Origin of the sequence: Enterobacter cloacae complex sp. SHL021 (assembly GCF_049237765.1) — a bacterium.
Classification (GTDB): Bacteria; Pseudomonadota; Gammaproteobacteria; order Enterobacterales; family Enterobacteriaceae; genus Enterobacter; species Enterobacter cloacae.
Genome location: NZ_JBMKJG010000019.1, coordinates 55,114 through 108,979, shown reverse-complemented (window position 1 = coordinate 108,979; position 53,866 = coordinate 55,114). Strand labels below are relative to the sequence as shown.

Annotated in this window: 53 protein-coding genes (1 of these 53 cut by a window edge); 10 read left to right on the top strand and 43 right to left on the bottom strand. The window is 55.3% G+C overall.

Going from position 1 to position 53,866, the window contains the following annotated elements:
* Window positions 1–134 precede the first annotated feature (134 nt).
* The 14 genes from nuoN to lrhA form a co-directional block, all read right to left on the bottom strand.
* Window positions 135–1,592: an NADH-quinone oxidoreductase subunit NuoN gene (gene nuoN, locus ACOTZF_RS18740; protein ID WP_014832756.1), complete on the bottom strand. Its 1,458-nt coding sequence runs from the start codon at window positions 1,590–1,592 to the stop codon at window positions 135–137.
* A 6-nt stretch (window positions 1,593–1,598) separates the two neighbouring features.
* Entirely contained in the window at window positions 1,599–3,128 is a 1,530-nt protein-coding gene (gene nuoM, locus ACOTZF_RS18735; RefSeq protein ID WP_013098102.1) for an NADH-quinone oxidoreductase subunit M, read from the bottom strand.
* Between the two features lie 76 nt (window positions 3,129–3,204).
* Complete coding sequence (nuoL, locus tag ACOTZF_RS18730; RefSeq protein WP_014832758.1) at window positions 3,205–5,046, bottom strand: NADH-quinone oxidoreductase subunit L; 1,842 nt, start codon at window positions 5,044–5,046, stop codon at window positions 3,205–3,207.
* A complete protein-coding gene (gene nuoK / locus ACOTZF_RS18725; RefSeq protein ID WP_003861496.1) occupies window positions 5,043–5,345 on the bottom strand; it encodes an NADH-quinone oxidoreductase subunit NuoK in 303 nt (100 codons plus the stop codon). The genes nuoL and nuoK overlap by 4 nt, the downstream gene beginning before the upstream one ends.
* Entirely contained in the window at window positions 5,342–5,896 is a 555-nt protein-coding gene (gene nuoJ, locus ACOTZF_RS18720; RefSeq protein WP_008500212.1) for an NADH-quinone oxidoreductase subunit J, read from the bottom strand. Before nuoJ ends, nuoK begins: the two co-directional genes overlap by 4 nt.
* 10 nt (window positions 5,897–5,906) lie before the next feature.
* A complete protein-coding gene (gene nuoI, locus ACOTZF_RS18715; RefSeq protein ID WP_003861491.1) occupies window positions 5,907–6,449 on the bottom strand; it encodes an NADH-quinone oxidoreductase subunit NuoI in 543 nt (180 codons plus the stop codon).
* A gap of 13 nt (window positions 6,450–6,462) precedes the next feature.
* Complete coding sequence (nuoH, locus tag ACOTZF_RS18710; RefSeq protein ID WP_013098104.1) at window positions 6,463–7,440, bottom strand: NADH-quinone oxidoreductase subunit NuoH; 978 nt, start codon at window positions 7,438–7,440, stop codon at window positions 6,463–6,465.
* On the bottom strand, window positions 7,437–10,160 hold the full coding sequence (gene nuoG, locus ACOTZF_RS18705; protein WP_023621514.1) for an NADH-quinone oxidoreductase subunit NuoG: 2,724 nt from the start codon (window positions 10,158–10,160) through the stop codon (window positions 7,437–7,439). The genes nuoH and nuoG overlap by 4 nt, the downstream gene beginning before the upstream one ends.
* A 54-nt stretch (window positions 10,161–10,214) precedes the next feature.
* Entirely contained in the window at window positions 10,215–11,552 is a 1,338-nt protein-coding gene (gene nuoF, locus ACOTZF_RS18700) for an NADH-quinone oxidoreductase subunit NuoF (protein ID WP_003861487.1), read from the bottom strand.
* Entirely contained in the window at window positions 11,549–12,049 is a 501-nt protein-coding gene (nuoE, locus tag ACOTZF_RS18695; protein WP_003861486.1) for an NADH-quinone oxidoreductase subunit NuoE, read from the bottom strand. Before nuoE ends, nuoF begins: the two co-directional genes overlap by 4 nt.
* A 2-nt stretch (window positions 12,050–12,051) precedes the next feature.
* Window positions 12,052–13,854: an NADH-quinone oxidoreductase subunit C/D gene (gene nuoC, locus ACOTZF_RS18690; RefSeq protein WP_013098106.1), complete on the bottom strand. Its 1,803-nt coding sequence runs from the start codon at window positions 13,852–13,854 to the stop codon at window positions 12,052–12,054.
* Window positions 13,855–13,943: 89 nt separating this feature from the next.
* Window positions 13,944–14,618: an NADH-quinone oxidoreductase subunit NuoB gene (gene nuoB, locus ACOTZF_RS18685; RefSeq protein ID WP_003861482.1), complete on the bottom strand. Its 675-nt coding sequence runs from the start codon at window positions 14,616–14,618 to the stop codon at window positions 13,944–13,946.
* Between the two features lie 15 nt (window positions 14,619–14,633).
* On the bottom strand, window positions 14,634–15,074 hold the full coding sequence (gene nuoA, locus ACOTZF_RS18680) for an NADH-quinone oxidoreductase subunit NuoA (RefSeq protein ID WP_014171000.1): 441 nt from the start codon (window positions 15,072–15,074) through the stop codon (window positions 14,634–14,636).
* A gap of 630 nt (window positions 15,075–15,704) precedes the next feature.
* On the bottom strand, window positions 15,705–16,643 hold the full coding sequence (lrhA, locus tag ACOTZF_RS18675; protein WP_029881734.1) for a transcriptional regulator LrhA: 939 nt from the start codon (window positions 16,641–16,643) through the stop codon (window positions 15,705–15,707).
* A gap of 946 nt (window positions 16,644–17,589) precedes the next feature.
* Here lrhA and alaA point away from each other — a divergent pair.
* Window positions 17,590–18,804, top strand: a complete 1,215-nt coding sequence (alaA, locus tag ACOTZF_RS18670) for an alanine transaminase AlaA (RefSeq protein WP_129317835.1) — start codon at window positions 17,590–17,592, stop codon at window positions 18,802–18,804.
* Window positions 18,805–18,921: 117 nt separating this feature from the next.
* Window positions 18,922–19,521, top strand: a complete 600-nt coding sequence (gene yfbR, locus ACOTZF_RS18665; RefSeq protein ID WP_013098110.1) for a 5'-deoxynucleotidase — start codon at window positions 18,922–18,924, stop codon at window positions 19,519–19,521.
* A 53-nt stretch (window positions 19,522–19,574) separates the two neighbouring features.
* On the opposite strand, the gene ACOTZF_RS18660 is transcribed toward yfbR, so the two are convergent.
* The 4 genes from ACOTZF_RS18660 to yfbV all read right to left on the bottom strand — a co-directional run bounded on the left by ACOTZF_RS18660 (window position 19,575) and on the right by yfbV (window position 23,196).
* Entirely contained in the window at window positions 19,575–21,407 is a 1,833-nt protein-coding gene (locus tag ACOTZF_RS18660; protein WP_020690639.1) for an SLC13 family permease, read from the bottom strand.
* Window positions 21,408–21,482: 75 nt separating this feature from the next.
* A complete protein-coding gene (locus ACOTZF_RS18655) occupies window positions 21,483–22,142 on the bottom strand; it encodes a sugar phosphatase (RefSeq protein ID WP_040022372.1) in 660 nt (219 codons plus the stop codon).
* 11 nt (window positions 22,143–22,153) lie between these two features.
* Window positions 22,154–22,648 (bottom strand): YfbU family protein, encoded by a 495-nt coding sequence (locus ACOTZF_RS18650; RefSeq protein ID WP_013098113.1) that lies wholly within the window; start codon window positions 22,646–22,648, stop codon window positions 22,154–22,156.
* A 92-nt stretch (window positions 22,649–22,740) separates the two neighbouring features.
* Window positions 22,741–23,196, bottom strand: coding sequence for a terminus macrodomain insulation protein YfbV (yfbV, locus tag ACOTZF_RS18645; RefSeq protein ID WP_020690637.1), 456 nt, complete (start codon window positions 23,194–23,196; stop codon window positions 22,741–22,743).
* A gap of 336 nt (window positions 23,197–23,532) precedes the next feature.
* On the opposite strand from yfbV, the gene ackA reads away from it, so the two are divergent.
* Entirely contained in the window at window positions 23,533–24,735 is a 1,203-nt protein-coding gene (gene ackA, locus ACOTZF_RS18640) for an acetate kinase (protein WP_058680706.1), read from the top strand.
* Between the two features lie 76 nt (window positions 24,736–24,811).
* Window positions 24,812–26,953, top strand: coding sequence for a phosphate acetyltransferase (pta, locus tag ACOTZF_RS18635; protein ID WP_013098116.1), 2,142 nt, complete (start codon window positions 24,812–24,814; stop codon window positions 26,951–26,953).
* Window positions 26,954–27,064: 111 nt separating this feature from the next.
* Here pta and ACOTZF_RS18630 read toward each other — a convergent pair whose 3' ends face one another.
* The 5 genes from ACOTZF_RS18630 to ACOTZF_RS18610 form a co-directional block, all read right to left on the bottom strand.
* A complete protein-coding gene (locus ACOTZF_RS18630; protein WP_013098117.1) occupies window positions 27,065–28,018 on the bottom strand; it encodes a transketolase family protein in 954 nt (317 codons plus the stop codon).
* Window positions 28,011–28,841 (bottom strand): transketolase, encoded by an 831-nt coding sequence (locus ACOTZF_RS18625; protein ID WP_029881737.1) that lies wholly within the window; start codon window positions 28,839–28,841, stop codon window positions 28,011–28,013. Before ACOTZF_RS18625 ends, ACOTZF_RS18630 begins: the two co-directional genes overlap by 8 nt.
* A complete protein-coding gene (locus tag ACOTZF_RS18620; protein WP_023622509.1) occupies window positions 28,838–30,229 on the bottom strand; it encodes a PTS ascorbate transporter subunit IIC in 1,392 nt (463 codons plus the stop codon). The genes ACOTZF_RS18625 and ACOTZF_RS18620 overlap by 4 nt, the downstream gene beginning before the upstream one ends.
* Window positions 30,230–30,250: 21 nt before the next feature.
* Window positions 30,251–30,523, bottom strand: coding sequence for a PTS sugar transporter subunit IIB (locus ACOTZF_RS18615; protein WP_013098120.1), 273 nt, complete (start codon window positions 30,521–30,523; stop codon window positions 30,251–30,253).
* Window positions 30,524–30,603: 80 nt separating this feature from the next.
* Window positions 30,604–31,047 (bottom strand): PTS sugar transporter subunit IIA, encoded by a 444-nt coding sequence (locus ACOTZF_RS18610; protein WP_013098121.1) that lies wholly within the window; start codon window positions 31,045–31,047, stop codon window positions 30,604–30,606.
* Between the two features lie 235 nt (window positions 31,048–31,282).
* Between ACOTZF_RS18610 and ACOTZF_RS18605 the strand changes: the two genes are divergently transcribed.
* On the top strand, window positions 31,283–32,302 hold the full coding sequence (locus ACOTZF_RS18605) for a LacI family DNA-binding transcriptional regulator (protein ID WP_129317833.1): 1,020 nt from the start codon (window positions 31,283–31,285) through the stop codon (window positions 32,300–32,302).
* 3 nt (window positions 32,303–32,305) lie between these two features.
* On the opposite strand, the gene yfcD is transcribed toward ACOTZF_RS18605, so the two are convergent.
* Genes yfcD through yfcF form a run of 3 tightly spaced genes read right to left on the bottom strand, consistent with a single transcriptional unit; the run spans window position 32,306 to window position 34,168 of the window.
* On the bottom strand, window positions 32,306–32,860 hold the full coding sequence (gene yfcD / locus ACOTZF_RS18600) for an NUDIX hydrolase YfcD (protein ID WP_013098123.1): 555 nt from the start codon (window positions 32,858–32,860) through the stop codon (window positions 32,306–32,308).
* A gap of 55 nt (window positions 32,861–32,915) precedes the next feature.
* Complete coding sequence (gene yfcE, locus ACOTZF_RS18595; RefSeq protein WP_013098124.1) at window positions 32,916–33,467, bottom strand: phosphodiesterase; 552 nt, start codon at window positions 33,465–33,467, stop codon at window positions 32,916–32,918.
* Between the two features lie 56 nt (window positions 33,468–33,523).
* Window positions 33,524–34,168, bottom strand: a complete 645-nt coding sequence (gene yfcF, locus ACOTZF_RS18590; protein WP_128311974.1) for a glutathione transferase — start codon at window positions 34,166–34,168, stop codon at window positions 33,524–33,526.
* 140 nt (window positions 34,169–34,308) lie between these two features.
* Here yfcF and yfcG point away from each other — a divergent pair, with 140 nt between their 5' ends.
* The 4 genes from yfcG (at window position 34,309) to ACOTZF_RS18570 (ending at window position 36,843) form a co-directional block, all read left to right on the top strand.
* On the top strand, window positions 34,309–34,938 hold the full coding sequence (gene yfcG, locus ACOTZF_RS18585; RefSeq protein ID WP_013098126.1) for a GSH-dependent disulfide bond oxidoreductase: 630 nt from the start codon (window positions 34,309–34,311) through the stop codon (window positions 34,936–34,938).
* Window positions 34,939–35,013: 75 nt separating this feature from the next.
* On the top strand, window positions 35,014–35,382 hold the full coding sequence (gene folX / locus ACOTZF_RS18580) for a dihydroneopterin triphosphate 2'-epimerase (protein WP_013098127.1): 369 nt from the start codon (window positions 35,014–35,016) through the stop codon (window positions 35,380–35,382).
* Window positions 35,383–35,395: 13 nt separating this feature from the next.
* Window positions 35,396–36,289 carry a TIGR01777 family oxidoreductase gene (locus tag ACOTZF_RS18575; protein ID WP_038984394.1) on the top strand — a complete coding sequence of 298 codons (894 nt, stop codon included), beginning with the start codon at window positions 35,396–35,398 and terminating at the stop codon, window positions 36,287–36,289.
* Window positions 36,290–36,333: 44 nt separating this feature from the next.
* Window positions 36,334–36,843: a GNAT family N-acetyltransferase gene (locus ACOTZF_RS18570; RefSeq protein ID WP_038984392.1), complete on the top strand. Its 510-nt coding sequence runs from the start codon at window positions 36,334–36,336 to the stop codon at window positions 36,841–36,843.
* A 129-nt stretch (window positions 36,844–36,972) separates the two neighbouring features.
* On the opposite strand, the gene hisP is transcribed toward ACOTZF_RS18570, so the two are convergent.
* The 15 genes from hisP to pdxB all read right to left on the bottom strand — a co-directional run bounded on the left by hisP (window position 36,973) and on the right by pdxB (window position 51,041).
* Entirely contained in the window at window positions 36,973–37,746 is a 774-nt protein-coding gene (gene hisP / locus ACOTZF_RS18565; protein ID WP_020690627.1) for a histidine ABC transporter ATP-binding protein HisP, read from the bottom strand.
* Window positions 37,747–37,754: 8 nt separating this feature from the next.
* Window positions 37,755–38,471 (bottom strand): ABC transporter permease, encoded by a 717-nt coding sequence (locus tag ACOTZF_RS18560; protein WP_038984390.1) that lies wholly within the window; start codon window positions 38,469–38,471, stop codon window positions 37,755–37,757.
* Window positions 38,468–39,154, bottom strand: coding sequence for a histidine ABC transporter permease HisQ (locus tag ACOTZF_RS18555; protein WP_013098131.1), 687 nt, complete (start codon window positions 39,152–39,154; stop codon window positions 38,468–38,470). The genes ACOTZF_RS18560 and ACOTZF_RS18555 overlap by 4 nt, the downstream gene beginning before the upstream one ends.
* An 87-nt stretch (window positions 39,155–39,241) precedes the next feature.
* Entirely contained in the window at window positions 39,242–40,024 is a 783-nt protein-coding gene (hisJ, locus tag ACOTZF_RS18550; RefSeq protein WP_008502592.1) for a histidine ABC transporter substrate-binding protein HisJ, read from the bottom strand.
* A gap of 226 nt (window positions 40,025–40,250) precedes the next feature.
* Complete coding sequence (gene argT / locus ACOTZF_RS18545) at window positions 40,251–41,033, bottom strand: lysine/arginine/ornithine ABC transporter substrate-binding protein ArgT (protein WP_013098132.1); 783 nt, start codon at window positions 41,031–41,033, stop codon at window positions 40,251–40,253.
* A 290-nt stretch (window positions 41,034–41,323) separates the two neighbouring features.
* Window positions 41,324–41,893, bottom strand: coding sequence for a UbiX family flavin prenyltransferase (locus tag ACOTZF_RS18540; protein ID WP_013098133.1), 570 nt, complete (start codon window positions 41,891–41,893; stop codon window positions 41,324–41,326).
* A 90-nt stretch (window positions 41,894–41,983) separates the two neighbouring features.
* Window positions 41,984–43,501, bottom strand: coding sequence for an amidophosphoribosyltransferase (purF, locus tag ACOTZF_RS18535; RefSeq protein WP_014832786.1), 1,518 nt, complete (start codon window positions 43,499–43,501; stop codon window positions 41,984–41,986).
* A 36-nt stretch (window positions 43,502–43,537) separates the two neighbouring features.
* Window positions 43,538–44,026, bottom strand: a complete 489-nt coding sequence (cvpA, locus tag ACOTZF_RS18530; protein WP_000262116.1) for a colicin V production protein — start codon at window positions 44,024–44,026, stop codon at window positions 43,538–43,540.
* 213 nt (window positions 44,027–44,239) lie between these two features.
* Window positions 44,240–44,935, bottom strand: a complete 696-nt coding sequence (dedD, locus tag ACOTZF_RS18525; protein ID WP_129251892.1) for a cell division protein DedD — start codon at window positions 44,933–44,935, stop codon at window positions 44,240–44,242.
* Window positions 44,925–46,193, bottom strand: coding sequence for a bifunctional tetrahydrofolate synthase/dihydrofolate synthase (gene folC / locus ACOTZF_RS18520; protein WP_421636192.1), 1,269 nt, complete (start codon window positions 46,191–46,193; stop codon window positions 44,925–44,927). The genes dedD and folC overlap by 11 nt, the downstream gene beginning before the upstream one ends.
* A gap of 70 nt (window positions 46,194–46,263) precedes the next feature.
* On the bottom strand, window positions 46,264–47,169 hold the full coding sequence (gene accD / locus ACOTZF_RS18515; RefSeq protein WP_013098138.1) for an acetyl-CoA carboxylase, carboxyltransferase subunit beta: 906 nt from the start codon (window positions 47,167–47,169) through the stop codon (window positions 46,264–46,266).
* Between the two features lie 154 nt (window positions 47,170–47,323).
* Window positions 47,324–47,983, bottom strand: a complete 660-nt coding sequence (locus ACOTZF_RS18510) for a DedA family protein (RefSeq protein WP_129251897.1) — start codon at window positions 47,981–47,983, stop codon at window positions 47,324–47,326.
* A 28-nt stretch (window positions 47,984–48,011) separates the two neighbouring features.
* On the bottom strand, window positions 48,012–48,824 hold the full coding sequence (truA, locus tag ACOTZF_RS18505; RefSeq protein ID WP_013098140.1) for a tRNA pseudouridine(38-40) synthase TruA: 813 nt from the start codon (window positions 48,822–48,824) through the stop codon (window positions 48,012–48,014).
* On the bottom strand, window positions 48,824–49,837 hold the full coding sequence (locus ACOTZF_RS18500) for an aspartate-semialdehyde dehydrogenase (RefSeq protein WP_013098141.1): 1,014 nt from the start codon (window positions 49,835–49,837) through the stop codon (window positions 48,824–48,826). The genes truA and ACOTZF_RS18500 overlap by 1 nt, the downstream gene beginning before the upstream one ends.
* Window positions 49,838–49,904: 67 nt before the next feature.
* The gene (gene pdxB, locus ACOTZF_RS18495; RefSeq protein WP_421636191.1) at window positions 49,905–51,041 is read right to left on the bottom strand and encodes a 4-phosphoerythronate dehydrogenase PdxB; all 1,137 of its coding nucleotides are present in this window, start codon (window positions 51,039–51,041) and stop codon (window positions 49,905–49,907) included.
* Between the two features lie 113 nt (window positions 51,042–51,154).
* On the opposite strand from pdxB, the gene flk reads away from it, so the two are divergent.
* Window positions 51,155–52,159, top strand: a complete 1,005-nt coding sequence (gene flk, locus ACOTZF_RS18490) for a flagella biosynthesis regulator Flk (protein ID WP_129251903.1) — start codon at window positions 51,155–51,157, stop codon at window positions 52,157–52,159.
* A 90-nt stretch (window positions 52,160–52,249) separates the two neighbouring features.
* Here flk and ACOTZF_RS18485 read toward each other — a convergent pair whose 3' ends face one another.
* Both ACOTZF_RS18485 and fabB read right to left on the bottom strand, forming a co-directional pair.
* Window positions 52,250–53,428, bottom strand: a complete 1,179-nt coding sequence (locus ACOTZF_RS18485) for an MFS transporter (RefSeq protein ID WP_047023797.1) — start codon at window positions 53,426–53,428, stop codon at window positions 52,250–52,252.
* Window positions 53,429–53,496: 68 nt separating this feature from the next.
* A protein-coding gene (fabB, locus tag ACOTZF_RS18480) for a beta-ketoacyl-ACP synthase I (protein WP_013098145.1) crosses the window boundary here: on the bottom strand, window positions 53,497–53,866 show its 3' end. The gene runs 848 nt beyond the window's last position; only the last 370 of its 1,218 coding nucleotides appear in the window; its start codon lies beyond the right edge, outside the window — the gene reads right to left on this strand; it ends in the stop codon at window positions 53,497–53,499.

Here is a 53,866-nt window from a genome sequence, read left to right as displayed (position 1 = left end):
TGAGGTCTCTTCTGATTTGTTAGCGCAACCAGTAGATCACACTTCATCGTGCTTTTCATTTTTCTGGGGAACCCTCAGCCCACAGGGAGAGGGCGAAAACCATAAAAAAACCCGCCGAGGCGGGTTTTTTGCTTTTACATCAGCGGCATTGCTCGCTGCACGATATCAATCAGCGGCTGCGGATAGATACCGAAGATCAGCACCAGCAGCGCGGAGATCAGCACCACAATACCACCTGCGCTGTACTGCCAGTTGCCTGGTGCGTCACGGTTGAGCTGCTGAGGCGCGCTCAGATACAGGCTCACGGCCACACGCAGATAGTAGTACAGACCGATTGCCGAGCCGATAACCACGCCCGCAGTCAGCCACCACAGGTGCGCCTGCACACCGACAGCCAGCACGTAGAACTTACCGATGAAGCCCAGCGTCATTGGGATACCCGCCAGAGAGAGCATCATCACGGTCATCACCGCAGACAGGATCGGACGGTGCCAGAACAGGCCACGGTAGGAGAACAGTGAATCTGCATCCGGGCCACGGTACGGGCTGGACATCAGGCTCACCACGCCGAACGCGCCGAGGCTGCTGAACAGGTAACCGGCCAGGTAAACGCCTACGGTTTCCATCGACATCTCACCGCTCTGCAGCGCAATCAGTGCCACCAGCAGGTAGCCCAGATGAGAGATGGAGGAGTAACCCAGCAGACGTTTAATGTTGGTCTGGCTCAGCGCCATCAGGTTACCAAAGATGATGGAGACGAACGCGATAATCCCCAGCACCGTGCGAACTGCTTCGCTGTCACCTACCGGTGCGTACAGGAACAGGCGCATGACCACACCGAAGATAGCGATTTTGCTCGCCGTCGCCAGGAAGGTAGAAACCGGCGCCGGTGCGCCCTGGTAAACATCCGGGGTCCACAGGTGGAACGGAACCAGAGAGAGTTTAAAGCCGAGGCCAACAATCATCATGCCCAGACCCGCCAGCAGCAGCGGCTCGTGCAGCATGCCGTCGCCGAGGCTCTTGCCAAGCGCCATGAACGAAAGGTTACCGGTCTGCGCGTACAGCAGCGCAATACCAAACAACAGGAAGGACGAGGCAGCAGCAGACAGGATGGTGTACTTGATGCTCGCTTCCAGAGAGCGCTTCTGACGGAAGGCGTAACCAATCAGGCCGAACAGCGGCAGAGAGATAAGCTCAATGCCGAGGAACAGCGCAGCCAGATGGTTTGCATTCGCCAGCAGAATGCCGCCGAGTGCGGCAATCAGTACCAGCAGGTAAAACTCTTCTTTGTTGTCGTTGTAGCCTTCGAGCCACGGATAGGCAAAGGTACAGGTCGCCAGGCTCGCCAGCAGAACCAGCCCCGTGTACAGCATGGCATAGCCGTCAACGCGCATCAGCGGGGTGACGTCCATCGCCCCGCCCTGGCCAACAAACCAGAGAGAGACTAACGCGGCGTTCAGTCCGATGACCGACAGCGTGGCATTCAGGAAGTGATTGCGTCGCCACGCAATGGAGAGCATCACAACCACCACCGTCAATCCGACGATCAGCAGCGGTAGCAGCGCGATCAGTTGTTGTGGAGTTATTGTCATGGCGAATTACGGCCTTGTAGTAGAAGCAGAATTAACAAACCACTGCTGGATATTACCCATCGCGGAGTGCGAGGTATCCAGAATCGGCTGCGGGAAGAAGCCCAGCAGCACCAGCAGTACGACCAGCAGCAGGATGATGAACAGCTCACGCAGCGACATCCCCGGCAGTTCTTGTGCAGCAATTTCGCTCTTCGCTTTACCGAAGTAAGCACGGTGCAGCATCGCCAGCGAGTAGACGGACGCGAACACCAGACCAAAGGTGGAGATGACGGTAATCATCGGTACCACTTTGAAGCTGCCGAACAGAATCATAAATTCGCCGACGAAGTTACCGGTACCTGGCATACCCAGGGTCGCCACCGCGAAGAACATGGACAGCGCCGGCAGCCATTTAATTTTGCTCCACAGACCGCCCATCATACGCATGTCACGGGTATGCAGACGTTCGTACAGCTGACCACAGAGGATGAAGAGACCGGCTGCGGACAGACCGTGCGCAATCATCTGGATCACCGCGCCCTGGTACGCCAGCTGGCTGCCGGTGTAGATAGCAATCAGCACGAAGCCCATATGGGAAACGGAGGTGTACGCAATCAGACGTTTGATGTCGTACTGCGTGAATGCCATCCAGGCACCGTAGAAGATACCAATCACACCCAGCCACATGGCAATCGGTGCGAACTCAGCGGACGCGTTCGGGAACAGTGGCAGCGCGAAACGCAGCAGACCGTAGGCTGCCGTTTTCAGCAAGATGCCCGCCAGGTCAACAGAACCTGCGGTTGGCGCCTGAGAGTGCGCATCTGGCAGCCAGCCGTGCAGCGGTACGACCGGCATTTTCACCGCGAAGGCGATGAAGAAGCCGAGCATCAGCAGGTATTCCACACCGTGAGACATCGGGGTCTTCAGCAGGTCTTCATAGTTGAAGGTCCAGACACCGGTCGCATTGTGGTGCACAAACACCAGCGCCAGAATGGCAATAAGCATCACCAGACCACTCGCCTGGGTATAGATGAAGAACTTAGTGGCCGCCGTGATACGCGTTTTACCGTCGGACGCCTTATGGCCCCACAGCGCTATCAGGAAGTACATCGGCACCAGCATCATCTCCCAGAAGAAGAAGAACAGGAACATGTCGATGGCAAGGAACACGCCGATTACGCCGCCCAGGATCCACATCAGGTTCAGGTGGAAGAAGCCCTGGTATTTTTCGATTTCTCGCCAGGAGCAAAGTACCGCCAGAACGCCGAGCAGACCGGTCAGCACCACCATCAGCAGCGACAGACCGTCAATCGCCAGGTGGATCGTAATGCCGAAACGCGGGATCCACGGCAGGATAAACTCAGACTGCCACTGCGGAATGCCCGCAGACTGGGTCAGGGAGTAGCCACCCTGCAACCAGAGTTGCAGACCAAGCGCGAGCGTCAATCCCATGGTGATCAGCGCGATCCAGCGCGGCATCTTCACGCCAAAGCGTTCAGTCTGCCAGCACAGGAAGCCGCCGATGAAGGGAATTAATATTAGCCAGGGTAGTAACATGGCGATTTACATTCCTTTTTAAGGCCCCCAGCAGGGGCCTGATTTTCAACGAATTCGAATAAAATTCACTTTACGATCAACGCAACACCATCAGCAGCGCCAGCACGACAACCGCACCGATGCTCATGGACGCCACATACCAGCGCAGGTAACCGTTCTCGCTGTACAGCAGGCCTTTACCTGCAAAGCGGGAGAGGATCGCCGGGATATTCATCAGGCTGTTCAGTGGGTCGCGCTTCAACAGCCACGCAATGCCCAGGAACGGCTTAACGAAGATCATGTCGTACAGCCAGTCGAAGCCCCACGCGTTGTACCACCAGGTGCCCAGCAGGCGGCCTGGCGCACTGTTGGCAACGGCAGTCACCAGCGTGCGTTTGCCCAGCCACAGCCATGCAGCAATCAGGATACCCGCGATAGCGACCACACCAGAGGTGATTTCAAGCGTCAGAACGCGGCCGTGCTCAAGCTCGGTGGTGTCTGGCAGTACACCCTGCAGCGGCGGCACAATCATCGCGCCAACGAAGGTGGACAGGACCAGCAGCACAATCAGCGGCAGGTGGTGAGTAATCCCCTTCCCTGCATGAGCGTGAATTTGTTCTTTACCGTGGAATACGATGAAAATCATACGGAAGGTATACAGGGAGGTCATAAACGCACCGACCAGACCCGCAACCATCAGATTGATATGACCATTCGCCATGGCACCGGCAAGGATTTCGTCCTTACTGAAGAAGCCCGCGGTAATCAGCGGCAGTGCCGCCAGCGCCGCGCCGCCCACCAGGAAGCAGACATACACCAGCGGGATGGACTTACGCAGTCCGCCCATCTTGAAGATGTTCTGCTCGTGATGGCAGGCCAGGATCACGGAACCGGATGAGAGGAACAGCAGCGCTTTAAAGAACGCGTGCGTCATCAGGTGGAAAATCGCCGCGTCCCACGCCTGAACGCCCAACGCCAGGAACATGTAGCCAATCTGGCTCATGGTGGAATAAGCAAGAACGCGTTTGATGTCGGTCTGCACCAGCGCGGCAAAGCCTGCCAGCACCAGCGTGACCGCACCGACGATACCCACCAGATGCAGAATTTCCGGGGTCATCAGGAACAGGCCATGGGTACGCGCAATCAGGTACACACCGGCGGTGACCATGGTCGCGGCGTGGATCAGCGCGGAGACAGGGGTTGGACCCGCCATCGCGTCGGCCAGCCATGTCTGCAACGGCAGCTGTGCAGATTTACCCACAGCACCACCAAGCAGCATCAGCGTTGCCCACCACAGCATGTTGTTGCCTGCGGCGAAGTGTGCCGGCGCCAGTTCCACCATTTCGCGGAAGTTCAGCGTGCCCAGTTCGTTGTAGAGAATGAACAGCGCGAACGCGAGGAAGACGTCACCCACACGGGTCACGACGAACGCTTTCATGGCCGCTGCGCCATTCTTCGGATCGGTGTAGTAGAACCCGATCAGCAGGTACGAACAGAGACCCACGCCTTCCCAGCCCAGATACATCAGCAGCAGGTTATCGGCCAGCACCAGAACCACCATGCTGGCGATAAACAGGTTAGTGTAGGCGAAGAAGCGGGAGTAGCCCTCTTCACCGCGCATGTACCAGGAGGCGAACATATGGATCAGGAAGCCCACGCCGGTCACCACGGAGAGCATGGTCAGCGAGAGACCATCCAGCACCAGGTTAAAACCGATGTTGAAATCACCGACCGACATCCAGGTCCACAGCGGCACGCTGAAGGCCTGACGCCCGTTGTTGAAGAAATCGATACCCGCATACGCTGTTACCAGCGCAGCCAGACCGACAGATCCCATGCCGACGGTCGCAGACAGATTCTCAGACCAGCGGCCGCGAGAAAACGCCAGCAGCACGAAGCCAATCAGCGGAAAAATAATGGTTAAGGCAAGCATGTTCATCCACGCAACTCACTTACTGAATCGATGTTCAGGTTCTGGCGGCGACGATGGAGCTGCAGCAACAGCGCCAGGCCAATACTCGCTTCGGCAGCCGCGAGGCTGATGGCGAGAATGTACATCACCTGACCATCGGTCTGGCCCCAGTAGCTTCCGGCGACCACGAAGGCCAGCGCGGAGGCGTTAATCATGATTTCCAGACCGATCAGCATAAACAGCAGATTGCGGCGGATAACCAGACCGGTTAAGCCCAGAACGAATAAAATCGCAGCGAGGATCAGTCCATGTGTTAAGGGGATCATGCGCGTTCCTCCGTTTTTCTTTTCGCGCGGTCGTCAGTGCGGTTGCTCAGCACCTCACCAGCACGCTCTTCGCGGCCAACGTGGAAGGCAACAACCAGACCCGCCAGCAGCAGCATAGAGGCCAGTTCAACCGCTAGAACGTATGGGCCAAACAGCGTGATACCCACTTCTTTCGCGCCGATTGGCGTACCGTCGATGCCCTGGTCGTTCACGCCGAGAATGGCATAAACAATTACCACCAGCATGATGGCCGACAAAATTGCCGGGCCAATCCACACCTGCGGTTTTAACCACTGACGTTCCTGCTCAATTTCAGAGCCGCCCAGGTTCAGCATCATCACCACGAAGACGAACAGCACCATGATGGCACCGGCGTAAACGATGATTTCCAGCGCACCGGCAAAGTGCGCGCCGAGCGCAAAGAACACCCCGGAAATAGCCAGCAGCGAAATGATTAAGTACAGCAGCGCATGCACCGGATTGGTGTGCGTAATCACTCGTAGCGTAGCCAGGATGGCGATAAGGCCACAGATATAAAAAGCGAATTCCATTGCCCTCTCCTTACGGTAACAGGCTCTTGACGTCGATAGGCTTGGCTTCGTTCTCTGCTTCGCCCTTATCTTTGCCGTCGATTGCCATACCCGCCATCCGGTAGAAGTTATATTCCGGGTATTTGCCCGGACCGGAAATCAGCAGATCCTCTTTCTCGTACACCAGGTCCTGACGCTTGTACTCACCCAGTTCGAAGTCCGGGGTGAGCTGAATCGCCGTGGTTGGGCACGCTTCTTCACACAGACCACAGAAGATGCAGCGTGAGAAGTTGATGCGGAAGAACTCAGGGTACCAGCGGCCGTCTACCGTCTCTGCTTTCTGCAGAGAGATACAGCCTACCGGACACGCTACCGCACACAGGTTACAGGCAACGCAGCGCTCGGAACCGTCCGGGTCGCGCGTCAGCACGATACGGCCACGGTAGCGCGGCGGCAGATATACCGGCTCTTCCGGGTACATCCGGGTTTCGCGTTTGGCAAACGCGTGCAGGCCGATCATCCAGATACTGCGTACCTGGGTACCAAAGCCTACCAGTAATTCTTTTAAGGTCATGGTCTATAGCCCCTTATGGCTGCTGCCAGAGAATGACAGCCGCCGTTACCAACAAGTTGACGAGCGTCAGCGGCAGGCACACTTTCCAGCCGAAGGACATTACCTGGTCATAACGCGGACGCGGTAACGCTGCGCGAATCAAAATGAACATCATCATGAAGAACGCGGTTTTCAGCGCGAACCAGATGAACGGCGGTAAGAACGGGCCATGCCAGCCACCAAAGAACAGCGTTACCATCAACGCGGAAATGGTGACGATACCGATGTACTCGCCCACGAAGAACAGACCGAATTTCATACCGGAATATTCAATGTGGTAACCGTCGGCCAGTTCCTGTTCGGCTTCTGGCTGGTCAAACGGGTGACGGTGACACACCGCCACGCCCGCGATAGCAAAGGTAACAAAACCAAAGAACTGCGGGATAACGTTCCAGATGTCGGCCTGGTTGTTAACGATGTCGGTCATGTTGAATGAACCGGCCTGCGCCACCACGCCCATCAGGGAGAGCCCCAGGAACACTTCGTAGCTCAGCGTCTGCGCGGAAGCACGCATCGCACCCAGCAGCGAGTATTTGTTGTTACTGGACCAGCCTGCGAACAGTACCGCGTAAACCGCGAGCCCTGCCATCATCAGGAAGAACAGAATGCCGATGTTCAGGTCAGCCACCACCCAGGTCGGGCTGACAGGAACGATAGCAAACGCCAGCAGCAGCGAGGTGAAGGCGATCATCGGTGCCAGCGTAAAGATCACGCGATCCGAGAAGCGTGGGATCCAGTCCTCTTTGAAGAACATCTTGATCATGTCCGCGACCAGCTGGAGTGATCCCCCCCAGCCAACGCGGTTTGGTCCATAACGGTTCTGGAACAGACCAAGCAGACGACGTTCACCAAAGCTCATGAACGCACCACAGGTGACCACCACCAGCAGAATGACAATCGCTTTCAGAATGCTCAGCAGGATGTCGATAAGATCCGGCGTTAACCAACTCATGCTTTTGCCTCCTGCAGGTTATCAAGACGCGCACCCGCCAGTACCGGCGCGATGCCAGGCATACCCATCGGCAGACCGACCTGCCCTGCTGTCAGGCTTTCAGAGATAATCAGCGGCAGGCTGATGGTCTGGCCCTCGTAGCTAAAGGCAATGTTCGCACCCGCGTTCACGCCAAGCTTCGCGGCGTCTGCCGGGTTGAGCTTGATGTACGGCTGCGGCATACGCTGCTGGAATACCGGTGAACGCTGGGACAGCTCGTCGCTACCAAACAGATGGTAGTACGGCGCAATACGCCAGCTACCGTCCTGCGCCTGGAAGCTCGCCGGAACGGTGGTGAAGAAGTCCAGACCGGTTTCGGAGGCTTCAATCAGACGCACGCCCGGATCGCCGTGACGCAGTGAACCGCCCACTTCCGCCTGGAACTTGTTCCACGCCTGCGGGGAGTTCCAGCCCGGCGCCCATGCGAATGGGATCTGTGAACGCGGCGCAGACGGCTGGTTGTTCCCTTCCATGGAGAAGGCGAACATGGTGTCTTTATCCTGCGGCTGACGCGGTTCGTGCACGCTGATATTGGCACGCATCGCGGTACGGCCACTGTAACGGTGCGGTTCACGCGCCAGTTTCTGGCCGCGAATACGGAAGCTCGCTTCAGGCGCGGCATCTTTAATGCCCGCCAGCTGAGGCAGTTTTTCGACTACCGCATCGATAACGTGGTCGAGCTGCGTCCAGTCCACTTCACGGCTCTGCACGGTGCTGTGCAGGGAGTGCAGCCAGCGCCAGCTTTCCAGCATCACGGTGTTGCTGTCGTAGTACGCCGGGTCATAAACCTGGAAGAAACGCTGTGCGCGGCCTTCGTTGTTAATAACCGTACCGTCGCTTTCTGCGAAGCTTGCCGCAGAGAGCACCAGGTGCGCTTTATCCATAATCGCGGTGCGCTGATGGTCGATTACCATCACCAGCGGTGCTTTAGAGAGCGCAGCGTCAACGCGCGCGGCAGAGGCATGGCGATGCAGATCATTTTCCAGCACCACAACGGCGTCAGCGGCACCGGACTCCAGTTCGCTTAACGCTTCTTCCAGCGAGCCGCCGCCAATCATACCCAGACCGATGCTGTTCACCGCACGGGCAATCATGGTGACACCAACGTCCGCACCGCGGCCTTTCAGGGCTTTGGCGACGTTCGCTGCAGCCTGAATGATCTCGGCGCTACCGGCGTTAGTCCCGGAGATAATCAGTGGTTTCTTCGCCCCCGCCAGCGCCTGAACAATCACGTCGACTTTGCTTTGCAGGTCACGATCCAGTTCAACGGCCGGAGAGTTATTGTCCAGCGCATGGGCAATGGCAAAGCCAAGACGCGCCTGATCTTCAACCGGCGCGCAGTAGGTCCACGCGGCGATATCATCCAGACGGGTGTTGTCGACGTTCGTCACAAACAGAGGATGCTTCGCGCGCTGGCCGATGTTGAGGATTGCCGCAATCTGCCAGTCAGCCACTTTCTGTGCCGCTGCCATTTCACGTGCTTTACCCTTCACCGCCTGGCGAACCGCCAGAGCCGCGCGAGCGCCGGTCTGCGTCAGATCTTCGCCCAGCACCAGAACCGCATCATACGATTCGATTTCGCGCAGCGCAGGGGTATGAATACCGCCTTCGCGCAGCACTTTCAGTACCAGCTGCAGACGTTCCTGCTCGCCCTGAGCGATACCGGTGTAGAAGTTTTCCGCCCCCACCAGCTCACGCAGCGCGAAGTTGCTTTCGATGCTGGCACGCGGGGAGCCGATACCGATCACTTTCTTCGACTGGCGCAGAATATCTGCCGCACCCTGCATCGCCTGTTCAGCGTTCAGGGTGATAAAGTCGTCGCCACGGCGCTGAACCGGCTGACGCGGACGGTCTTTCAGGTTTACATAGCCATAGCCGAAACGACCGCGGTCGCACAGGAAGTAATGGTTTACGGTACCGTTGTAACGGTTTTCGATACGACGCAGTTCGCCGTAGCGCTCACCCGGGCTGGTGTTACAGCCCAGCGAACACTGCTGGCAGATGCTTGGTGCAAACTGCATGTCCCACTTACGGTTGTAACGCTCGGAGTGAGTTTTATCGGTGAATACGCCGGTCGGACAGATTTCTACCAGGTTACCGGAGAATTCGCTCTCAAGCGTACCGTCTTCCGGACGACCGAAGTAGACGTTGTCATGTGCGCCATACACACCCAGATCCTGACCGTCTGCGTAATCTTTGTAGTAACGCACGCAGCGGTAGCAGGCGATGCAGCGGTTCATTTCGTGAGAGATGAACGGCCCCAGGTCCTGGTTACGGTGAGTACGTTTAGTAAAGCGATAGCGACGGAAGCTGTGACCGGTCATTACGGTCATATCCTGAAGGTGGCAGTTGCCGCCCTCTTCACAGACCGGGCAGTCGTGCGGGTGGTTGGTCATCAACCATTCCACAACGCTTTCACGGAACTGTTTTGCTTCTTCGTCATCAATCGAAATAAAGGTGCCTTCGGTGGCTGGCGTCATACAGGACATCACCAGGCGACCACGCGTGTCTTCCGCGTTTTGATATTGCTTCACCGCACACTGGCGGCAAGCACCGACGCTGCCCAGCGCCGGATGCCAGCAAAAGTACGGAATATCGAGGCCAAGAGACAGACAAGCTTCCAGCAGGTTGTCCGCCCCGTTGACTTCGTATTCTTTGCCGTCTACATGAATCGTAGCCATTAGCATGCTTCCAGTTGTCTCGAATTGCTTCGAGCGTTAATCAAAATTCTGTTTTTACCAGCGTGCTTTCAGCAGGTTCGGCTGAATACCATTGATTGAATGGGTATTGCTGAACGGCTGCTTGATGCCTGCTTCGAATTCGTCGCGGAAATATTTAATCGCGCTCTGCAGCGGCTCGACGGCACCCGGTGCGTGGGCACAGAAGGTTTTGCCCGGCCCTAAGAATCGACACAGTTGCTCAAGTGTCTCGATATCACCAGGCTGGCCTTCGCCGCGTTCGATAGCACGCAGGATCTTCACGCTCCACGGCAGACCGTCACGGCACGGTGTACACCAGCCGCAGGACTCACGGGCGAAGAACTCTTCCAGGTTACGCACCAGCGAGACCATGCCGATCTCGTGGTCGACGGCCATCGCCAGCGCCGTACCCAGACGGCTGCCTGCTTTACCAATGCTTTCGAACTCCATCGGCAGGTCAAGGTGGGCTTCGGTCAGGAAGTCTGTCCCTGCCCCACCCGGCTGCCAGGCTTTAAATTTCAGGCCATCGCGCATGCCACCGGCGTAGTCTTCAAGAATTTCGCGGGCGGTGGTACCGAACGGCAGTTCCCAGACGCCAGGGTTTTTCACGCGGCCGGAGAAGCCCATCAGCTTGGTACCGGCATCTTTGCTTGAGGAGATGCCCTGATACCACTCCACGCCGTTGGCGAGGATAGCCGGAACGTTACACAGGGTTTCGACGTTGTTCACACAGGTCGGTTTACCCCACACGCCGGAGCTTGCCGGGAACGGCGGCTTGGAACGCGGGTTCGCACGGCGGCCTTCCAGGGAGTTAATCAGCGCGGTCTCTTCACCGCAGATATAACGCCCTGCACCGGTGTGCACGAACAGCTCGAAGTCAAACCCGGTGCCGAGAATGTTTTTGCCAAGCAGGCCCGCTTCGGTCGCTTCGGCAATCGCGCGACGCAGGTTTTCCGCCGCTTCGATGTACTCACCGCGCAGGAAGATGTAACCACGGTACGCTTTCAGCGCGAACGCGGAGATCAACATGCCTTCCACCAGCAGGTGCGGCAGTTGCTCCATCAGCAGACGGTCTTTATAGGTACCCGGCTCCATTTCATCCGCGTTACACAGCAGGTAACGGATGTTCATGGATTCATCTTTTGGCATCAGGCTCCACTTCAGACCGGTGGAGAAGCCCGCGCCGCCGCGGCCTTTCAGACCCGACTCTTTCACCGCATTAACGATGTCGTCCGGCGCCATGCCGCCCAGGGCTTTACGCGCCCCGGCATAGCCATTTTTGCTCTGGTATTCGTCGAGCCATACCGGCTGTTTGTCATCGCGCAGACGCCAGGTCAGCGGATGCGTCTCAGCAGTACGAATTACAGTTTTCATTTGTACTGCTCCAGCAGGTCAGGAATGGCTTCCGGCGTCAGATGGCTGTGAGTATCCTCATCAATCATCATGGTCGGCCCCTTGTCGCAGTTACCCAGGCAGCAGGTTGGCAGCAGAGTAAAGCGACCATCGAACGTGGTCTGGCCCGGCTTGATATTGAGTTTTTTCTCAATCGCAGCCTGAATGCCCTGATAACCGGTAATGTGGCAGACAACGCTGTCACAGTAGCGGATCACATGGCGGCCCACCGGCTGACGGAAGATCTGGCTGTAGAACGTGGCTACGCCTTCTACGTCACTGGCCGGGATACCCAGCACTTCTGCGATCGCATAGATCGCCCCATCCGGCACCCAACCACGCTGTTTCTGTACGATTTTCAGCGCTTCAATGGACGCCGCACGCGGGTCTTCGTAGTGGTGCATCTCGTGCTCAATGGCGGCACGCTCTGCTTCACTCAGCTCAAAAGCCTCGGTTTGTGGTTGTTGATTCTCGTGCATAATTAGCGGTCCACATCTGACATAACAAAATCGATACTACCCAGATACACAATCAGGTCGGAGACCAGACTGCCGCGGATGGCGGACGGGATCTGCTGCAGGTGCGCAAAGCTCGGCGTACGCACGCGGGTACGGTAGCTCATGGTGCTGCCGTCACTGGTCAGGTAGTAACTGTTAATACCCTTGGTCGCTTCGATCATCTGGAAGGATTCTTGTGCCGGCATGACCGGGCCCCAGGAAACCTGCAGGAAGTGGGTGATCAGGGTTTCGATATGTTGCAGCGTGCGCTCTTTCGGTGGCGGCGTCGTCAGCGGGTGATCCGCCTTGAACGGGCCTTCCGGCATGTTGTTGAGGCACTGCTCAAGGATGCGCAGACTCTGGCGCAGCTCTTCTACTTTCAGCATCACGCGGGTATAGCAGTCGGAAACACCGCCGCCAACCGGGACTTCAAAGTCGAAGTTCTCATAGCCAGAGTAAGGACGCGCTTTACGCACGTCGAAATCAATACCGGTCGCACGCAGGCCAGCACCGGTGGTCCCCCACTCCAGCGCCTCTTTCGCGCCGTAGGCAGCAACGCCCTGGGAACGGCCTTTCAGGATGGAGTTACGCAGCGCGGCTTTCTCATACGAGGCCAGACGTTTCGGCATCCAGTCAAGGAATTCACGCAGCAGACGGTCCCAGCCGCGCGGCAGATCGTGTGCCACACCGCCGATACGGAACCAGGCCGGGTGCATACGGAAACCGGTAATCGCTTCCACCAGATCGTAAATTTTCTGACGGTCGGTAAAGGCGAAGAAGACCGGGGTCATCGCGCCAACGTCCTGAATGAACGTGGAGATGTACAGCAGATGGCTGTTAATACGGAACAGTTCTGACAGCATAACGCGAATCACGTTAACGCGATCCGGCACAGTGATGCCTGCCAGTTTCTCAACGGCCAGCACGTAAGGCATTTCGTTTACGCAGCCGCCGAGGTACTCGATACGGTCGGTATACGGAATGTAACTGTGCCAGGACTGACGCTCGCCCATTTTCTCAGCACCACGGTGGTGGTAACCGATATCCGGAACGCAGTCGACAATCTCTTCGCCATCAAGCTGAAGAATAATACGGAATGCACCGTGCGCAGACGGGTGGTTTGGACCGAGGTTGAGGAACATGAAGTCCTCGTTTTCGGTACCGCGCTTCATGCCCCAGTCTTCCGGCTTGAAGGTCAGCGCTTCCATCTCCAGATCCTGCTTGGCTTTGGTCAGCTCAAACGGATCGAATTCAGTCGCACGTGCCGGGTAGTCTTTACGCAGCGGGTGGCCGGTCCAGGTCTGCGGCATCATGATGCGCGTCAGATGCGGGTGGCCGTCGAAGGTCATACCGAACATTTCCCAGGTTTCACGCTCGTACCAGTTGGCGTTCGGGAAAAGTTTGGTGAGCGTCGGCAGATGCATGTCGTTTTCAGACAATGCCACCTTGAGCATGATATCCGTATTGCGGTCTATTGAGATCAGGTGGTAGAAAACGGAAAAATCCGCAGCAGGGAGACCCTGGCGGTGCGTGCGCAGACGTTCATCCATGCCGTGTAAGTCAAACAGCATGACGTAAGGTTTTGGCAATTTCTTGAGGAAATCGACAACTTCCAGCAATTGTTCACGCTTCACCCAAACAACGGGTACCCCGGTGCGGGTCGCCTGAACAGTAAAGGCATCCGGCCCAAAACGGTTGCGCAGTTCGCCAATGACGGGGTCATCCAGATGATCCCGGGTCTGCCAGGCGGCTTCTTGCGCGGTTAAGTCGGTCATATTGTTCACCATTGCAAATGGTCCGTGGTGACTGTTAAGCCTGGCTTCGCGCTATTTGAGTAGTGATATGCGAAGGTGTTCTCCAGGCCCACAGGCGCAAATTAAATTTCGTCAGGCGTACGCAGGTTGGTGACGGCAATACGTTCACCACGTTTACGCTCGCGCTCAGACTGCATGTTCGCGCGATAGACACCCTGATCGCCAACAACCCACGACAGCGGGCGGCGTTCTTTACCGATAGACTCCTGCAGCAGCATCAGCGCTTGCATGTAAGCTTCCGGACGTGGCGGGCAACCCGGGATGTATACATCCACTGGAATAAACTTATCTACGCCCTGCACAACGGAATAAATGTCGTACATACCGCCAGAGTTTGCACATGCGCCCATGGAGATAACCCATTTTGGCTCCAGCATCTGGTCATAAAGACGCTGAATAACCGGTGCCATCTTGGTAAAGCACGTACCGGCCACCACCATCAGGTCAGCCTGACGTGGGGATGCACGCAGTACCTCTGCCCCAAAACGCGCAACGTCATGCACCGCAGTGAATGACGTCACCATTTCAACGTAGCAGCAGGAAAGGCCAAAGTTGTATGGCCAGATGGAGTTCTTACGACCCCAGTTGACCATATCGTGCATGGCATGTTCGAGCTTGCCCATGTACACGCTTTTATTGACTTCTTGCTCCAGGGGGTCGGTTACGATCTCCTGTTTTTGCAGGGGGTAACGGTCATTCTCACCGTTAGGATCTATGCGGGTGAGCGTATAATCCATCTTATTGCCTCGCTGTTACTGCTGACGATTAGAGATACTGTTTTCCGGGTTGATGTGTTCACGACGTGAACGCGCAGGCGTCCAGTCAAGCGCGCCAATACGCACCAGATAAACCAGACCGGCCAGTAGCACTAAAATGAAAATTGCGGCCTCGACAAAGCCTACCCAACCACTTTCGCGGATGGAGGTCGACCATGCGAAAAGGTAAAGCGCTTCCACGTCAAAGATGACGAAGAACATGGCTACCAAATAGAACTTGGCAGACAGGCGTAAGCGAGCGGAACCTACTGAATCAATACCTGATTCGAAAGGGGTGTTTTTGTGCCTTGCGCGGGCGCGACCGCCCAGGAACCAGCCGCCGACTAACATCAGGCAGCACAGGCCAATGGCTACAATAAGAAAGATTGCGAATGCCCAGTGATGAGCGATGACTTCTGTGGATGTTGACATACTCATTGCTTACTCATCAAAAGTGATACCAACGACACTGCTCTTGCTGGCAGATGGGCATCACATCGATTCATGGGGAGGAACAAATAACCTTACACTAACTGTCAGAAATGAGACGTAGACAGCAAAATGATGGGGTTTTTTACTCCTTTCTATAACCTATTGTCAACTTTAACAAAGGTTTCTTCACATTAAATTACATCGAGCGATTCTCATTAACATTTGGTGCCCTTTAACCCTGGTGGTTCCCTGACTTTTCGTCAAATGCATGTTGTTGAATCGTGTCCGTTTTGGAAGTAAAAAAAATAACCCTCCTATTTTGACAGGATTTGCCAACGATTCCTCCCCCTAAATGGGAGTATTTTCTTGATCTGAGACACGCTTTTGTTAATTCAACCAGTAAAACGGCAACATCTTTCCTGTTTTATTAACATGCCGGGCGCGGGAAGGAAGTGAGAAAAGAATTTGTTCAGACTTTAATCAACTGTATTTTACTCATTGATAATTAAGAACTCTTTTCATTTCACTCTCATTAGCGGAGAGAATTTGTGCAAAAAAAAAGCCACTCCATGCGAAAATCGCACGAGTGGCATTTTTTTACACTTACATTTTGTTACCAGAATTTTGAGCTCTCGATCACTCAAAGTCACCTTCAACGATCAGGGAGTCATCCCCCCCTTCGTGGGTAACATGCTCGAACTGCCACGGGTTATGGTAGTTCTCCATTGCTTCGAACACCACTTTCGCCAGCTCGTTGTTACTGGACGTGTTGTGGCACAGCAGATACTCCGTATCCGGCAGCGGAGGGAGTCCATCGGATTTTCCCAGCACCCGCAGATCCGGGCTCATCATCTCCACCGGACGCGCCGTTACGCCAAGGCCGGCTTTGACCGCTGCGCGAACGGCAGGCAATGTGGAGGCCACATACGCCAGTCGCCACGGAATGTTGGCTTCGTTGAGCGCCGCCAGCACCATATCGCGGAATGGGCTCGGATCGTCCAGTAAGACCAGTGGAACAGGCTCGCCTTGCTGAAGCACATATTCCGCCGCGCAATACCAGTGCGTAGGAGACGTTCGCAGCGTCAGGCAATTAAATTGGCCGGGACGATGCGTGGTGACCACGAGGTCAACCTCGTTCTCTTTTAACATCTCAATCATAAAAGCATTACGCTTCACGCTAACATCCAGCGCAAGCTTCGGATAAACCGAACTGATTCGATTAAGAAGGAACGGCAATATAGTATCCGCTGACTCATCAGATGCACCTAACGTTAGCACACCCTGAAGGTTGCTAAACATTAATGACATACATGCTTCGTCATTAAAGCGAAGTATTTTCCTGGCATAACCCAGTAGCTGAATACCGTGTTCCGTTAAGAGCTTATTACGGCCATGACGGGCAAAAAGCTCTTTACCAACCAGTTGTTCCAGACGCTGCATTTGCTGACTGACGGCGGACTGGGTTCGGCAAACTGCGGCAGCAGCTGCTGCAAAAGTGTTGAGGTCTGCGACCGCAACAAACGTTCTCAGCAGATCGAGGTCGAGATTCATTATCGGACGATTTGCATTTATCATATCTATTCACTTTCAGGTTGCTCGTGCGGAGCTGCCCGGGTTGAAGCTGTGTGTAACAGTTAAGCAATTCCTTCTGGAGTTTTCCCTCGCATCCCGGCCCGGCAGACTGCCTGACAGATAGTTATTGTGCTGCTTTAGTGTATATATCAACAGTCAGAAAGCACGTTTCATGACGTTATTTTTATTCTCTTAAACGTTCAGGATATTTAGATGATCGCAGGTTAATGTAAATTACATTAAAGGTATGACACCTTTTCTGCCATCTTTATCGCAGCGCTGTCAACGTTGCAGGTTGTGCTTTGCACACGCCAGCCAGAGATAACTCCAACAATAACAATCAATTAATTCAGAAAATCAGGGCAAGATATACAAATCACATACGTCTTTCCTCTGCTTTCCTTAAAGACATCTTAACTCAAATCCACTTTATTTATAAGTCTTATCGCAATATTCAGGATTAAAGGTTGTTGTTAGGCTTCTAAACTAATTTTATTAAAATTAACTAAAGTTGCATTTTGTAGGTTAATAATAAATAAATTTTAATTTAGATTAAGGCCAATCATTAATAACACTTAACATTAATTTCACATGAGCAACTTTTAACCAAAGCCTACTATTACAGCGTGATCTATTGAAGCACTCAGATTTTACGAAAAGTCACTCAGGTAAACTTCCGCCTTAACCCTGGCCGCTATTTTATTTTTAATAGCACAATATGCAACAAAGATTAAAATTAACAGCACATTTAACCTAATAAAGTGCTTTCATGCATAACTTTAGACCAGAAAATTTCAACGCAGGCAGCGAAAGAGATTCAACAGAATTTTTTCTATTGCACAAAATCTTCTTCTGTTTACCCTTCAAAACGAAGCGAGGGGGGAGTACATTGTTCCGTGCTGACTTCCACGGCAGGGAGCGGCAATAATAGCGAAAAGGTTAAAGGTTCATGTCCCCTATCGAAAAATCCAGCAAGCTAGATAACGTCTGTTACGACATCCGTGGCCCGGTTCTCAAAGAGGCAAAACGCCTGGAAGAAGAAGGCAATAAGGTTCTGAAACTCAACATTGGTAACCCTGCGCCGTTTGGTTTTGAAGCGCCGGATGAAATCCTGGTTGATGTGATCCGCAACCTGCCTACTGCACAAGGCTATTGTGATTCAAAAGGACTCTACTCCGCACGCAAAGCCATTATGCAGCACTACCAGGCACGCGGTATGCGTGACGTTACCGTTGAGGATATTTATATCGGCAACGGCGTCTCTGAGCTGATCGTGCAGGCCATGCAGGCATTGCTGAACAGCGGCGACGAAATGCTGGTACCCGCCCCGGATTACCCGCTGTGGACGGCGGCCGTATCACTCTCCAGCGGTAAGGCGGTGCACTATCTCTGCGACGAATCCTCTGACTGGTTCCCGGTCCTCGATGATATTCGTGCAAAAATCACCCCGCGTACGCGCGGCATCGTGATTATTAACCCGAACAACCCGACGGGTGCCGTCTACTCTAAAGCGCTGCTGATGGAGATCGTGGAGATCGCCCGTCAGCATAACCTGATCATCTTCGCTGATGAAATTTACGACAAGATCCTGTATGACGCCGCGCAGCACCACTCTATCGCCGCGCTGGCGCCAGACCTGCTGACCGTCACCTTTAACGGCCTGTCTAAAACTTACCGTGTGGCCGGTTTCCGCCAGGGCTGGATGGTCCTGAACGGTCCGAAAAAACATGCGAAAGGTTACATTGAAGGGCTGGAGATGCTGGCTTCCATGCGTTTGTGTGCCAACGTTCCGGCCCAGCACGCGATCCAGACGGCGCTGGGCGGTTATCAGAGCATCAGCGAGTTCATCGTGCCCGGCGGCCGCCTGTACGAACAGCGTAACCGCGCCTGGGAGCTGATCAACGACATCCCTGGCGTCTCATGCGTGAAGCCTAACGGTGCGCTTTACATGTTCCCGAAAATCGACGCGAAGCGCTTCAACATTCACGATGACCAAAAAATGGTGCTTGATTTCCTGCTGCAAGAAAAAGTGCTGCTGGTTCAGGGCACGGCCTTTAACTGGCCATGGCCGGATCACGTTCGTATCGTGACGTTGCCGCGCGAAGACGACCTCGAAATGGCCATCAGCCGCTTCGGGCGGTTCCTCTCCGGCTACCACCAGTAACACAAGCATTCTGCCGGGTGGCGCTGCGCTAACCCGGCCTTCAAAATCCGCAAATTTGCATCTTCCCTCCCCTCCCCGCACAATGAAGTCTGTCGCAGTGAAGACAAAAGGTAACCTATGAGTCAGAGTCATTTTTTTGCCCACCTCTCCCGCCTGAAACTCATCAACCGCTGGCCTTTGATGCGCAATGTGCGCACCGAAAATGTCTCAGAACATAGTCTGCAGGTTGCAATGGTCGCGCATGCCCTTGCGGCCATTAAAAACCGCAAATTCAACGGTCAGGTCAATGCGGAACGTATCGCGCTGCTGGCGATGTATCACGATGCGTCAGAAGTGCTGACCGGGGATCTCCCCACGCCGGTGAAATACTTCAATTCGCAGATTGCACAGGAATATAAGGCCATTGAGAAGATTGCCCAGCAGAAACTGATTGAGATGGTCCCGGAAGAGCTACGCGACGTCTTTGAGCCGCTGATTGACGAACATCAGTATACGGAAGAGGAAAAGTCACTGGTGAAGCAGGCGGACGCGCTGTGTGCCTATCTGAAATGTCTGGAAGAGTTGTCCGCGGGGAATAACGAATTTTTACTGGCCAAAACGCGTCTGGAGAAGACGCTGGAATCCCGCCGCAGCGAAGAGATGGATTATTTTATGCAGGTGTTTGTGCCGAGCTTCCATTTATCGCTGGATGAGATCAGCCAGGATTCTCCGTTGTAATTTTTCGCCGGGTGGCGGCTTCGCCTTACCCGGCCAACGTTTCTGCGCTCACGCTAAAACGGGAATAACACCGGAATCAGCACCACACATACCAGCATCACCAGTATGGTGAACGGTACGCCAATCTTCACGAAATCGCTAAAGCGGTAATTCCCCGGCCCCAGTACCAGCGTGTTAACCGGCGAAGAGACCGGCGTCATAAACGCCGCAGAGGCCGCCATCGCCACCATCATTGCAAAGGGGTACGGCGACACGCCCATCGATTTCGCCATCGCCAGTGCAATGGGCGCCATCAGCACCGCCGTGGCGGTATTGGAAATGAACAGCCCTATCGTGGCGCACATCACGAACAGGCACACCATCATCATATACGGACCGTATCCCCCGCCGATGTCCATGAGCCCTTTAACCACTAAATCCACCCCACCGGTTTTTTGCAGGGCAAGGGCGAATGGCATCATCCCGACAATCAAAATGATGCTTGGCCAGTGAATTGCTTTATAGGCGCTCTCGGCATCAATACAGCGAAACTTGCCCATTAACAGGCAGGCAATAATCGCCGCCACCGGGTTCGGGATCTCGTCGGTGAGCATTAGTGCCACCATCAGCACCAGACAAAAAATGGCGTGAGGCGCCTGGCTGTGGGCCGGAGAGGCATCGCTCTCCTCAACGGGCATGTTGAGTACCACAAAATCGCGGCCTTTTTGGCCGAGCTGGCTGATAAGCTTCCAGTTACCCACCACGAGAAAAATATCGCCCAGCAGGATGGGCTCATCCACCACGGCCCCTTCCATCGCCACACCATCACGCTTCAGGCCGACGACATTAAGACCGTAGCGGGTACGGAACCCCATTTCACGCACGGTTTTGCCCAACAATTCCGATTCCGGGATCAGCGACACTTCCGCCATACCCACATCCAGCGCCTGGTCGGAGAAATACTCTCCGCGTAGCACCATCGGCTCCAGCAGCTGCTCGCTGCAAAACTCACGCAGATCGACCTCTGCGGTGGACATATCGATCAGCAGAACGTCACGCGCCCGGAATTCGGACACCCCGTTCACGTTGACGATGACCCGGCGAAAGCGACGCCAGCGCTCTACGCCGATCACGTTCGCGCCATACCGCTCGCGCAGCTTCAGGTCATCCAGGCGCTGGCCAACCATTGGCGAACCGGGGCGAATAGCCAGACGGCGGGCGCGGCCGGCCAGACGGTACTCTTTGATCAGATCGCGGAAGGTGCGTCGTTTCCAGCCATCTTTAGTTTTGTCCTGCTTCTCGCCTTTCAGGGCGAAGCGAGTCAGCAGCATATACACCACACCCATCAACAAAATGACCAGCCCAAGCGGGGTGACGCTGAAGAAGCTAAAGCCCTCCAGCCCTTCACGTATCAGCTCGCTGTTGACCACCAGGTTTGGCGGCGTGGCCACCAGGGTCATCATACCGCTGATGAGCCCGGCAAAGCTCAGGGGCATCATCAGGCGCGACGGTGAGGTTTGCATCCGCATGGAGACGCTCAACACCACCGGGATAAAGATGGCAACGACGCCCGTCGAGCTCATAAAGGCTCCCAGCCCGGCGACCGTAAGCATGAGGTAGATCAGCATTTTGGTTTCGCTGTTGCCGGCCACCCTCACCAGCCATGCCCCCACGAGTGTCGCCACGCCAGTGCGCACCAGCCCGTCGCCGATAATAAACAGCGCGGCAATCAGAATGACGTTGGGATCGCTAAACCCCGAGAAGGCTTCCGGCAGCGTGAGCGTACCGCTCAGCGCAAACGCAACGATAACAAACAAAGCGACGGCATCCATGCGCACTTTGCCTGTAGCAAACAGAATGATGGCGATTAAAAGCAGGCTGAGCACCCAAATCAGTTCACCGTTCACAACATGTCCTTGTCAGAGAGAGATGCGAAATTGTGCCATAAAAAAGCCCCAGCAGCGTGGGGCTAAATCATGGGATTACATTTTTAGCGAGACGGTTACAATACCGTCTGGCGCCTTAGCGATATCAAGCGCGGTCAGCGTATTGAGCACAAAGTCCGCCTCGTCCAGACGGGGAGAATCGGCCGGAACGTTGACGGCAATAACGTGGCTGCCGGCGTTCAATCCGGCCAGCACGCCCGCTGCCGCATCTTCCACCACCACGCACTCCGCCGGGGGGATGCCCAGCAGTTCTGCACCCAGCAAAAAGGCATCAGGTTCCGGTTTGCCGCGTTTTACGCGCTCAGCGGTAATGAACACGTCCGGCGTGGGTAAACCCGCCGCCTTATGACGAGCGTGAGCCACGGGAACCGAGCCGGAGGTGACAATGGCCCACGGAATTTGCGCTTCATTCAAATGCTCAAGCAGTTCACGAGCACCGGGTAACGCAGTAATGCCGTCCGTATCAGTGGCTTCAATGTGTTCCAGATATTTAAACTCTGCCTGAATTTCGTCCTCAGAGCGTCCCGCCAGAAAATGGCGGAGCGAGGTTATGGCCTGTTTGCCGTGGATAAAATTCAGCACGTCCTGATGGTCGATGCCATGTCTGTCCGCCCAATGGCACCATGAACGCTCTACAACCGGTAGCGAATCCACCAGCGTACCGTCCAGATCAAACAGAAAACCTCTACACTGCACACGCACCTCCGTCAGGCATTAATGATTTGTTGAATTTCGTTGCTGCTTAAGTGGTACTGGCGCGGGCAGGCGTGCCATGCGCTCAGCATGCGCTGGTATTTTTCCCACATAGGGGTCTGCGCGTTAAAGCCGTGGGTGCCCGCATCAAAGTGCGTATAACGCCCTTCTGTATTCACCATAAAGCGGACATAGCTCAGATAGCGCGCTTCCGTTGCGGCATCAAAGCCTAAGAAAGTGACGCGGCGCTCATCAATGGACTGCTGATCTTTCAGGTTGGTCCAGGACACGTGAAGCGCGTGGTACATCTCCATAATGTCGATCACGATGCGGCAGGTTTCTTCTTTCAGCTCGCCAAACTCGCGGTCCAGTTCACGCATCTGCAAACCAAAGCCGCGTTCGACGATAGTCTGCAGGCGGCTGTAGCGCTCAGCGTTATCGGGATCAAGCATAGTCATCATTTTGTACTGGTTGGACAAAATCAGACGTTGAGCATGGGTCATTTCCATCTTTCGACTCCTGTAGCGCATGGCACTTGAAAAAAAAGACACGGTAACGGTGTGTTACTGTGCCTTCTTTTATTAGTCGTTTCGATGATCAATCACAAATCATCGAGGAATGTTTTATCAAGTTGCTTAAAAGCTCGCTTAAGCGTGTCAGCCAGCGCCTGATAATCGGGCTTGCCTTCAACCGGAGCGAGTGCCTGACCGGCTTCTTCCAGTTTCCCGCGAACGTCATAAAACCAGTGTAAAATAGAAGGCGGCAGAGGTGTGATTGAACGCTTACCTAACCACCACAGCCCCTGCATCGGCAGGCTCAACGCAAAAAGCGCCGTCGCCACGGCAGGGCCGAGCTGTCCGCCCAGCGCAATTTGCCAGCAGAGGGTAAAAATAGCGACAGGAGGCATGAAGCGAATCGCGTAGCGCGTGGCGCGGATTGTGCGATTCTCAATGAACATGGGCGCAAGGCGTTTTTCCATCGGCCACGTCTTCGCGTAATGCTGTCCCCGACGAAACAGACTAAAAAAATTCACGGACGGGATCTCAGGTGTCGACATGGCATACCTCAACTTCACATATAAAAATTAAAATTTTCGTGCAAAACCACAACAAGCTATGACAACGTTCAAAATATTTTGTCATCACTACCCCGTATCGGGTATCCTGTGCCAGCCTGATAGGGCCGTAGACGAGAATCGTTAACTCGTCAAATTATCGCATATTATGCCATTGTCTGAAAAATGTTCAAAATGGCTTAAAATCATAGGTATTTCTTCCATCCTGCCAGAATGTTCGTTTGGCATGATGTTAATCATAAATGTCTGGGTCAGCATGCGTTACGCTTTTAGACTCTTTGACGTTTTTTTAGCCACGTATCAATTATAGGTACTTCCATGTCGAGTAAGTTAGTACTGGTTCTGAACTGCGGTAGCTCCTCACTGAAATTCGCCATCATCGATGCGCTCAACGGTGACGAGTACCTCTCTGGTTTGGCCGAATGTTTCCATCTGCCTGAAGCACGTATCAAGTGGAAGATGGACGGCAGCAAACAAGAAGCGGCTTTAGGTGCAGGCGCCGCTCACAGTGAAGCGCTGAACTTTATCGTTAACACTATTCTGGCACAAAAACCAGAACTGTCTGCTCAGCTGACTGCGATTGGTCACCGTATCGTCCATGGTGGCGAGAAATACACCAGTTCCGTCGTGATTGACGACTCTGTTATCCAGGGCATCAAAGACTCTGCATCTTTTGCACCGCTGCACAACCCGGCACACCTGATCGGTATCGCTGAAGCGCTGAAATCCTTCCCGAATCTGAAAGACAAAAACGTGGCCGTGTTTGACACCGCGTTCCATCAGACCATGCCGGAAGAGTCTTACCTCTATGCCCTGCCATACAGCCTCTACAAAGAGCACGGTGTTCGTCGCTATGGCGCGCACGGCACCAGCCACTTCTATGTGACTCAGGAAGCGGCAAAAGTGCTGAACAAACAGGTTGAAGAAGTGAACATCATCACCTGCCACCTGGGCAACGGTGGTTCCGTTTCTGCAATCCGCAACGGTAAATGTGTTGATACCTCCATGGGTCTGACCCCGCTGGAAGGTCTGGTGATGGGTACGCGTTCCGGTGACATCGACCCGGCGATCATCTTCCACCTGCACGACACCCTGGGCATGAGCGTTGACCAGATCAACAAAATGCTGACCAAAGAGTCTGGCCTGCTGGGTCTGACCGAAGTCACCAGCGACTGCCGTTACGTTGAAGACAACTACGCAGAGAAAGAAGACGCTAAACGTGCAATGGACGTTTACTGCCACCGTCTGGCGAAATACATCGGCTCTTACACTGCGCTGATGGATGGCCGTCTTGACGCTGTTGTCTTCACCGGTGGTATCGGTGAGAACGCGGCAATGGTTCGCGAACTGTCCCTGGGCAAACTGGGCGTTCTGGGCTTTGAGGTTGATCACGAGCGTAACCTGGCTGCCCGCTTCGGCAAGTCTGGCTTCATCAACAAAGAAGGCACCCGCCCTGCTCTCGTTATCCCAACAAACGAAGAGCTGGTCATCGCGCAAGACGCGCACCGTCTGACTGCTTGATTCCACACCGCCAGCTCTGCTGGCGGTGCTGTTTTGTCACCCGCCACAATCAGGCGGTAACGAAAGAGGATAAACCGTGTCCCGTACTATTATGCTGATCCCTACCGGAACCAGCGTCGGCCTGACCAGCGTCAGCCTTGGCGTGATCCGTGCTATGGAACGCAAAGGCGTTCGTCTGAGCGTCTTTAAGCCAATCGCCCAGCCACGTGCCGGTGGCGATGCGCCAGACCAGACCACCACCATCGTTCGTAAGAACTCCAATCTGCCAGCGGCCGAACCGCTGAAGATGAACCACGTTGAATCTCTGCTCTCCAGCAACCAGAAAGACGTGCTGATGGAAGAGATCATCGCCAACTACCACGCCAATACAAAAGACGCGGAAGTGGTGCTGGTTGAAGGCCTGGTTCCGACCCGCAAACACCAGTTTGCCCAGTCGCTGAACTTCGAAATTGCGAAAACCCTGAACGCCGAGATCGTCTTTGTGATGTCTCAGGGCACAGATACCCCAGAGCAGCTGAAAGAGCGTATCGAACTGACCCGCAGCAGCTTCGGTGGTACTAAAAACACCAACATCACGGGCGTAATTGTCAACAAACTGAATGCGCCTGTGGATGAGCAGGGCCGTACGCGTCCTGACCTGTCCGAGATCTTCGACGACTCTTCCAAAGCGAAAGTCATTAAAGTTGACCCGGCTAAACTGCAGGAATCCAGCCCGCTGCCGGTTCTGGGCGCGGTGCCGTGGAGCTTCGATCTGATTGCCACCCGTGCCATCGATATGGCGCGCCACCTGAACGCCACCGTGATCAACGAAGGCGACATCAATACCCGCCGCGTGAAATCCGTGACCTTCTGCGCCCGCAGCATTCCGCACATGCTGGAGCACTTCCGTGCAGGTTCCCTGCTGGTAACCTCCGCAGACCGTCCAGACGTGCTGGTTGCTGCCTGCCTGGCCGCGATGAATGGCGTAGAAATCGGCGCTATCCTGCTGACCGGTGCTTACGAGATGGATCCACGCGTCAGCAAACTGTGCGAACGCGCGTTCGCGACTGGCCTGCCGGTATTCATGGTTAATACCAACACCTGGCAGACCTCCCTGAGCCTGCAGAGCTTCAACCTGGAAGTGCCGGTTGATGACCACGAGCGTATCGAGAAAGTTCAGGAATACGTTGCAAGCTACATCAACGCAGACTGGATCGAATCCCTGACCGCGACCTCCGAGCGCAGCCGTCGTCTGTCTCCTCCGGCCTTCCGTTACCAGCTGACCGAGCTGGCGCGTAAAGCGGGCAAACGTGTTGTTCTGCCAGAAGGCGACGAACCACGTACCGTGAAAGCGGCAGCTATCTGTGCAGAGCGCGGCATCGCGACCTGTGTGCTGCTGGGTAACCCGGATGAGATTAACCGCGTTGCGGCATCCCAGGGTGTTGAGCTGGGTGCTGGCATCGAAATCGTTGATCCAGAAGTGGTTCGCGAAAGCTACGTTGCCCGTCTGGTCGAACTGCGTAAGAACAAAGGCATGACCGAAGCCGTTGCGCGTGAGCAGCTGGAAGACAACGTGGTGCTGGGTACGCTGATGCTGGAGCAGGACGAAGTTGACGGCCTGGTATCCGGTGCGGTTCACACTACCGCGAACACCATCCGTCCACCGCTGCAGCTGATCAAAACGGCTCCAGGCAGCTCTCTGGTTTCCTCCGTGTTCTTCATGCTGCTGCCTGAACAGGTTTACGTTTACGGCGACTGTGCGATCAACCCGGATCCAACCGCAGAGCAGCTGGCTGAAATCGCAATCCAGTCCGCGGACTCCGCGATTGCCTTCGGTATCGAACCACGCGTCGCGATGCTCTCCTACTCCACCGGTACCTCTGGTGCAGGTAGCGACGTAGAGAAAGTGCGTGAAGCGACCCGTATTGCACAGGAAAAACGCCCTGATCTGATGATCGACGGCCCGCTGCAGTACGATGCCGCAGTTATGGCTGACGTTGCGAAATCCAAAGCGCCAAACTCCCCGGTTGCAGGTCGCGCTACCGTGTTCATCTTCCCGGATCTGAACACCGGTAACACCACCTACAAAGCGGTACAGCGTTCAGCAGACCTGATCTCCATCGGGCCTATGCTGCAGGGTATGCGCAAACCTGTGAACGACCTGTCCCGTGGCGCGCTGGTAGACGATATCGTCTACACCATCGCACTGACGGCGATCCAGTCTTCGCAGCAGCAGTAAATAAGGTCTTGCCGGATGGCGCTTCGCTTATCCGGCCTACAGGACCGTAGGCCCGGTAAGCGCTAGCGCCACCGGGCAACAAAAAGGCGACCCCACGGTCGCCTTTTTTATTTACAGCAGCTCTCGCGCCGCTGAAACAATGTCATGCGCCGTCAGGCCATACTCCTTCTGCAGGAAGTCCTGCGTCCCTACCTGGCCGTAACGCTCCTTCACCCCCACGCGACGCATCGGCACCGGGCAGGTCTCCACCAGCACTTCCGCCACCGCCGAGCCCAGCCCGTTGTGAATGCTATGGTTTTCGCAGGTCACGATCCGCCCGGTTTTCTCGGCGTAGTTTTTCACCAGCATCCGGTCGATGGGCTTCAGGGTAAACATGTCTATCACTGCCGCGCTAACGCCCTCCTGCTCAAGCTGACGGGCCGCTTCCAGCGCTTCGGCCACCATAATGCCGTTGGCAATCAGGGTAATGTCGCTTCCTTCGCGCAGGACATTGCCTTTGCCGATGGTAAACGTTGAACCCGGGGCATACACGCTTGGCGCCTGCTTACGGATAGTACGTACCCAGTAGAACCCGTCGAGGTCGATAAGCTGGCGCAGTATGTCTTCAAACATCACCGCGTCAGTCACCTCCAGCACTACCGAATGCGCCAGACCGCGCACAATGCCCATATCCTCGAACGACATATGCGTCCCGCCGTTGTGGCAGGCCGTCACGCCCGCATCCGAGGCAATAACCTTCACGTTATTTCGCTGGTAGTCCAGGGACATAAACAGCTGGTCGAAGCAGCGACGGCTGGCAAACGCGGTAAAGGTATGAACAAACGGCTTGCGGCCGGTGAGTGACAGCCCGGCCGCGGTACCGATCACGTTGGCCTCCATAATGCCGCAGTTGATCACATGTTGCGGATAATCGCGCGCCACGCCGTCCATCGCCATTGAGCTCATCAGATCCGCTTCCAGGGCGATGATCTCGCTCCCGGCTTCAATCTGTTTTGCCACAAAGCCCGCGTAGATCTTACGCATCTCTATGGCATCTTTCTGTCCTGCAGGTGCAACCTTAATCATGAGTTACCTCCAGCTGGCGGATCGCCTCGTCGAGGGCCGCTTTGCTCTCCGGGGTCAATCGCAGATGGTGCGAGTTACCCAGCTGTTCCAGATACGCCACTCCCTGTCCTTTGATGCTGTCGAGGATCACCACCCGCGGACGCGCATCCGCTGGCGGAACCGGTGCGGTGACCTTCAGCAGTGCCGGGATGTCATCTCCTTTCACCGTCACCACGTCAAAACCAAAGGCGCGGAATTTCCCTTCCAGATCGAACGCGCAGATGATCTCATCCAGCTCGCCATCAAGCTGTTGTTTATTCCAGTCCACAAACACCGTCAGGTTGTTAAGACGATGGTGGGCAATAAACTGGAACGCTTCCCAGCACTGCCCTTCGTTCAGCTCGCCGTCACCGACGATGCAAAAGACCCGATTTGACCGCCCGGCCAGCTTGTGCGACAGCGCCATGCCGCCCGCGATGGAGATCCCCTGGCCAAGCGAACCGGTCGTGGCATCCACACCGCGTGTTTTTAGCCGGTCCGGATGGCTTGGCAGGCGTGTGCCGTTCTGGTTAAGCGTGCTCAGCTCTTCCATCGGGAAATAGCCCTTAATCGCCAGCGTACTGTACAGGGCCGGTCCCGCATGGCCCTTCGACAGGACAAAGTAGTCTCGTTCTGGCCAGTCCGGGTCTGCCGGGTCAATTTTCATTACCGCACCGTACAGTACGGCCAGCGTTTCGACGACCGACATACTGCCGCCGTAGTGACCAAATCCCAGCTGCGTCAGCGATTTCAGGGTCTCGAGTCGAATTTGACGCGCGAGTTCGGTTATCTCATTCTCGTTCATGATTTGGCTCCGGTGTTTTCCTGCGCATTACCACCCGCAGATTTGTTTTTCGCGAACACGTTGTACGCCACCAGCAGCGCGAACAACGCAACGACAAGCCCGGTGATGGCCAGTGGTGACAGGAAGCGCGCCAGGTTGCCAAGCACAATCCCGACGGCGCCGAAATCAGCGTCCGAGAAAGTGGTATTGGCAAAGCCAATGGCTCCCAGTACAGGCAGCAGCAGCACCGGCAGGAAGGTGATTAAGAGCCCGTTGGCAAAGGCGCCAATCATTGCCCCGCGACGTCCACCGGTGGCGTTACCAAACACGCCCGCGGTTGCGCCGGTGAAGAAGTGCGGCACCACGCCCGGCAGGATCAGCACCCAGTTAAACTGGCCGCAGATAATCAACCCCACAATCCCCCCGAGGAAGCTGAACAGGAAGCCAATCAGCACCGCGTTGGGCGCATACGGATAGACCACCGGGCAGTCCAGGGCCGGACGCGCATTGGGCACCAGTTTTTCTGAGAAGCCGGTAAAGGCCGGGACGATTTCTGCCAGGATCAGGCGTACACCCTGCAGGATGATGAACACCCCTGCGGCGAAGGTGATTGCCATGATAATGGCATAGACCAGGTAGTTCTGACCGCCGCTGAAGGTCGCCTCGACGTATTCACGCCCGGCGCTCACCGCCATGATCAGGTAGATAATCATCATGGTCAGAGAGATGGAGATCGAGCTGTCACGCAGGAAGCTCAGGTTCTTCGGCAGGTTCATCTCTTCGGTTGAACGTGAACCTTTGCCGACCTTGCTGCCAATCCAGCCGGACAGCACGTAGCCCAGGGTGCCGAAATGGCCGAAAGCAATATCATCGTTGCCAGTAATGCGCTTCATGTAACGCTGCGCAATCGCCGGGAAGAAGGCCATGACCAGCCCGAGGATCAGCGACCCCGTAAAGACCAGACCTACCCCTTCAAAGCCCGCAACCGTGAGGATCACCCCAATCATGCACGCCATGTAGAACGTGTGGTGTCCGGTCAGGAAGATATACTTCAGACGGGTAAAGCGGGCGACGAGAATATTGGCCACCATCCCAAACGCCATAATCAGCGCAGTCGAGGCCCCATATTTTTCCAGCGCAATGGAAACAATCGCTTCATTATTGGGGATAATGCCCTGGATATTAAAGGCGTGTTCAAACATACCGCCTAATGGATTTAAAGACCCCACCAGCACGGTGGCGCCACCGCCCAGCACAATAAACCCGAGAATAGTTTTAATGGTCCCTTTTACAACGTCAGAAAAGGCTTTTTTCTGCGCAACGAGACCAATTAAGGCAATCAGGCCTACCAGCACGGAAGGGACTTTTAAAATATCGACAACGAAATTCAGCGTTTCAAGGATAAACATATCCACCTCGCCTTATCAGGGTTATTGTCTTTCGAACCAGGCACGCAGCTGCGCTTCAAGTTCGTTGATATCGATGATGTTGTTGATCACCACCAACTGGTTTTCCGGCACGCTGGCGCTGGAGGCAATATCTTTCGCCATCACGAAAAGATCGGCCGCACCGGGCGTGGCTGAAGAGAGATCGGAGTGCTCAACCTCGGCGTCAATGTCCAGCTTCTTAAGCACTTTTTTAATATTCATTTCGACCATAAAACTACTGCCCAGGCCAGAACCGCATATAGCCATGATTTTCATTGTTGTCCCCTTTTTTGCGTAGAGTATGTCCCATCACGCTTGCGCGTAATGTGTATGACGAGTCGGATTAAATAATTAAATCAGAAGCGGTCAATTATCGTTTTTATTTCCTCCAGGGTATTCGCCTGATGTAATTCTGCCATATCCTCATCGCTTGAAAATAATTCAGCCAGCGCGGAGATCATTTCGATATGGCTGTGTTTATCCGGTGCTGCCAGCATAACGATCACATCGACGGGATCAAATTCGCCTGCACCGAATGAAACGCCCTTCCTGAGTTTTAATAATGAGAGGCCCAGTCCTTTTGCCCCCTCTTCCGGCCGCGCATGCGGCATGGCCAGCCCTGGTGCCAGCACATAATAGGGTCCTAAAGTGTGGTGCTGCTCAATGATGGCCGTTACGTATTCCGGCGCAATGACCTGCAGCTCCAGCAACGGTTTCGCGCATATCTCCAGCGCCTGCGGCCAACTCTCAACGCTATCCTGCAGCGTGATGGTTGTATCATATATCCACTTTTTGAGCATTTTCCCTCCCGACATCGCGCTAAAGATGAACAAACTTTATTCAACGCATAACGAATTGGCTGCGATCGGGATCACAAAGATAGCGCTACCAAGATCTAACATGCGGAAGTGTGATAGCGCTATCAAATTGACATCCTGGCGCGAAATCACAGCAAAAAAAGGGATTTAAGGCGTATACTGCCTGTCACGTGAAGCGAAGGATGAAATGAGTGGCGTCCTGTCAGCAGGAAGGTGTATGTCTCTAACCCGAAAACGGCGCAGTACCGGTAAAGTGACACTTGCCGATGTCGCACAGCTTGCCGGTGTGGGCACAATGACCGTGTCCCGTGCTCTCCGCACGCCTGAACAGGTTTCCGATAAACTGCGAGAAAAAATAGAAGTCGCGGTACAAGAGTTAGGCTATATGCCCAATCTTGCAGCCAGTGCGCTGGCTTCGGCCTCGTCGTGGACGATCGCGATGGTCGTCCCCAATCTTTCCGAAGCCGGTTGTTCCGAAATGTTCGCCGGGCTCCAGCAGGTGTTACAGCCCGCCGGCTATCAGATCATGCTGGCCGAATCCCAGCATCGTCTTGAACAGGAAGAGAAATTGCTGGAAACGCTGCTGGCGTCAAATATCGCCGCAGCGATATTGCTCAGCGTCGAACATACTGACACCGTGCGTCACTGGCTAAAAAACGCCTCGATTCCGGTGATGGAGATGGGCGCCATGCGCGCCGATCCTATCGATATGAATATCGGGATTGATAACGTCGCGGCCATGTATGAACTTACGGAAATGGTCATCAAACGCGGCTACCAGAACATCGGCCTGCTGTGTGCCAACCAGGAGCAGTGGATTTTCCAGCAGCATTTGCAGGGCTGGTACAAAGCGATGCTGCGCCACCATATGTCGCCTAACCGGGTGATTAACGCCGCCATGCCGCCGAGCTTTTCAACGGGGGCCGCACAACTTCCTGAATTTCTGCTGGCGTGGCCGGAGCTGGATGCGCTGGTTTGCGTCTCAGATGAACTGGCCTGTGGCGCGCTGTACGAGTGCCAGCGCAGGCGGATCAAGGTGCCGGACGATCTGGCCGTGGTCGGGTTTGGTGACAGCGACGTCAGCCGTGTCTGTCAGCCGCCGCTGACGACGATGGCAGTACCCCATCGTAAGATTGGTATTGAAGCGGGACGTGCATTGCTGGAACGTCTGAATGACGGAGACTGGCGCGATCAGAAACCCATCGCATCCAGTCTGTGTCTGAGGGAGAGCTGCTAAAGCTTATTCGGCCTCTTCTTCTTTCTCGGATTTGGTCGATTCGTTTTTGGCGTTGCGGGTCATCCACAGCGCCAGTGCTTTTAACGAATCCGGCGTGAACTCGTCACAACGCGCGGTGATCTCTTCCGGCGTCATCCAGCTCACTTCGCTCACTTCTTCTTCCTGCAGGGCGAACGGCCCGTGGGAAACGCAGCTAAACAGCCCGCCCCAGACACGGCAATGTTCGTCTTCAAAATAGAACTGTCCATGCTCGGCAAACGGTACGCCCGCAATGCCTAGCTCTTCTTCCGCTTCACGGCGTGCGGAATCCAGCAGGACCTCATCCGCCTGAACGACACCGCCCGCAGTGGCATCCAGCATACCAGGGAGAAAATCTTTGGTGTCCGTGCGGCGTTGAACCAAAATTTTGCCCATGCCGTCATGAACAACAATATACGTCGCACGATGACGCAGGCGTTCAGCGCGCATTTGTTCGCGGCTGGCCTGCGCGATCACTTCATTCTCTTCGTTGACAATGTCAACCCACTCTGTACTTGCCAAATGACTCTGCTCCACCATCGGGAAACCTTCTCGTCTAAGCGCTCTTACGGCGCGTTTACAGTTGAGGTGTAACTTACGGATTAATCGCTACCTGTGCAATAACTTGCTGATCATTAAGTGCGATAACGCTTAACGTATGCTCATCAAGCATGCCATAGCTCGCCGGGTATCCGCCTTTCGGAATGCTGACCGAACCTGGGTTGAAGTGATAAATCTCCCCGCGTTTTTCTGCTACCGGAATATGAGTATGGCCGTAAACCAGGACATCGCCAGCGGCCAGCGCCGGGAGATTATCCGGGCTAAAAAGATGACCATGGGTGAGGAACAGACGGCATTTTTCCAGCAGCACCTGTTGCCACGGAGCGGTCATGGGGAAGTGCAGCAGCATCTGGTCCACTTCGCTGTCGCAGTTACCGCGCACGGCAATAATGCGCGAGGCATACGGGTTGAGTTTTTCCGCCACCTGCGCAGGGGCATAGCCTTCCGGCAATGCGTTACGTGGGCCATGGTTCAACACGTCACCCAGAATAACCAGCCACTGCGCCCCACTTTGTGCGAACAGGGAAAGAACGCGCTCGGTCGCGGGCAGCGATCCATGGATATCCGACGCAAACATCAGTTTCATCAGTCACTCCTCAGAAAAACAGACTGCCCTTATCATACCTTAAGCGCCAGGGCTTATCAGCCGACGCGCTTAGCGGAGAGTGCCACATAGCGCTGCACCGACGCACGTTGCCACTGGAAAGTGGCGTAATCCACCAGCAGCTGGGGAACGTCATCGCCGTTAAGGATCAAGCGGTTCAGCATCAGCGCCAGGTCGGTATCGGCAATACACCATTCGCCAAACAGGTTCGGGTTACCGTGGGCCAGCAGCGAGGTGGCGGTGTCAATCAGCTTTTGCGCGCTCTGCGCCCCCTCAGTACTCAGGGCGGACTTTTTCACACCCGCAAATACCACATCCGTGGAGCGTTCAACGCGAATCGGCACCAAATCGCTGCGTAGCCACGCCTGGATTTGCCGTGCCCGGGCCCGCTTTTGCAGATCGTGAGGATAAATACGCTCCCACTCTGGTGGCGCGAACCGATCTTCCAGGTATTCATCGATCGCAGACGATTCGCTCAGGGCGAAACCATCAATGTCCAGTACCGGCACGCGCCGGGTCAGATCGTAACCCTGCCACTGCGGTTTCAGGTGTTCACCGCCGTCCAGATCAACGGTTTTCAGGCTAAATGACAGCCCTTTTTCCGCCAGCGCCACGTACACGCTCATGACATAGGGTGAAAAGAATTGGGCATCGGACCACAACGTGATTACAGGCTGGTTCATAACATCCTCATCGGCTGATCGGTATTCCCTCAACATATAGTCTCTTTACGCCGCTGTCACTTGATGAAAACTCACGATTTTGCACAACCACCTATACTGATTGGTCATGGCATTACACTTCACACTGACAGGAGTTGAGAATGATCGACCTTTATTACGCCCCTACTCCAAACGGCCATAAGATCACCCTCTTTCTTGAAGAAGCCGAGCTGGAATACAGGATCATCCGCGTGGATATCAGCAAAGGCGATCAGTTCAGGCCTCTCTTTCTGGCCATCTCACCGAACAACAAAATCCCGGCCATCATCGATAACCTGCCAGCTGATGGCGGCAAACCGTTGAGCCTGTTTGAATCCGGGGAGATTTTGCTCTATCTGGCGGAGAAAACCGGCAAACTGCTGAGCGAGGAACTGCGCGAGCGTCACCACACGCTACAGTGGCTGTTCTGGCAGACAAGCGGCCTGGGCCCGATGCTGGGGCAGAACCACCACTTTACCGCTTACGCGCCACAACCCATCCCGTATGCGATAGAGCGCTATCAGGTGGAAACGCAGCGGCTGTACGGCGTACTGAACCGTCGGCTGGAAAAATCACCGTGGCTCGGGGGCGATCATTACAGTATCGCCGATATCGCCTGCTGGCCGTGGGTGAATACCCATGAACGTCACCGTATTGATTTAGCCTCTTACCCGGCGGTTAACAACTGGTTTGAACGTATCCGCACCCGCCCGGCGACCGAGCGTGCGATGAAAAAAATCCAGGAGATTTAGGCCTGCGTCCGGTTGGGCGCGTGTCAGGCTCTCATGTATTATGGGGAGGAAATACTGACACGGAGAAGACCTGCAATGTCGCAGCATGACGCTATTATTCGTATAAAAAATTTACGCTTACGTACCTTTATCGGTATCAAAGACGAGGAGATCGCCAACCGTCAGGATATCGTGATTAATGTGGTTATCCACTATCCGGCAGACAAGGCGAGAGGCAGTGAAGATATCAATGACGCGCTGAACTATCGCACGATTACGAAAAGCATCATTCAGTACGTGGAAAATAACCGCTTCTCTCTGCTGGAAAAATTAACTCAGGATGTGCTCGACATCGCACGCGAACATCACTGGGTCACTTATGCTGAAGTAGAGATCGATAAACTTCACGCCCTGCGTTATGCCGACTCCGTCTCCATGACGTTAAGCTGGCAGCGCCGGGCGTAAACCTGGAGGTTGTATGAAGATTCTGCTGACCGGCGGTACAGGCCTGATTGGCCGTCATCTCATTGCGCGCCTGCAGGCGTTACATCACGACATTACCGTGGTAACGCGCAGCCCTGAGAAAGCGCGCCAGGTGCTGGGTGCCGGTATCGACATCTGGAAAAATCTGGCTGACCGGCAGAATCTGGACGGCTTTGACGCCGTCATCAACCTGGCCGGTGAACCTATCGCCGACAAACGCTGGACGGAAGAGCAAAAACAGCTGTTATGCAGCAGCCGCTGGAACATCACCGAAAAGCTGGTCGAGCTCATCCGTAACAGCCATACCCCGCCATCGGTACTGATTTCCGGTTCTGCGGTAGGCTATTACGGCGATCTCGGTGAGGTGGTCGTGACCGAAGAAGAGCCGCCGCACAACGAGTTTACCCATAAGCTCTGCGCCCAGTGGGAACGTATTGCCTGTGCTGCCCAGAGCGATAATACCCGCGTGTGCCTGCTGCGTACCGGCGTCGTTCTCGCGCCGAAAGGCGGCATTCTGGCGAAGATGCTTCCTCCGTTCCGGCTCGGACTGGGCGGCCCCATCGGTAATGGTCGTCAGTATCTGCCGTGGATCCACATCGACGATATGGTCAACGGTATTCTCTGGCTGCTGGATAACGATCTGCGTGGGCCGTTCAATATGGTTGCGCCGTACCCGGTGCGTAACGAGCAGTTTGCCCACGCGCTGGGTCATGCTCTGCATCGCCCGGCGATTTTGCGCGTGCCCGCAACCGTGATTCGCCTGATGATGGGTGAAGCGTCCGTGCTGGCGCTGGGCGGGCAGCGCGCGCTGCCTAAACGGCTGGAAGCGGCCGGGTTTGCGTTTCGCTGGTATGACTTAGAAGAGGCGTTGAGGGATGTGGTGGGGTGAATATGTTACATTTGTACGCCATGTCCCGATGAAATGGCGTAACTATGGCAACCATCACCACACCCCGGCTTCACCTCACCCCTTTCGAGCCCACTGACTGGGCCTTCTTCCGCTCGTTGCGGGAAGATCGCAATATCATGCGTTACATGGCCGCCATCGCGCCGGAAAAAGAGACCCGGCGCGTATTTGCTGCGCGCTTAACGGCGGCGCACGTTTTTGTGATTCGTTTTCATGATGATGACACGCCGCTGGGCGATATCGGCCTGCAAATCAGCCCAGAGAATCGTGAAGAGGCGGATATTGGCTATACGGTTGTGCCTGCTGCACAGAGGAAAGGTATCGCCAGTGAGGCGTTGCGGGCGGTATGTGAATATGCGTTTAACCAGACCGGCGTGAAAGCGATTAACGCCTACGTACTGGCGGACAATGGCGGGTCGGTGCGGGTGCTGGAGAAAGCGGGGTTTGTGCGTACGCAGGTGCTGGAGAAGGCGTTCGAGATTGACGGCGTACGGTATGACGACTGGGTGTATCGGCTGGAGTGCGGTGCGGTCTGATGCCCTCACCCCGGCCCTCTCCCACAGGAGAGGGAGAAAACCCAGCCTGTAGGCCCGGTAAGCGAAGCGCCACCGGGCGATTGGGCTGCACTGCGGCCCTCTCCAGGGGGAGAGGAAGAAAGGCAAAACCTACTTCAAAGAGCCCTTCAGGAACTGCTGCAAACGCGGGCTTTGCGGATTCGCCAGCACCTCATCCGGATGTCCCTGCTCTTCGATTTTCCCCTGATGCAGGAAGATCACGTGGTTCGAGACGTTGCGGGCAAAGCCCATCTCGTGCGTTACTACGACCATGGTTTTACCCTCTTCGGCCAGCTTCTGCATGATGCGCAGTACTTCGCCAACCAGTTCCGGGTCAAGTGCTGAGGTCGGTTCGTCGAACAGCAATACTTCAGGCTCCATCGCCAGCGCACGGGCGATAGAGACACGCTGCTGCTGACCACCAGAGAGATGCACCGGGTACTTTATCTGCTGTCGCTCATCGATACCCACTTTCGCCAGGTATTTCACCGCGCGCTCACGGGCCTCCTGCTTGCTTAAACCCAGCACCTGAACCGGCGCTTCCATAACGTTCTCCAGCACCGTCATGTGGCTCCAGAGGTTGAAGTGCTGGAAAACCATTGTCAGTCGCGTGCGCAGCAGGCGCAGCTGGTTCTTATCTGCCACCTTCAGCTGGCCGTCTTTATCCCGGGTCAGATTGATATTCTGCCCGCTCACCACAATTGAGCCTTCACTCGGCTTTTCGAGGAAGTTGATGCAGCGCAGGAAGGTACTTTTCCCCGAGCCAGATGATCCGATAATACTGATCACGTCGCCTGCATTTGCCTGCAGCGACACCCCTTTCAGCACTTCATGTTCGCCGTAGCGTTTGTGCAAATCAATTACGTTTAATTTGTTCTCAGCCATCATCATTCTCAGTGCGTCGAAGAGGGTTTTATATGCTGCAACCAGCGCTTTTCTGCCTTACGGAACAGGCTAATCAGGACGTATGAAATAATCAAATAGAGCACTGCCGCAATGCCAAACGCGGTAAACGGCTGATAGGTCGCAGAGTTGATATCGCGGGCGATTTTAAGCAGGTCCGGCACCGTGGCGGTAAAGGCCAGCGCGGTGGAGTGGAGCATTAAAATCACTTCGTTACTGTAGGCTGGCAATGCGATACGCAGCGCCGACGGCAGAATAATGCAACGGTACAGTTTCACCGACGAGAAGCCGTACGCGCGCGCCGCTTCGATTTCTCCGTAAGGAACGGAGCGGATGGCCCCGGCGAAAATCTCGGTGGTGTAGGCGCAGGTGTTGAGCGTCAACGCCAGTACCGTACAGTTCAGGCCGCTGCGGAAGAAGGCGTTCAGCATCTCGGTGCCTTTCACAATCTCCAGCGTATACATGCCCGAATAGAACACCAGCAACTGTACGTAAAGCGGTGTACCGCGGAATACGTAGGTAAACAGCCAGATCGGGAACTGAATAAATTTATTGTTCGACACGCGGCCAATGGCAAGAAACACCGCCAGAAAGCCACCCATCACCACCGAAGAGATCAGCAGCCACAGCGTAATGGCCACGCCGGTAAAGCGATAGCCGTCCGTCCACAGCAGCGATTTCCAGTATTCCTGAATAATCTCAATCACAGGTCAGCCCTCTTCACACCCACGGAGTAGCGACGTTCGAGCAGAAGCAGCACACCATTGGAGACGGTCGTAAAGACCAGATAGATCACGCCACACACCACCGCAAAGTAGAACGGCTCCCAGGTACTTTTACCGGCAAGCTGCGTGGCCTTTACCACATCTTCCAGACCCAGCAGAGAGACCAGCGCCGTGGCCTTGAGGATAACCTGCCAGTTGTTGCCAATGCCCGGAAGCGCGTAGCGCATCATGGCCGGGAACATAATCCGGCGAAACGTCTGGGAGGAGGTAAAACCGTAGGCGGTCGCCGCTTCTATGTGTCCTTTCGGTACCGCCATATAAGCGCCGCGGAAAGTTTCGGTAAAGTACGCGCCGTAGATAAAACCGAGAGTGATAATACCGGCTACCATCGGATCGATATCGATCTGTCCCATTCCCATGGCGTCCGTCACGCTGTTAAGCGCGATCTGCAGCCCGTAAAAGATAAGCAGCATCAGCACCAGATCGGGAACGCCGCGAATCAGCGTGGTATAACCTTCAAAAATCAGCGCCAGCGGTTTGTTAGCCGAAAGCTTCGCCCCTGCGCCTGCCAGACCTATCAGCACCGCCAGCACCACGGAGCTGATAGCCAGCTCAAGGGTGACAAGCGCGCCCTGTAAAATAACGCCAGAAAATCCGTACAGCATACCGCGAGCCCTGTCGTATCGTGAGTGATGGACCGTGTCTTATCCCCTCCCTGAGCGGGAGGGGCCGCACGTTATTTGACGGGGCGATTAGCCGCCGTAAACATTAAAATCGAAGTACTTTTTCGCCAGTTTGTCGTACGTGCCATCCGCGCGCATTTCAGCGAATGCTTTGTTCAGCGCTTCGCGCAGCTCGTTGTCTTCTTTACGCAGACCCATACCGGTGCCGACACCAAACAACTTCACATCTTTAATGGATGGGCCGCCAAATTTGTAATCTTTACCTACCGGCGTCTTCAGGAAGCCTTCACTCGCGGCGACTTCATCCTGGAAAGCGGCGTCGATACGGCCTGCCGTCAGATCAGCGTAGATATTTTCCTGGCCCTGATAAGAGACGATTTCAATCCCCTTCGGTGCCCAGTGTTCATTACCGTAGGTTTCCTGGGTAGTGCCCTGCAGCACGCCCACGCGTTTGCCTTTCAGTGATTCGAGGGTAGGCTGGATATCAGACGATTTAGCCACCACCAGACGAGAATCTGCCGCATAGAGTTTGTCGGTGAAGGCAATCTCCTGTTGACGTTTTTCAGTGATGGAAAGCGAGGACATGATAACGTCGATTTTTTTGGCTTTCAGCGATGGGATCAGTGCATCCAGCGGGTTCTCAACGTAGGTACACTGCGCTTTGATGCGTTTGCACAGCTCATTGGCCAGATCAATGTCAAAACCGACCAGTTCACCCTTCGAATTCTTAGATTCGAACGGGGCATAGGTAGGGTCGGTACCAATACGAATTTTCTGCGGAATTGCTGCGAACGCCGCGGTAGCGCTGGAAAAGGCCAGCACCAGAGATAACGACAACACGAGTTTTTTCATATCTGTCCTCAACAAACTGTCTTCTTACGTGATTTTTACGACGACGGGGTGGTGCTAATGTGCCATCAATCCACGCCATCAGGCAAAGATTAATGCCTTTCAGGCGAGATTTTTTGCATGATAAATGCGTAAGTATGCACACAGCGATCCAATACGGTGCACGAAACGCACCATATTGGATCAATCACACCCGCAATGCACCAGAACAGTGCACCATCATCGAGTATCAATCACCGTAGACGTTGAAGTCGAAGTATTTCTTCGCCAGTTTGTCGTAGGTACCGTCTTTGCGCAGTTCTGCAAACGCTTTGTCGAAGGCGGCTTTCAGCTCGGTATCATCTTTACGCAGGCCAATACCGGTGCCGTCACCAAAGTATTTTTTGTCTTTCACGGACGGGCCAGCAAAGGCGTAGTCTTTACCTGCCGGCTGTTTCAGGAAGCCTTCACTTGCGGCAACCTCATCCTGGAATGCCGCATCCAGACGACCGGCCGCCAGGTCAGAATAAATCAGATCCTGGTTCTGGTAAGCCACCACGTCAACGCCCTTCTCACGCCAGTTTGCATTGGCATAACCTTCCTGAGTCGACCCCTGCAGCACGCCGACATGCTTGCCTTTCAGGGAGTCAATGGTTGGCTGAATGGGGGAGCCTTTTGCCGCAATCAGACGGGAATCCGCGGCGTAGAGCTTGTCAGAGAAGGCAATTTCCTGTTGACGTTTTTCGGTGATGGAAAGAGAAGAGATAATGGCGTCGATTTTCTTGGCTTTCAGCGACGGAATTAACGCGTCAAAGTCGCTGCCCACCCATGTGCATTTCACCGCAATGCGTTTGCACATCTCATTACCCAGATCGATATCAAACCCTACGAAATCGCCTTTCGCATCCTTGGAAGAGAATGGCGCGTAGGTTGCGTCTGTACCGATACGCACTGTCTGTGGAAGCGCTGCATAGCTACCTGCTGCTGCACTTAACCCCACCAGCAAAGACAGAGCCAGAACCGTCTTCTTCATACATTTACCCTCAAGTACCGTGATTTTATTATGTATTGTGTTGTGTGTTGTGTTGCAGGCTTCTCTTGCAGGTCTTATGCCACATTGCCGTCGGGTCAAAACTTCGACGTTAAATATGTTAATAAAACGTTGCGATATTGCCTTAATGGTGAAAGATAGCAGGTCTGCCGAACGAACCGGAAAGAGAAAAAGGGAAAAAACGAATTAAATGTCGAGGATATGATCGCCGTTGCAATTTTGCCCTGAAACAGGGCATCGTCTCTGTTCATGCACGCTGTTTGTGCACAGAATCAGGCGCCCTGCCAGCGGGTGAAGAGGTCTTCGGGCAGGTGGATATCAAACTGATCCAGCACGCGGTTCACTGTCTGATTAATCACGTCATCGAGCGAGGCCGGACGATGATAAAACGCCGGCACCGGCGGCATGATCACCGCGCCCAGTTCAGCGGCCTGGGTCATTAAACGCAGATGCCCCAGATGCAGCGGCGTTTCGCGCACGCAAAGCACCAGAGGACGACGCTCCTTCAGCACCACGTCCGCCGCACGCGTCACCAGCGTGTCGGTATAGCTGTTAACGATGCCGGAGAGGGTCTTAATTGAACAGGGCAATATCACCATGCCCGCGGTTTTAAACGAGCCGGAGGAGATGCTGGCAGCGATATCGCGGGCATCGTGTACCACATCCGCCAGCGCCTGGACATCGCGCAGGGAGAGATCGGTTTCGAGGGAGAGGGTCTGGCGCGCAGCCTGGCTCATCACCAGATGGGTTTCGACTTCCGCCACGTCACGCAGCACCTGCAACAGACGCACGCCGTAGATCGCGCCACTGGCGCCGCTAAGCCCAACAATGAGTCGTTTCATGATTTTCGCCCTTACTGATTTCAGGGCAGACTGTGCAGGATTTTGCGGGGAGTTGCAAGTGAGGGCGAAGGCCCTCACCTGCCTGCACAATTAACCTTCGTTGTGCATCTCTAAGCTTTCGAGATCGTTTTGCAGCTGGACGGCTTTCGCATCGTCGTTGCGCAGCGAATCGAGATAGTCCAGATACTGCTGATCAACATCTTTGGTGACGTAAACCCCGTTAAACACGGAACATTCAAACTGCTGAATATCCGGGTTCTCGGCGCGCACCGCGTCGATAAGATCGTTCAGATCCTGGAAAATCAGGCCATCGGCACCGATGATCTGGCGAATCTCGTCCACTTCACGGCCGTGGGCAATCAGCTCGTTCGCGGTAGGCATATCAATGCCATACACGTTCGGGAAGCGAATCTCCGGTGCCGCAGAGGCCAGATACACTTTCTTCGCACCGGCTTCACGCGCCATCTCGATAATCTGCTCTGAGGTGGTGCCACGTACAATGGAGTCATCCACCAGCAGCACGTTCTTGTCGCGGAACTCAGCGCGGTTAGCGTTCAGTTTACGACGCACGGACTTACGGCGCAGCTGCTGACCCGGCATGATAAAGGTACGGCCAACGTAGCGGTTCTTCACGAAGCCCTGACGGTATGGCTTATCCAGAATGCGGGCGATTTCCAGCGCGATATCGCAGGACGTTTCCGGGATAGGAATGACCACGTCGATGTCCAGATCGTCCCACTCGCGGGCAATCTTCTCACCCAGCTTGGTTCCCATGTTCACGCGGGCGCTGTAGACGGAGATCTTATCGATAAACGAGTCCGGACGGGCAAAATACACGTATTCGAACAGGCACGGGTTGCTGACCGGGTTGTCTGCACACTGGCGGGTAAACAGCTGGCCCTTCTCAGTGATATAGACCGCTTCGCCAGGGGCTACATCACGCAAGAATTCGAAGCCCAGGGTGTCCAGCGCCACGCTTTCAGAGGCAACCATATATTCGGTACGGCCATCACCCAGGTCACGCTTACCGAGCACCAGCGGGCGGATACCGTTTGGATCGCGGAAGGCGACCATTCCGTGACCGATAATCATCGCCACGCAGGCGTAGGCACCGCGGATCTGGCGGTTTGTCGCAGCAACGGCGGCAAAGATATTGTCTGCTTCCAGCGGATAGTGGCGGAAATTATCCAGCTCGCTCGCGAACACGTTGAGCAGGATTTCTGAATCAGAGGTGGTGTTAATGTGGCGACGTTTCTCTTCAAACAGCTTTTTACGCAGCTCATGCGCGTTGGTCAGGTTGCCGTTGTGAGCAAGCGTGATGCCATACGGTGAGTTGACGTAGAAAGGCTGTGCCTCAGAGGCGCTGGAACTGCCAGCAGTAGGATAACGAACGTGACCGATCCCCATATTACCTTGCAGACGCTGCATATGGCGGGCTTCAAACACATCGTTTACCAGGCCATTCGCCTTACGTAAACGGAAGCAGTTGTTTGCATCAATGGTGATGATACCCGCAGCATCCTGCCCACGGTGCTGAAGCACCGTTAACGCGTCATAAATCGACTGGTTTACCGGCATGAAACCGGCGATACCGACAATACCGCACATTCGTCTTTTCCTCGTTAAGCCACATCTCAGAGCGGGTTACGCTCTGGGCAAGAAACTCGACGAGCTTTGCAGATAGTCAAAGAACCACCTGATGATGAAGCTGAACTCTGGAATGAGCTGCGATTTCTGCCAGTCTTCGCTTTTGGAAAACCCGGTAAAGGTATCCAGGAAGAACAGTATCGCGGCCACAATCAGCACGCCTCGTAATGCCCCGAAACAGATCCCGAGCACCCTGTCCGTTCCTGACAGACCGGTTTTCTCGACCAGCTGACCTATCACGTAATTCACGATAGCGCCGACAATCAGCGTCGCGATAAACAGCACCGCGATGGCGATTCCATTTCGGACCAGTTCATCTTCAAAGCCCGTGAACCAGACAGACAGGTAAGTGTAGTAATGACTGGCAACAAAGAAAGCACAACCCCAAGTCACCAGCGATAACGCTTCACGAACAAAGCCACGGATCAGGCTAACCAGACAGGAAAAACCAATCACCGCAATGATGGCGTAATCAATCCAGACCATATGTGTCCCACGATTTAACGCCCTGTCATCCAGTTCGGGGCGAATTCTAACAGAAAAAGAAAACGTTTGCGCAGGGATTTCCTTCCCGCGCGTAAATAAAAAAGGCGCTGAAAAAATGTTCAACGCCGTTGGCTTATTACGTCTCTTTGGACGTCTGCCACTCCCCCTCACCCTCTCCCCTTTGGGAAGAGGGCCGGGGTGAGGGGAACCTTATCAGTTCGCGCTGTAGTTCATCACCACACCGCTCAGGCCAGAGATCTGCTTCAGCTCACCGAGCGAGCCTTTGAGCTTATCCTTAGACGCTTCTGGCCCCACAAGGATACGGGTGATTTTACCCTGCACCGGCGTGGAAGGTGAAGTGTAAACGCGATAACCCGCACTGCGCAGCTTACCCACTACCTCATTGACCTTATCGGCATTTTTCAGCGCCCCCAACTGTACAACGTAGGCTTTACCCGTCGGTGGAGCCTCTTGCTGGGCCGGTTTTGCCGCAGGCGGCGTCTCTGAAGCCGCGGCCAGCTGTTCTGCTGCTTTATCCCGCTGCGGTTTCGGTTGTGTTTTTTCCACCGGCTTCGGTTTTTCAACCGGTTTCGGCTGCTCTACCGGCACCGGATCGATTTCGATGTTGTTATTCGCCGCCAGACGAGACGGATCGAGGGACGGCGCGGCCGCATCCCCGGCACGCACTTCTTCAGCCGCCCCTTCCGGCGGCTGAGCAGGCAGCGCCTGGGTCGCCGCAGGCAGCATATCCGGTTCGTCGCGATCGCCCGGCTTCGGCACCAGCGGAATGGCTGCAAATTCATCCTGGTAATGCTTTTTCTGCCCGTCGAGCAGACCCGGGAGGATAATCACCCCGAGCGCGACCAGCACAATGGTTCCTGTTAAACGGTTCTGAAACTTACTCGCCACCGGTTCTCCCCGCGTCCATCACTTCCATGACATGTGCCACCGTGTGGAACGAACCACACACCAGCACGGTATCTTCTGGTTTAGCATCCGCCATCGCGGCTTGCCAGGCCTGAGCCACGCTATTGTAGATTGCGCCTTTGCCGAGATGTTCCAGCAACTGCTCGGCCGTCGCACCGCGCGGCCCCTCCAGAGGAGCACAATACCAGCTATCGACCACACTCTCCATGCAGGCCAGCGTACCGCCGATATCTTTATCATGAAGCATACCGATAACCGCCAGCACGCGCCCGGTTTTTGGTAACGATTTGAGACGCGCGGCGAGATACGCCGCAGCATGCGGGTTATGTGCGACATCCAGTATCAGCCGCGGAGCGTCGCTGACAATCTGAAAACGCCCGGGCAGAATCGCATTCTGAATACCGTCGCGGATGGCCTGTTCGCTCACCGCCAGCCCGCTTGCGCGCAGTGCCGCCAGGGCGGTGGCGGCATTAGGTTGCGGTACCTGCGGCAGGGGCAGATTCTTCAGCGTTCCCTGCGCATCGCGATAGCGCCAGCCGTTGTTCTGAACCTCATACTGCCAGTCCACACCCCGGCGCAGCAGGTGAGCGCCCTTCTCTTTCGCCACGTCGGCAATGGTGTGCGGCATATCCGGCTCGCCAACCACCGCGGGCTTATTCGTGCGGAAAATACCGGCCTTCTCACGGCCAATACTTTCGCGATCGGGGCCCAGCCAGTCGGTATGATCCAGGGCAATACTGGTGACCACCGACACATCGGCATCCACCATATTGGTGGCATCCAGACGCCCGCCGAGGCCCACTTCCAGAATCACCACGTCAAGTTGCGCCTGTTTAAACAGCCACAGTGCCGACAGGGTGCCGTATTCGAAATAGGTTAATGAGATCTCACCGCGCGCCGCTTCAATTTCCGCGAACGACGCCGTATGCGCAGACTCTGGCAGTTCGCTGTTTTGCACGCGAACCCGCTCGGTGTAACGTACCAGATGCGGAGAGCTGTAGACACCAACCTTGTAACCGGCAGCCATCAGGACAGCTTCCAGCGTACGGCAGGTGGTGCCTTTACCGTTGGTTCCGGCGACGGTAAAAACAAACGGCGCAGGTTTCAGCACATCGAGACGCGCAGCAACCTGGCTTACGCGTTCAAGCCCCATATCAATGGTTTTACTGTGCAGGTTTTCCAGATAAGAAAGCCACGTGGCCAGGGGCGACGTGGCTTGGGGAATGCTTTTATTTTCCATGATGCCCGGTTGTCATTAACAGTTTATAAAGCAAAAGGGCAGCGCCAACCGGCCCTGCCCTTTTCAGTTATCAGGCCTCGGGTTCCTGATCCGGTACTACCACGCCTTCGCGCGGCTCATCCGGGTTCGGCGCTGGCAGATTCATCAGCTTCGCCAGGATGCTTGCCAGTTTCAGGCGCATTTCCGGGCGGCGGACGATCATGTCAATCGCGCCTTTCTCAATAAGGAACTCACTGCGCTGGAAGCCCGGCGGCAGTTTTTCACGTACGGTCTGCTCGATAACGCGAGGACCAGCAAAGCCGATCAGCGCTTTTGGCTCAGCGATGTTCAGATCGCCCAGCATCGCAAAGCTTGCAGAAACGCCACCCATGGTTGGGTCGGTCAGTACAGAGATGTACGGCAGACCGCGCTCCTGCATTTTAGCCAGCGCAGCAGAGGTTTTCGCCATCTGCATCAGCGACATCAGCGCTTCCTGCATACGTGCACCGCCAGAGGCGGAGAAGCAGATCAGCGGGCAGTTGTCTTCCAGCGCCTGCTCAACAGCACGCACAAAGCGCGCACCGACCACGGAACCCATTGAGCCACCCATGAAGGAGAACTCAAACGCGGCGGCCACTACCGGCATCTCGTGCAGGGTGCCTTTCATCACGACCAGCGCGTCTTTCTCGCCGGTCTCTTTCTGTGCAGAGGCCAGACGATCTTTATATTTTTTGGAATCACGGAACTTGAGCACATCTTTTGGCTCAAGCTCGCTACCCAGTTCTACCAGAGAACCTTCGTCCAGCAGGCTGTGCAGGCGATTACGCGCCGTCATGCGCATGTGGTGGTCACACTTCGGACACACCTCAAGATTGCGTTCCAGTTCTGCGCGATACAGAACCTGACCACAGCTATCACACTTCGTCCATACCCCTTCAGGAATGCTCGCTTTACGCGTTGGGGTAATGTTGCTTTTAATTCGTTCAATCCAGCTCATTGATAACCTTTCTGCCTGAACCTGGTCGTATGCCAGTTTTGCTGTAAGAGGCGAATAATGCCATTTTTGCCTCCAACAGACCATGAATGTTGCACATTAAAACATAACAGCCCGAAACTTTGGATAAAAAAGTGGTCGAACCGCCTGCGTGCATTTACTTCGCTTGCTTTGCTGCCGCGCGCTTGTGACGAATAATTTCGATAACACCCGGTAAAACAGAAAGCACAATAATCGCTACAATCAGTAACTTAAGGTTTTCCTGAACCACAGGGAGATCGCCAAACAGGTAGCCTGCATAGGTAAAGAGCAGCACCCACAGCAGCGCGCCAATGACGTTGTATGCCGCAAAATGACGATAGGACATGTGCCCCATTCCCGCCACAAATGGCGCAAATGTACGCACAATAGGCACAAAACGCGCAAGGAGAATGGTTTTTCCACCGTGGCGCTCATAAAACGCATGGGTTTTATCTAAATAGCTACGACGGAATATTTTTGAGTCCGGATTGCTGAATAAGCGCTCACCGAAGACCCGTCCAATGGTGTAGTTGACCGCGTCACCGACAATTGCGGCGATCACCATCAGCACCACCATTATGTGCACATTCAAATCGTTGCCAGGCAGCGCAGATAACGCCCCCGCGACGAACAGCAGCGAATCCCCCGGCAGAAACGGCGTGACTACCAGACCGGTTTCACAGAACAGAATGAGGAACAGAATGGCATACACCCAGACGCCATACTGCGCGACCAGCTCCGCCAGGTGAACATCAATATGCAGAATGAAATCAATCAGAAAACGTATTACGTCCATATTGTCTAAGCCTTAATTGCACCTTTGTTTAGTCCGCCAGAAACAGCGGGCCCATTGGCGGTTTTGGCAGGTCAAACCGGTCCGGATAGTCCACCGAGACCAGATACAGCCCTTCCGCTTTCGCCGTTGCTGCCGCAAGCGTTCTGTCCTTCGCTGCCAGCAGTTCTGCAATCCAGCTCTCCGGCTGGTGTCCGGCACCCACTTCCATCAGGCTGCCCACAATATTCCGCACCATATGATGTACAAAGGCATTGGCTTTGATATCCACCACCACATACGCGCCAAAACGGCTGACGTTTATGTGCATGACGTTACGCCACGGCGTGCGGGACTGACACTGCACCGCACGAAACGAGGTAAAGTCATTTTCACCAATCAGACACTGCGCCGCACGATGCATACGTTCTGCATCCAGCGGTTCATAAAAATGCGTCACGCCCTGGCTTAACACCGCCGGACGAAGACGCTGATTGTAGATGACATAGCGATAACGGCGCGCAGTGGCGCTGAAACGCGCATGAAAATCATCCGGCACAGCTTTCACCCAGCGCACCGCAATGTCACCAGGTAAATTCGCATTTACACCCAACGTCCAGGCAGCGTCCTTGCGCACGGCGGTGGTTTCAAAGTGAACCACCTGCCCCGTTCCGTGGACACCGGCGTCAGTGCGCCCTGCACACAGGACGTTAATCGGTTCGTTCGCCACCTGAGAGAGCGCTTTCTCCAGTTTTTCCTGGACACTACGCACCTCATTTTGACGCTGCCAGCCATAATATTTACTGCCGTCGTACTCGATACCGAGGGCGACTTTATGAACCGGCTTTTGTTCCACGTCTGACATCAGTACAGATACTCCTGCACCAGTTTTTCAGCGATTTTGACCGCCATCAGCGCGCCGCCGAAGCGCACGTTATCGGCTACGGACCAGAACTGAACCTGCTCCGGCATACCGTAATCATTCCGTACGCAGCCCACCGAGAGGTGTGCGCTGCCGGTGGCATCGCCAACCTGCGTCGGGAATTCACTCTCTTCGGAGAGCACAATGTCTTCACCGCGGCCGAACGCATCACGCGCTTCTTCTGCGGCCAGCGGACGCAGGGCTTCGAAACCTACCATCTGCGCATGACCGTAAAAGACCGGCGACTGCACGACATTTGCGGAGATCATCAGCCCCTCGTCCTGCAGAATTTTGCGCGCTTCGTCGACGATACGGCGCTCTTCACGCACGGAGCCTTCACGATCCGGCAGCAGCGGCAGCATATTGAATGCCAGCTGACGGCCGAAGAAATCGTCTTCGTCAATCGGGATGCCGTTCAGGAGCTTCGCACTCTGTCCGGCCAGCGCGTCGACGGCCTTTTTGCCTTGCGCAGAAGCGGAAAGCAGGCTGGTCACGGTGATACGCGACAGACCGCCATCGTCGATTAAAGGTTTAAGAGCGGTCAGCAGCTGGCTGGTCAGGCTATTGGGAACCGCAATGATATTGCGGTTACGGTAGTCGGCCAGGACAAACGGGTTCACGTCCGGCACCACCAGCGGGACATCCGGCTCCATCGAGAACAGGCCGCTCAGATCGATCACCAGACAGCCAGAATTCGTCGCGTCTTCAATGTACGACGCGGTGGCTTCAGCACCTGCCGCAAAAAAGGCCAGCTGCGCCTGCGTCCAGTCGAATTCGGCGGCATCCTGAACCATGACGGATTTGCCGCCAAAACGCAGATGCTCACCGGCGCTGTCAGTGCGCGCCAGTGCATAGATATCACCCACCGGGAACTGACGCTCAGCAAGGGTTTCGAGCAGGGCTTCACCCACGGCACCCGTGGCACCTAAAATGGCAATGTTCCAGCCTTCAGACATGGTGGTTTACTCCAGAAATAAAAAAGCGTCCCTGTCGGAGTATCCAACAGGGAGCGTTAAGAAGACATTAATGCGCCGGGTGATGAACGGCGTTAAAACCCAGTTTATGCAGCAGCGCTGCCGCCGCCGCGTCATCGCACATGACATACAGAGAAGACCATTCACGGCGCTCAACGTAATTCTTGCGCAGCTTGTCAAACTCCCCCGGGATCCCCGCCACTTTACGCAGCAGCGCATCATCGCGGCGCACATCATACACCAAATGAACCAGCCTTTTCAGCGTTGCCTGATCGAGCGGGCCATGCAGGGTAATGCGGCCAAATTCAGGCGCGGGGAGTAAGGTGTCCAGCGCCACCTGCTGCGGACGGCCAATAAAGGCGCTATAGGCCTCAAAGACCTGGGTTGTACCACGGGCCTTTCCTTCGAGTGTATAACCCGCAATATGCGCGGTTGCAACGTCGACCTTGTTCAGCAGCGCAACGTTGAGATCGGGCTCCGGCTCCCAGACGTCCAGCACCACGCTGAGATCCTGCCCCTCTTCCAGACATTTCAGCAACGCGGCGTTATCGACGACCGGGCCACGACAGGCATTTATCAGAATAGTGCCAGCCTTCAGACGACGGGTCAGCGCCTCGTCAGCAAGATGGAGCGTCTTATAGGCCCCCTCTTTGAAGAGGGGCGTATGGAAGGTGATGACGTCACATGCTTCAACCAGCTCATCCAGGGGGCGGAAGTCGCCTTCATCACCGTTGTCTTTACGCGGCGGATCACACAGCAGGGTGCGAATGCCTAACGCCTCAAGGCGTTTTTGCAGGCGTCCTCCCACGTTGCCCACCCCGACAATGCCTACGGTGCGGTCTTTCAGCGCAAAACCGTCGCGCTCTGCCAGCATCAGCAGAGAAGAGAAAACGTATTCCACTACCGCAATGGCGTTACAGCCAGGCGCGGCGGAAAATCCAATCCCCGCCTGCGTAAGCCATTTGTCATCCACATGATCCGTCCCGGCCGTTGCGGTTCCGACGAATTTAATCGCTTTGCCGGAGAGCAACGCCTCATTTACTTTGGTCACCGAGCGCACCATCAGGGCATCGGCATCATCCAGCTCGTTTACCGGAATGGGTCGACCAGGGACAGCCTTAACATTACCAAGGCGGCTAAAGAGCTCGCGGGCGTAAGGCATATTTTCATCAACGAGGATTTTCACGTCTGAGTACCTGTTTGAGAGGAAGAAAACCTGCCAAGTGTGCCATAATCTGGCCGCCAGGCATATATGCATGCCGGGTTTACGCTGAGTTTTGACTTTAAGGATTTTTGACGATGCAGCCTATTTCAGGTACGCCACCACGCCCTCCGGGTGAAGGCCCTGTCACGCCAAACGTTGCAGGTGAACAACCGCTTTCCACGCAACAGCGCACCGTGCTGGAGCGCCTGATCACGCGCCTGATCGCGCTCACTTCACAGCAAAATGCGGAAGTCTGGGCCGGGGTAAAGCATGATTTAGGCGTCCGCAACGATGCACCGTTGCAGTCGCGCCACTTCCCTGCGGCCGAGCAAAATCTGAATCAGCGTATTACCACCGCACAGCAAAATCACACCACTCGCCAGATAGTTGCACAACTGACCGAGCTGTTGAGCCAGGGCAACAACCGTCAGGCAGTCAGTGATTTCATTCGCCAGCAGTTTGGCCAGACCGCCCTGAGCCAGCTAACGCCAGAGCAGCTGAAAACCGTGCTGACGCTGCTGCAAACCAATCAGCTGACCATTCCGCAACCGCAACAGCGTCCGTCAACCGAGCGTCCGCTGCTGCCTGCTGAACACAATACGTTGAACCAGATGGTGACCAGGCTGGCCGCCGCCACCGGCGAATCAACGAAGCTTATCTGGCAGTCGATGCTGGAGCTTTCCGGCGTGAAAGCGGGCGAGCTGATCCCGGCCAAACAGTTTACGCATCTGGTCACCTGGCTACAGGCTCGCCAGACGTTGAGCACCCAAAGTACCCCTACCCTGCATACGCTACAGGCGGCACTGAAGCAGCCGCTGGAGCCGCATGAATTTGAGGTGATTAGGGATTACGCCCAGCAGACCTGGCAGGCCACGCCGCAAACGGTACTGTCCACCGCGCAGGTGCAAGATTTGCTGAATCAGATCTTTATTCGCCGCGCCGAGCGAGAAGGCGGCGTGCCGGAAGTCAGGGATATTCAACCGATCTATAGCCCGCTGTTTGCGCCGGTGGTGGAGACCTTCAGAACCCTCTCTGCGCGTCCGGGATTACTGTTTATTGCGTTACTGATTGCACTCGCGATTTTCTGGCTGGTTGCCTGATGTTTTGCCCGGTGGCGCTGCGCTTACCGGGCCTACAACGACCCGAACCGTAGGCCGGGTAAGGCGAAGCCGCCACCCGGCGAAAACGGCTCAAGGCCTGCGAAACGCCACCAGCGTCACCACAATCCCCACCACCGCTGAAACGGCTCCCGCAAGGAAGACAGAGGGATAGCCAAACGACGTGGCCAGGAGCCCCGCCAGCGGTCCGGTGACACCGTATGAGATGTCCTGAAACGCCGCATAACCGCCCAACGCCGTACCGCGCACCTGTGGCGCGACGCGTTTTACCACCTCAACCCCCAGCGCCGGGAAGATCAGGGAACAGCCGCAGCCGGTCAGTGCCGCTCCGAGAAGGGCAACGGAGGCCACAGGGGCATACCACAGCAGCAGCAAACCGAGGGTCTCAATCACCAGCGACGCCACGGCCACCTTCACGCCACCAAAGCGATCCGGCATCCAGCCGAACAGCACGCGCATCAGGACAAACGCGCCACCAAAGGCGGTTAGCGTAAAGCCCGCCATCGCCCAGCCGCGGCTCATAAAGTACAGCGAAACGAATGTCCCAATCACCGCGAAGCCCACGCCCTGTAGCGCCAGCCCCAGCCCCGGCTGCCAGATTTGACCTATTACGCTCCACAGGGAAGGACGCTCACCTTTATGGGCAGGTACTTTGCGCACCGAGCCGTTAAATGCCCATGCCAGCAGCGGTAACAGCATGGTGGTGGCCGCCAGCGCGGCAAAACCGAACTGGCTGTGGATCAACAGCCCCAGCGGCGCACCTGCCGCGAGTGCGCCATAGATAGCCATACCGTTCCAGGACATCACCTTGCCCGAGCGCGCAGGGCCTACCAGCCCCATTCCCCAGGTCAGGGTGCCGGTCAGCAACTGGCTTTCACCAAAGCCGAGAATCAAACGTCCCACCACCAGCAGGGCAAATTTATACGCTGCGTCGACCGGCAGAAGCGCGGCAAGCAGCCACGCTGCGCCCGCCAGCCCGCAGGCAAACATGCCCTGCAGCGCTGAGCGTTTGGCACCGTGCTGGTCCGCCAGACGCCCGGCGTAGCCGCGGGTTAATACGGTAGCTAAAAACTGAATACCCACGGCGATACCAACCAGGGTATTACCGTAGCCCAGCTCCTGGTGAACAAACAGCGGGATAACAGGCAGCGGCAGGCCAACGGTCATATAGGTCAGAAATACCGCAAAGGCGATACGGAAAAGGGAAAGGTTCCCGGAAGGGGTACTCTTCTCAGGGATAACGGCCTTCATGCGTAACTCCGTGTTCAGGCATAAAAAAAGGGAGCCTCGCGGCTCCCTTCTACTATACCTTCAAACGCTTACGCTTTCAGCTTGCGCATGACCAGCGTGGCGTTGGTGCCGCCAAAACCGAAGCTGTTGGACATTACGGTCGTCAGCTCACGTTCAGTGGTTTCGGTCACGATGTTCAGGCCCGCTGCCTGCTCGTCCATCTCTTCGATGTTGATGCTTGGCGCGATAAAGCCATTTTCCAGCATCAGCAGAGAGTAGATTGCTTCCTGCACGCCAGCTGCCCCCAGAGAGTGACCGGTCATGGCTTTGGTCGCGGAGATTGCCGGGCTGTTGTCGCCGAAGACTTCACGGATCGCCCCCAGTTCTTTCACATCGCCTACCGGCGTAGAAGTCCCGTGGGAGTTCAGGTAGTCGATTGGGGTATCAACGCCGTGCATC

Bases quoted from the DNA above. Each gene is read 5' to 3' on its own strand.
- truA (WP_013098140.1), bottom strand. From the start codon at position 48,824: ATGTCAGACGTGGAACAAAAGCCGGTTCATAAAGTCGCCCTCGGTATC.
- nuoA (WP_014171000.1), bottom strand. From the start codon at position 15,074: ATGAGTATGTCAACATCCACAGAAGTCATCGCTCATCACTGGGCATTC.
- ackA (WP_058680706.1), top strand. From the start codon at position 23,533: ATGTCGAGTAAGTTAGTACTGGTTCTGAACTGCGGTAGCTCCTCACTG.
- ACOTZF_RS18650 (WP_013098113.1), bottom strand. From the start codon at position 22,648: ATGGAAATGACCCATGCTCAACGTCTGATTTTGTCCAACCAGTACAAA.
- ACOTZF_RS18540 (WP_013098133.1), bottom strand. From the start codon at position 41,893: ATGAAACGACTCATTGTTGGGCTTAGCGGCGCCAGTGGCGCGATCTAC.
- nuoM (WP_013098102.1), bottom strand. From the start codon at position 3,128: ATGTTACTACCCTGGCTAATATTAATTCCCTTCATCGGCGGCTTCCTG.
- ACOTZF_RS18485 (WP_047023797.1), bottom strand. From the start codon at position 53,428: ATGAAGGCCGTTATCCCTGAGAAGAGTACCCCTTCCGGGAACCTTTCC.
- purF (WP_014832786.1), bottom strand. From the start codon at position 43,501: ATGTGCGGTATTGTCGGTATCGCCGGTTTCATGCCGGTAAACCAGTCG.
- nuoN (WP_014832756.1), bottom strand. From the start codon at position 1,592: ATGACAATAACTCCACAACAACTGATCGCGCTGCTACCGCTGCTGATC.
- ACOTZF_RS18500 (WP_013098141.1), bottom strand. From the start codon at position 49,837: ATGTCTGAAGGCTGGAACATTGCCATTTTAGGTGCCACGGGTGCCGTG.
- nuoC (WP_013098106.1), bottom strand. From the start codon at position 13,854: ATGGTGAACAATATGACCGACTTAACCGCGCAAGAAGCCGCCTGGCAG.
- ACOTZF_RS18605 (WP_129317833.1), top strand. From the start codon at position 31,283: ATGTCTCTAACCCGAAAACGGCGCAGTACCGGTAAAGTGACACTTGCC.
- nuoB (WP_003861482.1), bottom strand. From the start codon at position 14,618: ATGGATTATACGCTCACCCGCATAGATCCTAACGGTGAGAATGACCGT.
- hisP (WP_020690627.1), bottom strand. From the start codon at position 37,746: ATGGCTGAGAACAAATTAAACGTAATTGATTTGCACAAACGCTACGGC.
- ACOTZF_RS18615 (WP_013098120.1), bottom strand. From the start codon at position 30,523: ATGAAAATCATGGCTATATGCGGTTCTGGCCTGGGCAGTAGTTTTATG.
- ACOTZF_RS18620 (WP_023622509.1), bottom strand. From the start codon at position 30,229: ATGTTTATCCTTGAAACGCTGAATTTCGTTGTCGATATTTTAAAAGTC.
- ACOTZF_RS18555 (WP_013098131.1), bottom strand. From the start codon at position 39,154: ATGCTGTACGGATTTTCTGGCGTTATTTTACAGGGCGCGCTTGTCACC.
- ACOTZF_RS18625 (WP_029881737.1), bottom strand. From the start codon at position 28,841: ATGAACGAGAATGAGATAACCGAACTCGCGCGTCAAATTCGACTCGAG.
- nuoL (WP_014832758.1), bottom strand. From the start codon at position 5,046: ATGAACATGCTTGCCTTAACCATTATTTTTCCGCTGATTGGCTTCGTG.
- ACOTZF_RS18510 (WP_129251897.1), bottom strand. From the start codon at position 47,983: ATGGACGTAATACGTTTTCTGATTGATTTCATTCTGCATATTGATGTT.
- flk (WP_129251903.1), top strand. From the start codon at position 51,155: ATGCAGCCTATTTCAGGTACGCCACCACGCCCTCCGGGTGAAGGCCCT.
- nuoF (WP_003861487.1), bottom strand. From the start codon at position 11,552: ATGAAAACTGTAATTCGTACTGCTGAGACGCATCCGCTGACCTGGCGT.
- folX (WP_013098127.1), top strand. From the start codon at position 35,014: ATGTCGCAGCATGACGCTATTATTCGTATAAAAAATTTACGCTTACGT.
- alaA (WP_129317835.1), top strand. From the start codon at position 17,590: ATGTCCCCTATCGAAAAATCCAGCAAGCTAGATAACGTCTGTTACGAC.
- argT (WP_013098132.1), bottom strand. From the start codon at position 41,033: ATGAAGAAGACGGTTCTGGCTCTGTCTTTGCTGGTGGGGTTAAGTGCA.
- yfcF (WP_128311974.1), bottom strand. From the start codon at position 34,168: ATGAACCAGCCTGTAATCACGTTGTGGTCCGATGCCCAATTCTTTTCA.
- folC (WP_421636192.1), bottom strand. From the start codon at position 46,193: ATGGAAAATAAAAGCATTCCCCAAGCCACGTCGCCCCTGGCCACGTGG.
- ACOTZF_RS18610 (WP_013098121.1), bottom strand. From the start codon at position 31,047: ATGCTCAAAAAGTGGATATATGATACAACCATCACGCTGCAGGATAGC.
- yfcE (WP_013098124.1), bottom strand. From the start codon at position 33,467: ATGAAACTGATGTTTGCGTCGGATATCCATGGATCGCTGCCCGCGACC.
- lrhA (WP_029881734.1), bottom strand. From the start codon at position 16,643: ATGATAAATGCAAATCGTCCGATAATGAATCTCGACCTCGATCTGCTG.
- yfcG (WP_013098126.1), top strand. From the start codon at position 34,309: ATGATCGACCTTTATTACGCCCCTACTCCAAACGGCCATAAGATCACC.
- nuoK (WP_003861496.1), bottom strand. From the start codon at position 5,345: ATGATCCCCTTAACACATGGACTGATCCTCGCTGCGATTTTATTCGTT.
- cvpA (WP_000262116.1), bottom strand. From the start codon at position 44,026: ATGGTCTGGATTGATTACGCCATCATTGCGGTGATTGGTTTTTCCTGT.
- yfbR (WP_013098110.1), top strand. From the start codon at position 18,922: ATGAGTCAGAGTCATTTTTTTGCCCACCTCTCCCGCCTGAAACTCATC.
- accD (WP_013098138.1), bottom strand. From the start codon at position 47,169: ATGAGCTGGATTGAACGAATTAAAAGCAACATTACCCCAACGCGTAAA.
- nuoH (WP_013098104.1), bottom strand. From the start codon at position 7,440: ATGAGTTGGTTAACGCCGGATCTTATCGACATCCTGCTGAGCATTCTG.
- ACOTZF_RS18575 (WP_038984394.1), top strand. From the start codon at position 35,396: ATGAAGATTCTGCTGACCGGCGGTACAGGCCTGATTGGCCGTCATCTC.
- yfcD (WP_013098123.1), bottom strand. From the start codon at position 32,860: ATGGTGGAGCAGAGTCATTTGGCAAGTACAGAGTGGGTTGACATTGTC.
- nuoE (WP_003861486.1), bottom strand. From the start codon at position 12,049: ATGCACGAGAATCAACAACCACAAACCGAGGCTTTTGAGCTGAGTGAA.
- nuoJ (WP_008500212.1), bottom strand. From the start codon at position 5,896: ATGGAATTCGCTTTTTATATCTGTGGCCTTATCGCCATCCTGGCTACG.
- nuoG (WP_023621514.1), bottom strand. From the start codon at position 10,160: ATGGCTACGATTCATGTAGACGGCAAAGAATACGAAGTCAACGGGGCG.
- nuoI (WP_003861491.1), bottom strand. From the start codon at position 6,449: ATGACCTTAAAAGAATTACTGGTAGGCTTTGGTACCCAGGTACGCAGT.
- ACOTZF_RS18630 (WP_013098117.1), bottom strand. From the start codon at position 28,018: ATGATTAAGGTTGCACCTGCAGGACAGAAAGATGCCATAGAGATGCGT.
- ACOTZF_RS18570 (WP_038984392.1), top strand. From the start codon at position 36,334: ATGGCAACCATCACCACACCCCGGCTTCACCTCACCCCTTTCGAGCCC.
- yfbV (WP_020690637.1), bottom strand. From the start codon at position 23,196: ATGTCGACACCTGAGATCCCGTCCGTGAATTTTTTTAGTCTGTTTCGT.
- hisJ (WP_008502592.1), bottom strand. From the start codon at position 40,024: ATGAAAAAACTCGTGTTGTCGTTATCTCTGGTGCTGGCCTTTTCCAGC.